This is a genomic window from Saccharibacillus qingshengii, from assembly GCF_013185195.1.
Lineage (GTDB): Bacteria > Bacillota > Bacilli > Paenibacillales > Paenibacillaceae > Saccharibacillus > Saccharibacillus qingshengii.
The window spans coordinates 288,357-345,143 of sequence record NZ_JAAZWC010000002.1; the positions used below are offsets into that span (position 1 = coordinate 288,357).

General features: G+C 56.6%; 50 protein-coding genes, 1 tRNA gene and 2 pseudogenes (1 of these 53 cut by a window edge). 36 read left to right on the forward strand and 17 right to left on the reverse strand.

Annotated features, from left to right (window positions below):
- Together HRQ60_RS03135 and HRQ60_RS03140 are read right to left on the reverse strand one after the other, a co-directional pair.
- Positions 1-716, reverse strand: partial view of a serine hydrolase domain-containing protein gene (locus HRQ60_RS03135; protein ID WP_172194169.1) — the 5' portion only. 460 nt of this gene lie to the left of the window's left edge; only the first 716 of its 1,176 coding nucleotides appear in the window; the start codon lies at positions 714-716; the stop codon falls past the left edge of the window.
- A gap of 56 nt (positions 717-772) precedes the next feature.
- Positions 773-1,603 carry a helix-turn-helix domain-containing protein gene (locus HRQ60_RS03140; RefSeq protein WP_246281072.1) on the reverse strand — a complete coding sequence of 277 codons (831 nt, stop codon included), beginning with the start codon at positions 1,601-1,603 and terminating at the stop codon, positions 773-775.
- Positions 1,604-1,756: 153 nt separating this feature from the next.
- Here HRQ60_RS03140 and HRQ60_RS03145 point away from each other — a divergent pair, with 153 nt between their 5' ends.
- From HRQ60_RS03145 to HRQ60_RS03155, 3 genes are all read left to right on the forward strand, one after another.
- Positions 1,757-2,911, forward strand: coding sequence for a glycoside hydrolase family 88 protein (locus HRQ60_RS03145; RefSeq protein ID WP_172194236.1), 1,155 nt, complete (start codon positions 1,757-1,759; stop codon positions 2,909-2,911).
- Positions 2,905-4,053, forward strand: coding sequence for a DUF2264 domain-containing protein (locus HRQ60_RS03150; protein WP_172194170.1), 1,149 nt, complete (start codon positions 2,905-2,907; stop codon positions 4,051-4,053). Before HRQ60_RS03145 ends, HRQ60_RS03150 begins: the two co-directional genes overlap by 7 nt.
- Before the next feature lie 191 nt (positions 4,054-4,244).
- Positions 4,245-5,195, forward strand: coding sequence for a ring-cleaving dioxygenase (locus HRQ60_RS03155; RefSeq protein WP_172194171.1), 951 nt, complete (start codon positions 4,245-4,247; stop codon positions 5,193-5,195).
- A gap of 87 nt (positions 5,196-5,282) precedes the next feature.
- On the opposite strand, the gene HRQ60_RS03160 is transcribed toward HRQ60_RS03155, so the two are convergent.
- On the reverse strand, positions 5,283-5,432 hold the full coding sequence (locus tag HRQ60_RS03160; protein WP_172194172.1) for a hypothetical protein: 150 nt from the start codon (positions 5,430-5,432) through the stop codon (positions 5,283-5,285).
- 306 nt (positions 5,433-5,738) lie between these two features.
- On the opposite strand from HRQ60_RS03160, the gene HRQ60_RS03165 reads away from it, so the two are divergent.
- Positions 5,739-5,966, forward strand: coding sequence for a hypothetical protein (locus tag HRQ60_RS03165; protein ID WP_172194173.1), 228 nt, complete (start codon positions 5,739-5,741; stop codon positions 5,964-5,966).
- Between the two features lie 122 nt (positions 5,967-6,088).
- Here the strand turns inward: HRQ60_RS03165 and HRQ60_RS03170 are convergent, their stop codons facing one another.
- From HRQ60_RS03170 to HRQ60_RS03190, 5 genes are all read right to left on the reverse strand, one after another.
- Positions 6,089-6,715, reverse strand: a complete 627-nt coding sequence (locus HRQ60_RS03170; RefSeq protein ID WP_172194174.1) for an FMN-dependent NADH-azoreductase — start codon at positions 6,713-6,715, stop codon at positions 6,089-6,091.
- A gap of 516 nt (positions 6,716-7,231) precedes the next feature.
- A complete protein-coding gene (locus tag HRQ60_RS03175; protein ID WP_172194175.1) occupies positions 7,232-7,369 on the reverse strand; it encodes a hypothetical protein in 138 nt (45 codons plus the stop codon).
- Between the two features lie 19 nt (positions 7,370-7,388).
- Complete coding sequence (locus HRQ60_RS03180) at positions 7,389-7,760, reverse strand: hypothetical protein (RefSeq protein WP_172194176.1); 372 nt, start codon at positions 7,758-7,760, stop codon at positions 7,389-7,391.
- Positions 7,761-7,786: 26 nt separating this feature from the next.
- Positions 7,787-8,158 (reverse strand): NucA/NucB deoxyribonuclease domain-containing protein, encoded by a 372-nt coding sequence (locus HRQ60_RS03185; RefSeq protein ID WP_172194237.1) that lies wholly within the window; start codon positions 8,156-8,158, stop codon positions 7,787-7,789.
- Between the two features lie 197 nt (positions 8,159-8,355).
- Positions 8,356-8,538, reverse strand: a complete 183-nt coding sequence (locus HRQ60_RS03190) for a hypothetical protein (protein WP_172194177.1) — start codon at positions 8,536-8,538, stop codon at positions 8,356-8,358.
- A gap of 346 nt (positions 8,539-8,884) precedes the next feature.
- Between HRQ60_RS03190 and HRQ60_RS03195 the strand changes: the two genes are divergently transcribed.
- The 19 genes and pseudogenes from HRQ60_RS03195 to HRQ60_RS03285 all read left to right on the forward strand — a co-directional run bounded on the left by HRQ60_RS03195 (position 8,885) and on the right by HRQ60_RS03285 (position 34,833).
- Positions 8,885-10,702 carry an APC family permease gene (locus tag HRQ60_RS03195; RefSeq protein ID WP_172194178.1) on the forward strand — a complete coding sequence of 606 codons (1,818 nt, stop codon included), beginning with the start codon at positions 8,885-8,887 and terminating at the stop codon, positions 10,700-10,702.
- 192 nt (positions 10,703-10,894) lie between these two features.
- Positions 10,895-11,137, forward strand: coding sequence for a hypothetical protein (locus HRQ60_RS03200; RefSeq protein ID WP_172193962.1), 243 nt, complete (start codon positions 10,895-10,897; stop codon positions 11,135-11,137).
- A 78-nt stretch (positions 11,138-11,215) separates the two neighbouring features.
- A complete protein-coding gene (locus HRQ60_RS03205) occupies positions 11,216-11,602 on the forward strand; it encodes an SH3 domain-containing protein (RefSeq protein WP_172194179.1) in 387 nt (128 codons plus the stop codon).
- Positions 11,603-12,091: 489 nt separating this feature from the next.
- Positions 12,092-13,792, forward strand: a complete 1,701-nt coding sequence (locus HRQ60_RS03210) for a methyl-accepting chemotaxis protein (protein WP_172194180.1) — start codon at positions 12,092-12,094, stop codon at positions 13,790-13,792.
- A gap of 165 nt (positions 13,793-13,957) precedes the next feature.
- Positions 13,958-14,040 (forward strand) — tRNA-Leu (locus HRQ60_RS03215).
- A 248-nt stretch (positions 14,041-14,288) separates the two neighbouring features.
- The gene (locus HRQ60_RS03220; protein ID WP_172194181.1) at positions 14,289-15,467 is read left to right on the forward strand and encodes a glycoside hydrolase family 88/105 protein; all 1,179 of its coding nucleotides are present in this window, start codon (positions 14,289-14,291) and stop codon (positions 15,465-15,467) included.
- A 64-nt stretch (positions 15,468-15,531) separates the two neighbouring features.
- Positions 15,532-17,778 carry a helix-turn-helix domain-containing protein gene (locus HRQ60_RS03225; protein ID WP_172194182.1) on the forward strand — a complete coding sequence of 749 codons (2,247 nt, stop codon included), beginning with the start codon at positions 15,532-15,534 and terminating at the stop codon, positions 17,776-17,778.
- A 490-nt stretch (positions 17,779-18,268) separates the two neighbouring features.
- A pseudogene (locus HRQ60_RS03230) lies at positions 18,269-19,870 on the forward strand (extracellular solute-binding protein).
- A 138-nt stretch (positions 19,871-20,008) separates the two neighbouring features.
- Positions 20,009-20,956: an ABC transporter permease gene (locus HRQ60_RS03235; RefSeq protein ID WP_425501617.1), complete on the forward strand. Its 948-nt coding sequence runs from the start codon at positions 20,009-20,011 to the stop codon at positions 20,954-20,956.
- Positions 20,957-21,044: 88 nt separating this feature from the next.
- Positions 21,045-21,917 carry a carbohydrate ABC transporter permease gene (locus HRQ60_RS03240; protein WP_172194183.1) on the forward strand — a complete coding sequence of 291 codons (873 nt, stop codon included), beginning with the start codon at positions 21,045-21,047 and terminating at the stop codon, positions 21,915-21,917.
- Positions 21,918-21,956: 39 nt separating this feature from the next.
- Positions 21,957-22,961: a sugar phosphate isomerase/epimerase family protein gene (locus HRQ60_RS03245; RefSeq protein ID WP_172194184.1), complete on the forward strand. Its 1,005-nt coding sequence runs from the start codon at positions 21,957-21,959 to the stop codon at positions 22,959-22,961.
- Positions 22,962-23,003: 42 nt separating this feature from the next.
- Positions 23,004-24,800, forward strand: coding sequence for a prenyltransferase/squalene oxidase repeat-containing protein (locus tag HRQ60_RS03250; RefSeq protein ID WP_172194239.1), 1,797 nt, complete (start codon positions 23,004-23,006; stop codon positions 24,798-24,800).
- Between the two features lie 211 nt (positions 24,801-25,011).
- Positions 25,012-26,301: a Gfo/Idh/MocA family protein gene (locus HRQ60_RS03255; RefSeq protein WP_172194185.1), complete on the forward strand. Its 1,290-nt coding sequence runs from the start codon at positions 25,012-25,014 to the stop codon at positions 26,299-26,301.
- 212 nt (positions 26,302-26,513) lie between these two features.
- Positions 26,514-27,818, forward strand: a complete 1,305-nt coding sequence (locus HRQ60_RS03260; protein WP_172194186.1) for a response regulator — start codon at positions 26,514-26,516, stop codon at positions 27,816-27,818.
- Positions 27,815-29,599, forward strand: coding sequence for a cache domain-containing sensor histidine kinase (locus tag HRQ60_RS03265; RefSeq protein WP_172194187.1), 1,785 nt, complete (start codon positions 27,815-27,817; stop codon positions 29,597-29,599). The genes HRQ60_RS03260 and HRQ60_RS03265 overlap by 4 nt, the downstream gene beginning before the upstream one ends.
- A 111-nt stretch (positions 29,600-29,710) precedes the next feature.
- A complete protein-coding gene (locus HRQ60_RS03270; RefSeq protein WP_172194188.1) occupies positions 29,711-31,105 on the forward strand; it encodes an ABC transporter substrate-binding protein in 1,395 nt (464 codons plus the stop codon).
- A 162-nt stretch (positions 31,106-31,267) separates the two neighbouring features.
- Positions 31,268-32,152: a carbohydrate ABC transporter permease gene (locus HRQ60_RS03275; protein ID WP_172194189.1), complete on the forward strand. Its 885-nt coding sequence runs from the start codon at positions 31,268-31,270 to the stop codon at positions 32,150-32,152.
- Positions 32,152-32,982, forward strand: a complete 831-nt coding sequence (locus HRQ60_RS03280) for a carbohydrate ABC transporter permease (protein ID WP_172194190.1) — start codon at positions 32,152-32,154, stop codon at positions 32,980-32,982. The genes HRQ60_RS03275 and HRQ60_RS03280 overlap by 1 nt, the downstream gene beginning before the upstream one ends.
- Positions 32,983-32,994: 12 nt before the next feature.
- Positions 32,995-34,833, forward strand: coding sequence for a glycoside hydrolase family 127 protein (locus HRQ60_RS03285; RefSeq protein ID WP_172194191.1), 1,839 nt, complete (start codon positions 32,995-32,997; stop codon positions 34,831-34,833).
- 194 nt (positions 34,834-35,027) lie between these two features.
- Here the strand turns inward: HRQ60_RS03285 and HRQ60_RS03290 are convergent, their stop codons facing one another.
- Positions 35,028-35,894 carry a polysaccharide deacetylase family protein gene (locus HRQ60_RS03290; protein ID WP_172194192.1) on the reverse strand — a complete coding sequence of 289 codons (867 nt, stop codon included), beginning with the start codon at positions 35,892-35,894 and terminating at the stop codon, positions 35,028-35,030.
- A 258-nt stretch (positions 35,895-36,152) separates the two neighbouring features.
- Here HRQ60_RS03290 and HRQ60_RS03295 point away from each other — a divergent pair, with 258 nt between their 5' ends.
- Positions 36,153-37,784, forward strand: a complete 1,632-nt coding sequence (locus HRQ60_RS03295) for a glycoside hydrolase family 5 protein (RefSeq protein WP_172194193.1) — start codon at positions 36,153-36,155, stop codon at positions 37,782-37,784.
- 111 nt (positions 37,785-37,895) lie between these two features.
- Here HRQ60_RS03295 and HRQ60_RS03300 read toward each other — a convergent pair whose 3' ends face one another.
- The gene (locus tag HRQ60_RS03300) at positions 37,896-39,746 is read right to left on the reverse strand and encodes an ABC transporter ATP-binding protein (protein ID WP_172194194.1); all 1,851 of its coding nucleotides are present in this window, start codon (positions 39,744-39,746) and stop codon (positions 37,896-37,898) included.
- 202 nt (positions 39,747-39,948) lie between these two features.
- Here HRQ60_RS03300 and rnhA point away from each other — a divergent pair, with 202 nt between their 5' ends.
- The 4 genes from rnhA (at position 39,949) to yfcE (ending at position 42,515) form a co-directional block, all read left to right on the forward strand.
- Positions 39,949-40,590: a ribonuclease H gene (gene rnhA, locus HRQ60_RS03305; RefSeq protein WP_172194195.1), complete on the forward strand. Its 642-nt coding sequence runs from the start codon at positions 39,949-39,951 to the stop codon at positions 40,588-40,590.
- A 227-nt stretch (positions 40,591-40,817) separates the two neighbouring features.
- Complete coding sequence (gene ung / locus HRQ60_RS03310) at positions 40,818-41,486, forward strand: uracil-DNA glycosylase (protein ID WP_172194196.1); 669 nt, start codon at positions 40,818-40,820, stop codon at positions 41,484-41,486.
- A 24-nt stretch (positions 41,487-41,510) separates the two neighbouring features.
- The gene (locus HRQ60_RS03315; RefSeq protein WP_172194197.1) at positions 41,511-41,924 is read left to right on the forward strand and encodes a hypothetical protein; all 414 of its coding nucleotides are present in this window, start codon (positions 41,511-41,513) and stop codon (positions 41,922-41,924) included.
- Positions 41,925-41,963: 39 nt separating this feature from the next.
- Positions 41,964-42,515 carry a phosphodiesterase gene (yfcE, locus tag HRQ60_RS03320; RefSeq protein WP_172194198.1) on the forward strand — a complete coding sequence of 184 codons (552 nt, stop codon included), beginning with the start codon at positions 41,964-41,966 and terminating at the stop codon, positions 42,513-42,515.
- A gap of 94 nt (positions 42,516-42,609) precedes the next feature.
- Here the strand turns inward: yfcE and HRQ60_RS03325 are convergent, their stop codons facing one another.
- Positions 42,610-43,074, reverse strand: a complete 465-nt coding sequence (locus HRQ60_RS03325; RefSeq protein ID WP_172194199.1) for a GNAT family N-acetyltransferase — start codon at positions 43,072-43,074, stop codon at positions 42,610-42,612.
- Between the two features lie 210 nt (positions 43,075-43,284).
- On the opposite strand from HRQ60_RS03325, the gene HRQ60_RS03330 reads away from it, so the two are divergent.
- Positions 43,285-43,776, forward strand: a complete 492-nt coding sequence (locus HRQ60_RS03330; RefSeq protein WP_172194200.1) for a YflT domain-containing protein — start codon at positions 43,285-43,287, stop codon at positions 43,774-43,776.
- A 165-nt stretch (positions 43,777-43,941) separates the two neighbouring features.
- Positions 43,942-46,254, forward strand: a complete 2,313-nt coding sequence (locus tag HRQ60_RS03335) for a putative bifunctional diguanylate cyclase/phosphodiesterase (RefSeq protein ID WP_172194201.1) — start codon at positions 43,942-43,944, stop codon at positions 46,252-46,254.
- 197 nt (positions 46,255-46,451) lie between these two features.
- Here HRQ60_RS03335 and HRQ60_RS03340 read toward each other — a convergent pair whose 3' ends face one another.
- Complete coding sequence (locus tag HRQ60_RS03340) at positions 46,452-47,558, reverse strand: glycerol dehydrogenase (protein ID WP_172194202.1); 1,107 nt, start codon at positions 47,556-47,558, stop codon at positions 46,452-46,454.
- Between the two features lie 204 nt (positions 47,559-47,762).
- Here HRQ60_RS03340 and HRQ60_RS03345 point away from each other — a divergent pair, with 204 nt between their 5' ends.
- Both HRQ60_RS03345 and HRQ60_RS03350 read left to right on the forward strand, forming a co-directional pair.
- Positions 47,763-48,245, forward strand: coding sequence for a copper amine oxidase N-terminal domain-containing protein (locus HRQ60_RS03345; protein ID WP_172194203.1), 483 nt, complete (start codon positions 47,763-47,765; stop codon positions 48,243-48,245).
- Positions 48,246-48,938, forward strand: a complete 693-nt coding sequence (locus HRQ60_RS03350) for a hypothetical protein (protein ID WP_172194204.1) — start codon at positions 48,246-48,248, stop codon at positions 48,936-48,938.
- A 33-nt stretch (positions 48,939-48,971) separates the two neighbouring features.
- Here HRQ60_RS03350 and HRQ60_RS03355 read toward each other — a convergent pair whose 3' ends face one another.
- Positions 48,972-50,228 (reverse strand): MFS transporter, encoded by a 1,257-nt coding sequence (locus tag HRQ60_RS03355; RefSeq protein WP_172194205.1) that lies wholly within the window; start codon positions 50,226-50,228, stop codon positions 48,972-48,974.
- 447 nt (positions 50,229-50,675) lie between these two features.
- On the opposite strand from HRQ60_RS03355, the gene HRQ60_RS03360 reads away from it, so the two are divergent.
- Both HRQ60_RS03360 and HRQ60_RS03365 read left to right on the forward strand, forming a co-directional pair.
- Complete coding sequence (locus HRQ60_RS03360) at positions 50,676-51,707, forward strand: ROK family protein (RefSeq protein WP_172194206.1); 1,032 nt, start codon at positions 50,676-50,678, stop codon at positions 51,705-51,707.
- A 30-nt stretch (positions 51,708-51,737) separates the two neighbouring features.
- Positions 51,738-52,322, forward strand: coding sequence for a sugar O-acetyltransferase (locus HRQ60_RS03365; RefSeq protein WP_172194207.1), 585 nt, complete (start codon positions 51,738-51,740; stop codon positions 52,320-52,322).
- A 97-nt stretch (positions 52,323-52,419) separates the two neighbouring features.
- Here HRQ60_RS03365 and HRQ60_RS03370 read toward each other — a convergent pair whose 3' ends face one another.
- The 4 genes and pseudogenes from HRQ60_RS03370 to HRQ60_RS03385 form a co-directional block, all read right to left on the reverse strand.
- Positions 52,420-52,668 carry a hypothetical protein gene (locus tag HRQ60_RS03370; RefSeq protein WP_172194208.1) on the reverse strand — a complete coding sequence of 83 codons (249 nt, stop codon included), beginning with the start codon at positions 52,666-52,668 and terminating at the stop codon, positions 52,420-52,422.
- A gap of 126 nt (positions 52,669-52,794) precedes the next feature.
- Positions 52,795-53,151: pseudogene (locus HRQ60_RS03375) on the reverse strand (GH32 C-terminal domain-containing protein).
- Positions 53,043-54,404: a glycoside hydrolase family 32 protein gene (locus HRQ60_RS03380; RefSeq protein ID WP_172194209.1), complete on the reverse strand. Its 1,362-nt coding sequence runs from the start codon at positions 54,402-54,404 to the stop codon at positions 53,043-53,045. The pseudogene HRQ60_RS03375 and the gene HRQ60_RS03380 overlap by 109 nt, the downstream one beginning before the upstream one ends.
- Before the next feature lie 21 nt (positions 54,405-54,425).
- Positions 54,426-54,746: a hypothetical protein gene (locus HRQ60_RS03385; RefSeq protein WP_172194210.1), complete on the reverse strand. Its 321-nt coding sequence runs from the start codon at positions 54,744-54,746 to the stop codon at positions 54,426-54,428.
- Between the two features lie 196 nt (positions 54,747-54,942).
- Here HRQ60_RS03385 and HRQ60_RS03390 point away from each other — a divergent pair, with 196 nt between their 5' ends.
- Together HRQ60_RS03390 and HRQ60_RS03395 are read left to right on the forward strand one after the other, a co-directional pair.
- On the forward strand, positions 54,943-56,052 hold the full coding sequence (locus HRQ60_RS03390) for an excalibur calcium-binding domain-containing protein (RefSeq protein WP_172194211.1): 1,110 nt from the start codon (positions 54,943-54,945) through the stop codon (positions 56,050-56,052).
- A gap of 86 nt (positions 56,053-56,138) precedes the next feature.
- Positions 56,139-56,351 (forward strand): hypothetical protein, encoded by a 213-nt coding sequence (locus HRQ60_RS03395; RefSeq protein ID WP_172194212.1) that lies wholly within the window; start codon positions 56,139-56,141, stop codon positions 56,349-56,351.
- The last annotated feature ends 436 nt before the right edge of the window (positions 56,352-56,787 follow it).

The following is a 56,787-nucleotide window of genomic DNA, read 5'->3' on the forward strand; positions in this document are numbered from 1 at the left end:
TTCAAGCCTCCTTTTCCATCCTGCTGAACCGTTTTCGCCAGACGTTTGCGTTTGCCCTCGGGCAGCCAGAATCCCGTGTCCGCCATGCCCAGCGGCTCGAAGATTTCCCGGCGCAAAAATTCCCCGAACCGTATGCCGCTTGCGACTTCGACGACCGCTCCCAGGATATCCGCGGATGTGCCGTACATCCAGTTCGAACCCGGCTCGAACGCAAGCGGGCCTTGTCCCACCCGGTCGGCGAATTCCAGCGTGTCCATAGGTTGGTCGCCGTGCAGCCGGCTGCCGAGTTCCCGGAATAAAGCTTCCGCATGGCGGCCCGCTGCGTCTTCTCCTCCGTAGACCAGCCCCGAGGTCATGTTCAGCAGATCGCGCAGATCAGGTTCGCGTACCGTCGCTGCGAGCTGCCCGTTTTGTTCGACCCTCGGATTTCGGAAACCCGGGATGTACCGGCTTACCGGGTCGAACAGATCGATTTCTCCGCGCTCCATCAGTATCATGACTGCGGCTGCCGTAATCGGTTTGGTCATCGAATACAGCCGGAAGATCGTATCTCGCGTCATCGGACGTCCCGATTCAAGATCGGCCAACCCGTCTTCCTGGTAAAAAAGTTCTTGGCCGTGCTGCAGAACCATCAGGTTCGCGCCGGCGATTTCATGGCGTTCGATACTGCTTCTGAGCGTTTTTTTCAAACTTTCGATCGTGTCGGATGGCAGCATGTTCATAAGTCTCCTTCTTCGTATGTAGGTCATTCCCCAGGAAATAATAAGCCTATTTACAACGATTGTACAGGGAGATCATGGGAGCGGGCCGGCTCGGGGCTTGTACAGCTTTTGCGGTATTGGCTTGGCGTTTTGCCGGTGAACTTTTTGAACTGCCGCATGAAGTGCGTATCGTTCTCGTAGCCGCACATGAGCGATACGGAAGCGATCGGCTGCGAGCCGTTTTCCAGCAGATATTTGGCGAATTCCAGACGGCTGCCGATCATGTCGAGAGAAATGGGGCAGCCGAACAGTTCTTTGTAGACATGCTGAAAATGGGAACGGCTGAGACTGACTTCCGCCGCCAACCCGTCGATCGTATACCGCTGCTGCGGCGTGCTGTAGATCCGGCTGCGAATCTCCGACAGTTGGACAAAATAGCGGGCCATCTGCTCCGAACCGGGACGCAGGCGGCGCAAATTGCCGAGTTTCAGCAGAAAACCGTTCAGGTCGGAAGCGATAATCCGCTCTTGAAGCGGACCGCCGAGCCAGGTGCTGCGCTGAAGTTCCATCACAAGTCTCGACAGCGAGCCGGAATGGATCGCGGGAACCGGCTTGTCCAGAGGCAGTTCCAACTCCCGCAGCAGCGAATCGGCTTCCTCGCCCGCGAAATGCAGCCAGTCGTTGACAAAGGAACGGTCGGCGCTGCGGTATCGATAAGGCGTATCCGGCCGGAAAATCATCCACGTATCCGGAGACACGGTCGACGTCCTGCCGTTTACGGTGACATGCGCATGGCTTTTGAACAAAACGAATACATAACAGCCCGAGCCGTTCGGACGATCGATAAGCAGACCTTCGGGATGGGTGGAATGGTAACCGCACTTTGCCAGTTTGAGCATCATCGACGCCTCTCTTTCGCACAATCGATCAGTTTTTGCTCATTATAGACTATCGCTTTGCCGCCCTGCAAAATTTTATAGTAAAAGAGAACAAGGGACGTGCCGCCGAGCGGCGAACTCCCCCAAACTTTTGACGAAGGAGTGAATGAAAGCGTGATGACAAAGGCACAGACAAAGATCGAAATCGGCGGAAGCCGGGAATGGCTGGACTCGACACTCGATAAATTAAAGCTGAAAATGTCGGCGGAATGTGCGCGCATCGGCGGCAGTATTCCATATATTCCGGTGAACGGACGCTACGCGGACTGGGGAAAACGGGATATCTACTGGTGGACTAACGGGTTCTGGCCGGGGATGCTGTGGCAGATGCACCAGGCGACCGGGGAGATCGCTTACCGCGATACGGCGGAGCAGGTGGAAGAGCGGCTCGACGAGGCGCTGCACGGTTTCGACGGTCTGCATCACGACGTGGGCTTTATGTGGCTGCATACCGCAGTTGCCAATTACCGGCTGACCGGAAATGTCCGTTCACGGACGAGAGGGCTGCATGCCGCCAATATTCTCGCGGGCCGGTACAATCCGGCGGGGCAGTTTCTGCGGGCGTGGAACGATGAGGGGAGTCATAACCGAGCAGGCTGGATGATTGTGGACTGTCTGATGAACGTGCCGCTGCTGTATTGGGCGAGCGACGAGACACAGGATCCGAGATACCGGGATATTGCGATCCGGCATGTCGATACGGTGCTGCGGACGACGCTGCGGGCGGACGGTTCTTCGAATCATATCGTGATCCTCGATCCGAACGACGGAACGGTGTTGGACAAGCCGGGCGGCCAGGGCTTTGCCGAAGGTTCCTCTTGGAGCCGGGGGCAGGCCTGGGCGCTGTACGGCATGGCGTTGAGCCACAGGCACACGCAGAAGGCCGGATACCTCGATGCCGCCAAGCGGATTGCCCATTATTTTATCGCCAATGCCGCCCTGACGGAGTATCTGCCGCTGGCCGATTTCCGCGCGCCGGAGGAGCCGGTCGTCTACGATACGACAGCGGCGGCCTGCGCGGCCTGCGGCCTGCTGGAAATTGCCGAAGCGGTAGAAGAACACGAGCGCAGATTGTACGTAGAGGCGGCGATCCGTATGCTGCGGGCGGCCGAGCAGAGGTTCGCGAATTGGGCACCGGATGAAGACGGCATTCTCGGAGGAGGCACGGTTGCGTACTTCAGCGAAGAACGCGAAGTTCCGATTATTTACGGCGACTACTTCTTCATCGAGGGGGTCCTGCGGCTGTCGGGACAGAGTGCGCATCTATGGTGAACCCGGAGGGGACGCGGCAGGTTTGGCTGGATACGCTGCTTGCGATCGGCGATCCCGTACTGAACGCGTTGGACCGGGGCGAGCTGCACAAGCGTCTGCCGACGCAGTTCCATCCCGAACGCGCCCGCTATGCGTGCCTGGAGGCGTTCGGAAGGCTGATCAGCGGTATGGCGCCTTGGCTGGAGCTTGAGGGCCTGGAAAGCGAGGAGGAGCGCCTCCGGGCGCGTTATAACGACTTGGTGTTAAAAGGCATCGATTCCGCGACCGATCCGGATTCGCCCGACTATATGAACTTCTCGGACGAAGGCCAGCCGCTGGTCGATGCCGCTTTTCTCGCCCATGCGCTCATACGGGCGCCGCTTGCGCTCGCAGGCCGGCTGCCGGCTGAAGTGAAAAAGCGGCTGATCCGGGAACTGCGCCGAACGCGCCGAACCGTTCCGCCCAAGACGAATTGGCTGCTGTTCAGCGCGATGGTGGAAGCGGCTCTGCATCTGCTTGGAGACGAGGATTACGACCGGATGCGGATCGATCTGGCTTTGCATCTGCATATGGACTGGTACAAAGGGGACGGCATGTACGGAGACGGACCCGACTTTCATTGGGATTATTACAACAGTTTCGTGATCCAGCCTATGCTGGTCGATCTGGCTGCAGCAGTCCGGGACACTTCGCCGGACTATGCCCGAATGGAAGAGCTGATCCTAGCTAGAGCCGCGCGTTATGCGTCGGTGCTGGAGCGGATGATCGCACCCGACGGCACCTATCCGTATATCGGGCGTTCGATCGTGTACCGGTTCGGCGCGTTCCAGCATTTGGCGCAGGCTTCCCTCCAGCATTTTTTGGAAGAAAAGATTTCTCCGGCTCAAGTGCGCTGCGCGCTGACCGCGGTTATTCGGCGTATGATGGATACTCCAGGTACGCTGGATCGGGACGGATGGCTTGCGCCGGGGCTGTACGGGTATCAGCCGGAACTGACGGAAGGATACATCAGCGTAGGCAGTTTGTATCTGTGTTCGACTGTATTTCTGCCGCTTGGACTTGCCCCGCAGGATCCTTTTTGGTCGGCTGCGGATACGAAATGGACATCGGCGAAGATCGCGGCGGGAGAGCAGATAGACGCAGACGGAGCTTTATATCGTTGACACAAGCCGAAGCCCCAGGAAAGAATACGCCCAGCCTGTCCGTTTTCGGGGGGCTTTTTGCAGGCCATCCTATCTTTTTCAAAAAAGAAGATCTCTTCGGTTGACATTATCTTTAATTCAAGATATGATAAGCCTATCAAAAACATTTCAAATTAAAGATTCTTAATATAAAACATTCGGAGGGATTACTCATGAACAAACAAACGGCAGGTATCCACCATATTACGGCGATTGTCGGTCATCCGCAGGAAAACGTAGACTTTTACGCAGGGGTATTGGGACTTCGCCTGGTGAAGCAGACAGTCAACTTCGACGATCCGGAAACATACCACTTCTACTTCGGAAACGAAGGCGGCAAGCCGGGCACGATCATGACGTTCTTCCCTTGGGCCAATGCTTATCCAGGTAAAGTGGGAGCGGGTCAGGTCGGCATCACTTCGTTTGTCATCCCGGTCGGCTCGATCGGCTTCTGGCAGGAACGCCTGGAACGATTCAACGTTGCCGTCACGGAGCTGAGCCGTTTCGGTGAACGCTACCTTGAATTCGACGACCCGCACGGCCTGCATCTGGAGCTGGTCGAACGCGAAGAAGGCGAAACCAACGAATGGACATTCGGCGAAGTCACGCCGGCGATGGCGATCAAAGGTTTCGGAGGAGCGACGCTGCTGTCGGCCCAGCCGGAACGGACAGCGGAACTGCTGGAAAAAGTGATGGGTCTTGCCTATATGGGCACCGACGGAGATTTGGCACGCTACCGCTCGTCGGCGGATATCGGCAACCAGATCGATTTGAAAATGACTCCGGTTGCGCGGGGAAGCATGGGCGTCGGCACGGTGCATCATATCGCGTGGAGAGCCCAAGACGATGCCGATCAGCTGGAATGGCAGGACCATGTTGCAGACAGCGGATACGGCGTAACGCCGGTACAGGACCGGAATTACTTCAACGCCGTTTACTTCCGGGAACACGGCGAGATTCTGTTCGAGATCGCAACCGATCCTCCGGGCTTTGCACACGACGAAACGCCGGAGACGATGGGAACGCATCTGATGCTGCCCGCCCAATATGAAGCGCACCGTGCGCAGCTGGAGCAGACGCTGATTCCGTTTGAAGTGCGAAGCGTAGAAGGTACGAAAAAGTAAAAAAAGCATCAAGAACCCCGTATCCGCTTGGATAAACGGGGTTCTTGATGCGTTCTCAACGAGGGAAGGTTCCACTTACTCGAGGCGTTAATCGAACAGTTTGAAGATCAGCCGCAGCAGACCAAAGATCAAACGCGGCACATAGACCAATACTTCGATTAGAACTTCGAGAATATCCCAGATTCCTCCGGAATCCCGTTCGCGTCTGCCGCGGCTTCTTCGTCTCCATCTGGCCACTTGGGTTCCTCCTTTGTCTGTTGAATGCAGGACAAACTGATATCCGATACGCAGCAGAAGAACCGGGGTTTCGCCATCTAAATAGAAGACGAATATTTGTGCCAGCCAAATAAGAGAGAAAACATAACATTTAACTTATTTTTTTACCCGTTTTTTGCCGGACGAAACACTTTCAGGGGTTGGAAGTTTGCTTTTTGTGACATCGAATGGTAAAATTAAGATATTGTAAAAGGGGTACATCTTGATAGCCGCGCTTTTCCATCAGTTCGGACTGTCCGTTTGTGGGTCCTTATGAAGGAGACTCATATGGAATTAGAAGAACAGAACGTAATGAAGGCTCAGGATGATCTTCAGCGTATCTTTACGAATGGCTACTTTGTCGTGATTCGCGTTCGCAGTTCGGAAGAACTGTTTGTTGGACAGATCATGGAACTGGACCTTGATGGCGGGACGTTGACGATCGGAAGATGGGGCGAACTCAAAGGACTCGAAATCGAAGACATTTTGAGTATGGAAGTTCCGGGCCACGAATAAATAGACTCAGAGCATACTGCCGATCCTATACAGATAGAACGGAAGCTTCATCTTCGGATGAAGCTTTTTTTGTTCGCATACAAAAAGACCCCGCGGGAGCGGGGCCTTCGGTCAACGGTGTCTTAGAATTTTGCAGCCAGTTCAGCCGCTTGTTTCACGCCTTCTTCGATGATCGAAGCCGCGCGGTCCGGGAATTGGTTGTGTCCTTCGAGAACGACCACTTCCGGATTTTGGATGCCCCAGAAGCCGAGGGTGTTTTTCACGTAGTTGAGGGACATTTCCATGCCGCTCATCGGTTCTACGGAGTAAACGCCGCCGCGTGCTTGCAGCAGAGCGACTTTCTTGTCGGTTACGAGACCTACCGGACCTTCAGCAGTATATTTGAATGTCTTGCCCGCTTGGTTGAGGTAGAACAGGTAAGTCAGCAGTTGAGCCGGAATCGTGAAGTTCCAGAGCGGGAAAGCGAACATGACTTTGTCGGCGCCCAGGAATTGATCCAGGTACGTGTTGGCCAGACCGGCCAGACGTTGTTCTTCCGGAGTCGCTTCCATGCCTTGAGCCGCTTTGAACAGTCCGCTCATCATGTCGTTATCGTAGTAAGGAAGATCCGCTTCGAACAGGTTCAATTCGGTAACGAGGTCGTCCGGGTGAGCGGCTTTGTAGCTTTGTACGAAGCTTTCGTACAGCTTGACGGTTGCCGATTGATCGGCCGGACGGTTGTTGGCTTTAATGAAAAGAACGTGGGACATGGATGGTTTCCTCCTGAAATATCTTTTGTAGTTTAACTTTCTTATTTATAGTATATGAAATAAAATAAAGAGTCAACCCATTTTAGAAAAAAAGAGAGCAAGCAAATTTTAATCGAATTTTCAGGTTATTATCAGGTACGCTTAAGCTTGGATCGGTATATTAACGGTACAACCCCTCTGTAACATAGACTTTAGCCCCGGTGCTTCGGCACCGGGGCTCTTTTTTTGCCTGTCCGGACATTTTCGCAAGCAAAAAGCCCTCGTGAGTGAGGGCTCAGGCTGTCGAGAAAGTCCTATTCGTAAGAGAAGCTTGTCAACTGCGGGAGAAATTCGTTTCGGTCGCGTGTTGAAATCGGGGAAAGGGATTGAAATTTAGCAGAATTTCCCCGATTTCAAAGGCGAACACTATCGTTCCTTCACTGAATTTCTCCCTCCGCCTCCTCGCTTCACTTGAATTCAGACTTTCTCGACAAGTTGAGCCCTCGTTTACGAGGGCTTTTATGGTTTGCACAGGTTCTAGATAAAGAAAGACAAGCCGACGATGACGGCAACCGATCCTAGGGCGAAGAACAGGATCGTGCGCAGTTCGCGGACCAGGATCAGCGCTTCATGTTGATGATGCTCTTCCGTACGGTGCATGGTTCCGTTGGACATAGGGGTTTCCTCCTTCCGGTCACAATTCGAATAGAATCCGAACCCGGAAGAAAGAAACGAAAGAACACCGGAACTTGAGCGGCCTCAGCATCCGATGTTTGTACAGAATCGGAATCGGAGAGTCCATATAGGGATTGCGAAGCACGATGATCAGACACGCGGCCAAAAGCCCCGGAAAAAGAGGCAGGCCTGCCGTGTCGGGAACCGGAATCAGGTAAGGGGAAGAAGGCGCTACATAATGATGCTGCTGATGGTAGGACAGATGGCGAAGTTCCGCTCCGGGCGATTCAAAGGCCGCACCGGGCAGACGGATTTCGGGAAGCAGCATGAACAGCACGCAGAGAAAAAGAACGGCGAATTTGCGGTAAAATGATCTCTTTGCTTGGTTCATTGCGGCTTCCCTCCTGTTCGTTTCTTCTATTGGAATACGAATTCGACCTGCGTGCCGTCCGGATATTCCTCCAGCGCATTGCCTACCCAGGAACCTGCGCCGCGATTGTCGGCTGGAACGATATATTGAATGTCTGCTCCCGTGCCGCCTTCCTCGCACATGGCCATCGGCCATTCGTCGCGGTCGAAGCCTTTTTTGGTCGGAATTCCGCGCAGCGAGTCGTCTCGGTTCTCTTCCGCGCCGCCTCGGTCAATCGTGCAGACGGCGGATTCCCCTTTGGCGATCGCTTTCTGAATATGCGCAGCCGTTTTCGGATAGCGTTCCACGGGGAATTCGAGCGTAACGACCTGACCTGTTCGGGTATCGGAAGTCCCCAAATCGAGATCCAGATCGAGCATGGGAGCGGCCCACTTGTACAGCTGCGGGGCAAACAGCGCCAGCAGTACCGCAATGACGATCGTGATGAGAGACGGAGCTCGGCCCTTTTTTTTGCGGGGGGATTTTTTGCTCACGCGAAGAAGCCTCCTTAACCGGTAGTCGGAGCTTCATTATACCGGAAAAAAGGCTTCTTCGCGCACACAAAATGCGGAGCGGTTTATTTGTCGAGTTCTTCGGAGTCTTCCGGGTCGTCAATGATGCTGCGTTCGCCTGTCAAATTGTCTTCGGTGATCTTGTCGAACGAACCTGGATCGGTATCTTCATAGTGTGGATCGGCTTCGGGAATGCCATCGGGTCCGGGGCCTTTGTCGATACGTTCGGCGTCTTGGTCTCTGGTCATTGCGTTCATCCTTTCGTCTTCAATCGATTCTGTTTCTTCTTATAAAGCATACACGTTACCGATTCGAATGAATCACTTTGTAAAATCGGGTCGAATCCTGTTCACAAAGCAAGCATTTCCGGCGTACGGCAGAGATTGAATGCGCTGCGCTTCGCAATGAACACGCCCAATCATGAAAATGTGAAAAAAAGAACGAAAACGAATGAAAACAGTCTCAATCTGACATTGCTAATTATCGCCGAAATCCTTAAAGTAAAGCGGTAGCTTCGAAAGACACGCGAGAGTATGCGTCTTCCGGAATTTGATATTCACCCACGACATTAAACAAAAAGGAAGTTAACCGACCATGACAGGCAAAATCAAAAGATTTCTGATCGGCAGACCTATGAAATCGAACGAACTGGAAGGCGAAAAGCTCGGCAAGCTCAAAGCCCTGGCGATCCTCTCATCGGATGCCTTGTCGTCCGTTGCGTACGGAACGGAACAAATTCTGCTGGTCCTCATGCTGGCAGGGGCTGCCGCATTGTGGTATTCGCTGCCGATCGCCCTGGCCGTACTGGCGCTGCTTGCGATTCTGATCGTATCTTACCGCCAGACGATCTTTGCCTATCCCACCGGAGGCGGCGCCTACATCGTCGCAAAGGACAATATCGGCAAGTTCTCGAGTCTGATCGCCGGAGGCTCGCTGCTTGTCGATTACATCCTGACCGTGGCGGTCAGCTCCTCGGCGGGCACGGACGCCATCACGTCGGCTTTTCCGATTCTGCACGAAGACCGCGTACTGATCGCGCTGGCCATGATCGTGTTCCTGACGCTGATGAATCTGCGGGGCGTCACGGAATCCGCCTCGGTGCTTGCGATTCCGATCTATGCTTTCGTCGTTTCGATTTTCCTGCTGATCATTATCGGCACGGTCAATTATCTGACGGGCGGGGCACCGGCTGCCGCACCGCAGATGGAAGCGACGATCTCGAACGTCAGCTTGTTCCTGCTGCTCAAAGCGTTCAGTTCCGGCTGTTCGGCGCTGACCGGTGTCGAAGCCGTCTCGAATGCCATTCCGAACTTCCGGGACCCGGCTCCTAAAAATGCGGCGGCGACGCTTGTCATGATGGGATTGATCCTCGGCGCGATGTTCACCGGGATCACGCTGCTGGCCTACTGGTACGGAATTCGTCCCGACGAGAAAGCAACGGTCATCTCCCAGATCGCGGAAGCCACGTTCGGGCGGGGCTGGATGTATTTCGTGATTCAGGGCGTAACGGCGCTGATTCTGTTCCTGGCGGCCAATACGGCGTATTCGGCTTTTCCACTGCTGGCTTTTATGCTGGCCAAAGACAAATATCTGCCGCATATGTTCATGGTACGCGGCGACCGACTCGGCTTCTCGAACGGCATCATTTTCCTGAGTGTGATGTCGGCCGTTCTGGTTGTCGCTTTCAAAGGCAATACGGATAGTCTGATTCCTCTGTACGCGGTCGGCGTGTTTATTCCGTTCACGCTGTCGCAGCTGGGGATGATGATCCGCTGGATCAAGCACAAACCGAAAGGCTGGCAGGGAAAACTGATTGTGAACACGATCGGTATGCTGACGACGCTGTCGATTACGCTGATTTTCGTCTTCACGAAATTCTCGCAGGTCTGGGTGATTTTCATCTTCCTGCCGTTCGTCGTTTATCTGTTTGCCAAAATCTATCGCCATTATGAGAATACCGCCGACCAGCTGCGGATCGATCTGGCGGTGGACAAGCCGTGCGTCAAAGGCAATACGGTCATTATCCCGGTCTCCGGGATCACGCAGGTGGTACGCAACACGGTCAGCTACGCCAAAACGCTGTCCGACAGCGTCGTAGCCGTCTATATCGGATTCGACGACGAGTCGATCCGCAAGATGGAAGACAAGTGGGCCGAGTGGGATCCGGGAATCCGGCTGATCGTGCTCAAATCCCGATACCGCAGTATCATGCGCCCGCTGCGCAAGTTTATCGAGACGGTAGAGTGGAAAAAAGGCGAACACGACAATATTACGGTCCTGATTCCGCAGTTTATTACCAAACACTGGTGGGAAGCGGTCCTGCATAATCAGACCAGTCTCATGATGCGGGCTTATCTGCTCAATTACAAAGATGTGATCGTAACGACGGTTCCTTTCCATCTGCATAAATGAGCGAAGGAACCACTTTGGAACAGCCGGCTTCAAGCCGGACAACGGGTTCGAAAATTCATCGCGAAGGGCTGCCGATCTACATTCGGCGGTCCTTTTTTTGTAGACAAAAAAGAAGTTCGCCGGCTTGAAAAAGAACGTGCGTTCGTATATAATGAATATATCGAACAAACGTTCGGAATGGAGGGAACAAGAATGCCGGCCAAGTATATCGGAGAAGTAGTGGAGATCGTCTATATGGACAAAGACGGCAATCTCTCGCAGCGGAGAATCGAAGTGCACGGGATTCGCGGCGAGCTGGTATATTCGACCTGTCTGGCAAGCGGCGAACGGCGAACGTTCCGCAAAGACCGGATTCTGGCCTGCCGTCCGTCGCCGTTCCGTCGGCGGGAAATGCCCAAGAATACACGAAGAGCCGTTTATGCGGCCAGACCCTAAGGTTTGGGCTGTGGATTAGTCGGCAGTCGAAATCGTCCGGTTAGACGGACGATTCATACATAAGGAGCGAATCGGAGAATGAACAAGGGAATGAGAACGGACACGATAGCGATTCAGAAAGTCACCGTGATCCGTGCCTATAAGACGGCGTATCCGGAACCGATCGAACTTCAAAAAGGGGAATGTATCCTAACGGGAGAAGAAGACGAAGAAAACCCCGGCTGGATCCGCTGCCATCATCCGTACGGTCGCTCGGGCTGGGTGCCGGTTAATCGTCTGATCCGGGACGAGTCCGGGAAACGGGCGATCGTACTTGCCGCATACAGCGCGCACGAATTGAGCGTCGGGCCGGGGGAAAGTCTGACCGTGCTGGAAGCGGTGAACGGTTGGCTGAGATGCCGCCGGATGAACGGCGAAGAAGGATGGCTGCCGAACCGGCACGTGGAATGGGATGCGCTGCATTAAGAAGAAGTTTCCTTGGGGAAGCTTCTTTTTTTTGACATCAAAAAAAGGCCGTCCCTATGGACGGCCTCTCTACCCGCGGCGCTATTTGCTTGCTTGGCTTCCGTATCCCGCGCCACCGGACAATCTCTCGTTAGAGAGCTGCACCGGCTCGGGTAAGGGATACGTTCAGCATGCCATTATAGATGTGAACGCACCTCCTTTCTGTTGAGGTTATATTAGCACAGTGTAAACGCGCTGCCAACCCTTTTTTGTATAAATAATTCCAAATCTTTGTTCGACGCATTAATAAACAAAAAGGTGAAAAATTCACAAAAGAAAACGACGCGGCAGAACTCCTTCAAAGAAGACAAACGGGAAATTCTGAACCTTTCTATAAATTCCCGGGGGTTTTTGTCGATAAATAAATAGAGTTTGCAGCCTGTCGGGAACGGACATTTCGGCAGGCTCGTCTTTTGGAGAAACCAGTACAGACAGGAGAGAAAAAACAGCATGAAGAATTCGATTCAAATCAAACTGCTGAGCGGGTTTATGGGGGTTATTGTCCTGCTCGTCATCGTCAGCCTCGTTTCGCTGAGCAATCTCAACGGAATGGGCCAGCAGGCCAAGGAAGTCAACACAAAATGGATGCCGAGCGTCACGCTGCTCGGCACATTGAACGGCGATATTTCCGATATCGAACGTCTCGTCCTGAATCTGATCGTCGAAAACCGTTCAAACAATTTCGTCTCGATCTTGGGAGATTATACGGCCCTGCTGGAGAAGATTGATCTTGAGCGGACTCAGTATCAGGCCCTGATCCGCAGCGATGAAGAGCAGCAGCTGTACGATCAGTTCTCGACTGAATATGACGCGTTCGTCGCGGCACTGCCGTCGCTGATTCAGGCTGCGCAGAACAATCAGGTGGAGAATTCGCGCGAGATTCACCGTGAAGTCTACGGACGTTGGGAAACGGCCAATACCACTATCATGAAGCTGATCGAGCTGGATAATCAGCAGGCCAGCGGCAAAACGTCGGAAGCCGTCGACAAATCGGAAGCGGCTACCCTGGTTGTCGTCGTACTGGGTACCATCGCCATCATTCTCGCTGTGCTGGTTGCGCTGCTGCTCGGGCGGATGATCGCAACGCCTCTGAAACGCGTTCAAAAAGCGGCCGAGCGTATTGCGGCCGGCGATCTGACCGGCGAAGAGATTCAAGTTCGCGGACGCGACGAGATCGGCGCACTGGCTTCTTCCTTTAACGTCATGACGCTGAGTTTACGCGAATTGATCGAATCGGTAGCCGCATCTTCGGAGCTCGTGGCTGCATCTTCGGAAGAACTTACGGCAAGCGCCGAACAAAACAAACTCGCTTCGGAACAAATCGCGGCTACTGTCCAGGAAACGGCAGCCGGCACGATTCGCCAGGTGGATATTGCGGAAACGTCTTCGCAGGCCATGCAGGAAATGTCGATCGGGGCCGACCAGATTGCAATCCGGGCACAGACCGTATCTTCCTCGGCAGCCGAAGCCGCCCATAAATCGGAAAGCGGCAACGAAGCGATCCGTCAAGCCATCGGCCAAATGGATTCGATTCGCGACTCCGTTGCTTCCATGAGCAGCGTAGTCAAAGAGCTGGGTACCCGTTCGGAAGAAATCGGGATGATTACCAACGATATCACGGCCATTTCGTCGCAGACCAATCTGCTGGCGCTGAACGCCGCGATCGAAGCGGCGCGCGCGGGCGAAGCCGGTCGGGGATTCGCGGTGGTCGCGGACGAAGTACGCAAGCTGGCCGAACAGTCTTCGGAATCGGCGAAGCGGATTACCGAACTCGTCTCGCTGATCCAATCCGATACGAGCAGTGCGATCGAAGCGGCCGAAGCCAACGATCGGGAAGTTTATAAAGGGATCGAAATGGTGTCTGCGGCCGGCGATGCTTTTGAGAACATTCTGGAAGCCGTCGGCAAAGTTGCCGGCGATATCGAAGAGGTATCGGCGGGAGCGGAGCAAATGTCCGCCAGCACAACCGAGATTCTGCATTATGTCCAGCAGAGCTCGACGATCGCCGGAGAAGCTTCGTCGGGAATGACGGAAGTGTCGGCGGCGACGCAGCAGCAGCTGGCTTCGATGGAAGAAATCGCATCGTCTTCCTCGTCGCTGTCCGAGACGGCGGAGCAGCTGCATGCCAATGTCAGCCGCTTCAAGATCTGATTCTGCTCCACAGCTTGCAGCCGCGGCCGCGTTCCGACAGGGACGCGGCTTTTGTGCGTCGGAAAAGCCGTATCGATTCTCTTTTTGCTGTCCTTGCACTTGGGATTGACAGAGGAAAGAAGGGCATGCTATGATCTTTTGAGTCGGCAAACTTTCCTGAATTAAGCCGGGGTGGTGGAATGGCAGACACAGCAGACTTAAAATCTGCCGGGAGTAGTCCCGTACCGGTTCGAGTCCGGTTCTCGGCATCCGATGGAACCAAGCAGTGAATTTCTTCTCCAGAGAAGAGATTCGCTGCTTTTTTTTCGTTTGGATATGTATCGAACCTCCCCGGCTGTTCATCCGCAGCTTTTCAAATTCGATTGAAAACAGGCTTCTACTCCCCTATAATAAGCGATAAGTTAAAAAGGAAGCGCTTAATTGAAGAGATTCGGCCGAAGAGACTTCCGGACGCGATTTCTAAGCACTTGGGCAAACAGACGAACGGAGGCGGAACATGCACAACAAGGGGGAGACCGATACGAAACCGGGGGCAGAGGATCAGGTTGGAAGCCAGGGATTGAGAAACGGGAATGTAACAAAAATCGCACTGGTCCAAGCGCTCGACCTGGTGACGGATCGTCTGATGAACCTGCAGCGTCCCGATAATGAAAGCGAGCTTCAGGCTCTCGACGGCGAAGCGGAACGCAGAGGTTATTTTGCCCGGGACTTCGGGATGGACGAGTGGGACTGGCCGCAGGGAGTCGGGTTGTACGGTCTGGCGAAGATCGGCGGGTACTTCGAAGACGGGCGCTTCGGCGACTATGCCCGGCCCTGGATGCAAGCCCGGTTCGAGCAGGGGATGCCGAGCCGGAATATTAACACGACGGCACCTCTGCTGTCGCTGATGGACCTGGATGAGGCGGAAGCACTGAGTCTCGAATGGACGGAGTGGTTGATTAACGGACTGCCCCGAACGGAAGAAGGCGGCTACCAGCATGTGACAACCGGCCGTACATCGGGCGAACTGACACTGAACGAGAACGAGATCTGGATCGATACGCTGTTTATGGCTATTTTGTTCACCGCGAAGATGGGCGTCAAATACGATCGTGAAGATTGGCGGCAGACCTCGCTGCATCAACTTCTGCTGCATATCAAATATTTGTACGACCGCAAAACGGGGCTGTTCTTCCACGGTTGGCATTTTACCGGCAGACATAACTTCAGCGAAGCGTTCTGGTGCCGGGGCAACGGCTGGTTTACGCTCGGACTGCCCGAATATATCGATCTGATGCGCCCTTATCTGAGCGAAGGCGTGCTGCTGTACCTGACCCAGACTTTCCGTTCCCAAAGCGAAGCTCTGCTCGGTCTGCAGCATGAGAGCGGACTCTGGCATACCCTGCTGGACGAGCCGGTAAGCTATACCGAAACTTCGGGTTCCGCCGCGATCGCCGCGGGTATTCTGTTCGGCGTGCGCCGCGGACTTCTGCCGGAAGCATATGCGCAGCCCGCGATGCGAACCGTGGCTGCGGTACTCGAACGGATCGGCACGGACGGTAAGGTTGAAGGCGTCTCCGCCGGCACGCCGATCGGGCAGCTGCGCGAAGATTATGCGGCGATCGTGACAGCTCCCATGGCTTACGGACAAGCGCTTGCCATCGTGCTGCTTGGCGAGGCTTTGTACCGCGTATAAATCAACAAACCGGGCAGGGCTTTAACAGGATCTGCATGCCGTAAAGCGAGGAGGAAGTCACCCAATGTCCCGAACCTGGTACCGCCGGCTGCTGCTGTCCTATTTTCCGATTTTTTTGCTGACTGTCACGATTCTGATCTTCACTTCGTTTGTTTTCGTCAATGACATTTCCAGGCAGGAGACGCAAAAAGCGGACCGGGCTGCCTCCCGTTATCTGGTGGACGATGTGGATCGGGCCGTGCGCGAAGCCGAAATGTCGGTACTGGAGGAAGTGGAGTCCGAACCGGCCTACAAATCTTATTTCAACGGCTCCGAAGCCGGAGACAAGACGAATGCGTATACGATCGCCCGCAGCCTGCGGAATATGATCGACGCTTCGCCGTATATCGAATCGGTGTATCTGTACGACCGCAGGAATCAGTTTGTGCTGACCCAGAGCGGACTGACCGGGACGGAAGGGTTCGCCGACGCGGATTGGCTCAAGCGGATCGATTCGGACAAGCTTGCGGGAGGATGGCAGCCCCTGCGGGAATCTTCGTCCGATCTCTCCGTCCGAATGCCGGTACGGGTGCTCACGATCAACAAGAGTATGCCGCTCCCTTTCGGAACCGAAGGGACGCTCGTCATCAATGTGAAGATGAGCGCGATCGAACGGCTGGTCGATAACCGGGTCAACGAAAAGCTCTCTTTTCTCGATATTGCCGGACCGGGCGGAGAGCCGGTCTATCAGGCCCACTCCGAACCGCCGGGGGAAGGGAAGAAGCTGAACGAGCTGAAGCTTGACCGTCTGGGATGGACCTTTTCCAGCGGAATCAAAGCGGGAGGTCTGTTCGGATGGGTATCGGTCATCTCGTATCTGTGGGTGGCGATCGCCCTAGGCACCGTGCTGTGCGCGATCGTGTACCTGATCTATATCACCCGCCGCAATTACAAACCGGTCCAGGTCATTATGAACCGGATCGAAGCGCACCAGATCCGGACGATGGATCAGGGCGGGACCCAGACCGACGAGCTGAAGATGATCGACGGGGTACTCGAGAGCCTGATTCACCATACGCAGGATTACGAACAGAAGAGCCGGGAGAACGAACGGCTGCAGCGCAGCCGATTGTTCAGCGAACTGCTGCGAAGCGAGCGCGCCGAGCAGACGGTCGAACGCCTGCAGACGCTGTCGCCTTTTGAAGACGCTTCGGCTTCTTCCCGGTTTGCCGTCGTCGTGCACGAGATCGAGAAATACGAAAGCGTCTTTCAAGGCCGCTATACGCGGGGAGACCAGAACGCGCTCAAGTTCGCACTGATGAACGTTTTTCAGGAATTGGCAAGAGGATCGGGGCTGCAGGCCTGGGCCGAGTGGGTCGGCGGAGACCGGTTGGCGGTGATCTTCCTGGCCGAATCCGCAGACGGCGAGACGACCGAAGCGCTACGCCGACTGGCCGAGAGTTATCGAGCCTGGGTGGCGAGCCATCTGAGGCTGTCGCTCTGCTGCGGAATCGGCCCGGTGGTAGACGGTCCGGAACATATCCGCGTATCTTATGAAGCGGCCGAATCCGTTATGCGGCACAAACTGCTGCTCGGCGGGGATATCGTGCTGGCCGGCAACGAAGATTCGTCGCCGAGACTGCTGGAGACTTACAAGTATCTGCAGACGATTGCCGAGCTGGTCAAGCAGTTCCGGATGTCGAACGGACAGTGGAGAAGCCAATTGGAACTGCTGGTCGAAGAATTCGAACAAGACTTTGTCCAAGACGAAGATATCCGTTCGCTGATTCGGGCACTGCTGCAGATGCTGCGCCGCGAAGTGGCCGTGATGTCCGACTCGCTCCAGCAGGCGTTGTCCGAAGAACAGACCGCCGCATTCGAAAGCCGTCTGCTCGAAGCCGATACGCTGGATGAAGTCGGTGCCATGCTGTCGGATTATTTGACCGATCTGTTCCGCCTCTATATATCGGCCAGCGAAACCAAAAGCTACCGGGCGATGGTCAGCGAGATGAAGGCGTATATCGAAGAACATTTTGCCAATCCGGATCTGTCCCTGAAGCATTTGAGCGACCGGTTTCAGGTATCGGGCAAATATGCGAGCTACTTGTTCAAGACGGAATTCGGTATGAAGTTTGTGGACTTCCTGACCGAGCTTCGAATGAAGGAAGCCGAGAGGCTGCTGCTGGAATCCGAATGTCCGCTCCAGGATATTGCGCTCAAAGTCGGCTATGCCAACGCGATTACCTTCGGTCGGGTCTTCAAGCGTATTTCGGGAATCACGCCGGGCGACTATCGCCGGCAGAAACGAAGTTTGCCTCCGCTCGAGAATTGAAGTCAAGCCGCCGCACTCGCACCGGTTTTCCCGTTTCGGGAAAACCGGTTGGCGAATGCGGCTTTTTGCTGTGTATAAGCTTCCTTTTAGCAGGAAAGAGGCTCCAAACTCGCTGCACGAATTCTGGCAGTTGCACGAAAATAGTTTATAAACCGGGTTTTTTTATGTTTTGTAAGCGATTACTTGAGCCTTTTTCCTACGAAAACAGTCAGTTTGACGAAAAAAGACAGTCGGATAAACCGAAAGGTGATTTTGGGCTTCTTTTTCAAATCCGAAAGAGGTTTATTGCCAGTTCGAGCCGCAGTGTGGAATACTGAGGTCACTTCCGAAACAGGCTGCGGCCGCTTCTCCTTCTAAGTAAGGGAAGCGCGCAAGCCGGACTCAAGCCCAGCGCTTGCTTCTATAGTCGGAACATCAAAATTGTCTGAAATGCTGCAGGGGTCCGAAGATGATGCAGTACCGTCACACCACAGAAAAAGGAGATGGGAAAATGACAGGCAAAACGCGCAGAGGGGTCATTAAAAAAGCAATGGGAGCGGCAATCGCCACCGTAATGGGGGTCGGGCTGCTGTCAGGCTGCGGAGGCGGCGGAGAAACTTCTACCAAAGAAGAGGCGGCAGCAGGTGCGAACGGCGAACGCGTCACACTGAAAGTAGAAGTGTTCGACCGCGGCAACAGCCCGTCTCCGTACACGATCACGAACAACTGGTTGACGCAGTACGTCCAAAAAGAATTCGGCGACAAAAACAATATCGATGTCGAATTCGTACCGGTCCAGCGTTCGGAAGAAACGACTAAATTGAACGTACTGATGGCAAGTGCGAGCGACGTGCCGGATATCGTGTTCGTCTACGATTCCAGCGTCTTCTATCGGTACGCACAGCAGGGCGGCTTGACCGATGTGGGCGAACTGATCAAAGAACACGGCCCGAACCTGCAAAAATACCTGGGCGACGAGACATTGAAATTCGGCCAGCTGGAAGGCAAGCAGTTTGCGATTCCGGGTAAACGAGCGATCACGGCCCGTTACAACTCCTATATCCGCCAGGATTGGCTGGACAAGGTTGGCATGAAAGCTCCAACGACAACGGATGAGCTGTACGAAACTTTGAAAGCGTTTAAAGAAAAAGATCCGGCTGGACTCGGTGCCAAAAATATCCCGATGGGCATGGCGCTTGCACCGGCCCAATACGAAACGCTGATCTATTCCTTCATTAAGCCGATCGAAGGCGATCTGACTTACAGCTAACGTTACGAGCTGCCGCTGCATGAAGGCTTCAAAGACTCGATGCAGTTCCTGAACAAACTGTACAACGAAGGACTCATCAGTCCCGACTTCAGTCTCGACGAGGAAAAAGAACAGCTGTATAAAGATTTCCAAAACGGCAATATCGGCTACATGTCGGAAGACGTGGGGCAAATTCTGTACGCGGACGGCGGGCTCGACAACCTGACCAAAAACGTTCCGGACAGCAAAATCGCGGCACTTGATGCTTACACGAATCCCAACGCGGACGGCAAGCATATCAAATCGCGTTACGGTCCGAACGGGATGTATATCATGATTCCGAAAAGCAGCAAGCGTTCCGTCGAAGCGATCAAGTACCTGGATTGGATGACTTCCGACAATAACCTGCTCACCATGTCGACAGGCGTGGAAGGCGAGAACTACGATCTGGTTGACGGCATTCCGGTCATCAAGGAAGACGCGCCGCAGGAAACGAAAGACCGCGTCTACAACGGCGGCGATATGGCGATCATGGCCAACGGCAAAGTGATCGGCGATCAGGAAATGAACGAAAAAGCATGGATCGCCGGATTCCCGAAAAACAATCAGGAACTCATGAGACAATCGATCGATTTCGCGAACACCGACACCGTCGGCCCAATCGTCTTCGATCGTCCGATCGAAGCGGAATCGAAATACGGCACGGCGCTGAACGACAAGCTCAAAATCGTGATTGTGCAGTCCGCGATGGCGAAACCGGACCAATTCGAAGCCGTCTACGAACGCGAAATGAAAGACTACATGAACATCGGCGGTACCGCGCTCAAAGAAGAACTGGAACAGGCTCTGCAGGAAAAGAAATAAGCAGCAGTCGAACGAACAGACCGGGGCGAACGGCGTGAACGGCGTGCGGCTTAGCCCCGGTTTCATTTTGCAGACAGGATTCGGCGTTCGCCACAACGGGATGCCGAAGCCCGATCTGTCCGCGAGGAGGAGACCGACTTGACTTTAACCAAAGCGACCCATGCGAGTAAATCGGGAGATTTCGGCAAAAGAAAGGCTTACATCAAACGCTACTGGCAGCTTTATGCGCTTCTCTCGCTTCCGCTGATCTACTTTCTGATCTTCCGTTACGGTCCGATGTACGGCGTACAGATCGCCTTCAAAGACTTTAACTTGTTCCAGGGGATCAACGGAAGCGAATGGATCGGTCTGGAAGCGTTCCGCGAAGTCTTCGCCATGAACGATTTCTATATCACGCTGCGCAATACGTTTATGCTCAATTTTCTTGATCTGCTCGTCTCGTTCCCGGCACCGATCATTCTGGCGATCATGCTGTACGAGATCCGGAACGCCTGGTTCAAAAAAATCTCGCAGACCCTCCTGTATATCCCGCACTTTATCTCGTGGGTCATTATCGGCGGGATCGTGTATCAGCTGTTCGGCACCCAGTCGGGCATGGTGAACGCGATACTTCAGGGACTCGGCATGGATCCGCTTCCTTTCCTGACGGACAAAAATTCGTGGCTGATCACGTATCTGTTCACGGGTGTCTGGCAGAGCGCGGGTTGGGGCACGATTCTGTATCTGGCTGCGCTGACCGGCGTCAACAAGGAGCTGTTCGAAGCTGCGGACGTCGACGGGGCGTCGCGGATGAAGAAAATTTGGCATATCACCCTGCCAAGCATCAAACCGACGATCATTACGCTTCTGATCCTGAACCTTGGCAAAATGGTCAGTATCGGTTTCGACCGCCCGTACATCATCGGCAACACGGCCGTGCGCGAATATTCGGACGTGCTGAGTACGTTCGTCTACCGAATCGGTCTGGAATCAGGTCAATATACGCTGGCTACCGTCGTCGGTCTGTTCCAGGCCGTTGTGGGTCTCGTGTTCATCCTGGGTTCCAATTATATTTCGAAAAAGGTCACCGGAGACGGGATCATGTAATCTTGCCTGCGAAGTCGTTTACTTATGCAACGTCCGCTCTTTAAGCGGCAAAAACCACTTCCGAACCAGGGAAAGGAGAGTCTCCGAGATGAGTTCACGCACCTCCAACCGGATTTTCGATATCGTCAATATCACGTTCGTATCCCTGTTTGTCCTCTTCTGTCTGCTGCCTTTCGTGCATATGATCGCGGTATCGCTCAGCTCCAACCGGGCGATTACCTCGGGCGAGGTCACGCTGCTTCCTGTCGAATTGAACTGGGGCGCTTATACACAGGTCTTTTCCGACCATTCCATGCTGACGTCGCTCGGCTTTACGATTATGCTGACGCTCGCAACGACTCTGCTGTGTATGCTGTTCACGATCGCCGCGGCTTATCCCTTGACCAAAGGCAAGCTGAAAGGCCGCAAATTCTTCATGTATCTGATCGTCATTACGATGTTCTTCAGCGGCGGGATCATTCCCGAGTACCTGCTGATCCGGGATCTGCACATGCTGAATTCCGTCTGGGCACTCATTTTGCCGGGATTGGTCAGTCCGTTTAACCTTATTATCCTGATTACGTTCTTCAAAAATATCCCGCCGAGCCTGGAAGAGTCCGCGGAGATCGACGGCAGCTCGTATCTGCACACGCTGATGAAGATTGTGCTGCCCCTGTCGCTGCCGGTCATGGCAACGCTCGCTTTGTTCTATGCGGTCGGCCGCTGGAACGGATTCCAGGATGCGCTCATGTACATCACCGATCCGCAGATTTATCCGCTGCAGCTCAAGCTGTTCCAGATGGTACAAAACAACATGGTGACCGAACTGACGCAGATGGAAGGCGCGAACCGTACTGCGCTGACACCGGAAGCACTCAAAGCGGCTACCGTCGTCTTCGCTACCGTGCCGATTCTGTGCGTGTATCCGTGGCTGCAAAAGTACTTCGTCAGCGGCGTCATGCTCGGAGCGGTCAAAGGCTGATCCTGCGAATAAATGGGAATACGTAAGGAGGAATGCCGCATGAACGACAGTCTCACGGACGATATCCAAGCCAGCGACAAAGGTCCGTATTCGTTTTCGACCTGCTGGAATATTCGCCGGCAGCCCGGCGGACGGGCGATGATCGAAGAGATCGCCGCGCTTGGTTTTCGCCGGGTAGAGCTGAATTATAATGTAACGCGGGAGATGCTTAAAGAGATCGAGCCGATGATCGAACGCGGAGAGATCGGCGTGTCCAGCGTACACAATACGTTCCCGCATACGCCCGACCCCGATTACGGCACGGATTCGGTGCTGCTCGGATTCGCAGACGAAGCGCGCCGCCGCAGGGCGGTCGCGCTGCTCGTCGAATCCGCGGAGTACGCGCACCGTTACGGCGGGGAAGCCGTTGTGGTCCATCCCGGCGAAGTGCCGATCGACCATGCCGTCGTCAAGCATCTGGAGAAGCTGTATCACAGCGAAGGCCGGGAATCGGAAGCGTACCGCGCCGCCTGGGCCGAGTTTATCGAACGCCGGCAAAGTGAGGCGGGCGTTTATCTGCAGCGGATTATCGCAAGCCTCGACGAAGCGTGCAACCTGGCCGCTTCCAAAGGGCTGAACGTCCGCTTCGGGATCGAGACGCGATCGCGCCCGAATCAAATGCCGACGCTTGCCGAAGCAAAAACCGTCATCGAAGCTCTTCGGGGAGCGCCGGTCGGCATCTGGTACGATACGGGACATGCGATCATGATGGACCGGCTTGGCTTGTACGACAGCGCAGCCGAGATGGATGGGCTGATGGATCATATCGTCGGTGTTCATATTCACGAAACGATCGGACTGTCCGATCATTGGTGTCCGTATGTGCACAGCGGCGATCCGCAGTTCTATGATGCCTATCTGCCCATGATCGAACGCGCCGGGACCAAAGTCTACGAATTGAAAGCGGCCTGCCTGCCCGATGAGATCGAAGCCGGTCACCGGCTGCTGACGGATAAGTTGGCGGATCGGGCGTCGAGAGCAGGGCACGATGCAGGAAGAGTTTAAGGAAATCGATGCTAGGCGGAAACACAGGGGGAGGACGAGCTTATCCTTTACGAACGGCTGGTACAAAAAAACGACGAAGCGGTAGAGAGTGGTCTGCTGAGACAGGTATTGGAACCGGAAAGTCGGTATTACGGCGGCACCGTCGATCCGTCGACGGGGATCGCCTGGGTCAATCATACGTCGGGAACGCCGACGGATATGTGCAACTGGGGGACCGCGCTGGTGAATCCGGATTCGGTGCATTACCGCGACGAATCGTTATTGGAACGGCTGCGGCTGGCTTCGGAGTTTGTCCTGCGCGCCCAGCACAGCGACGGTTCGATCTCGCCGGGCTGGACGAATTACCATTCGCCGCCGGATACGGCTTTTGTTGTCGTGGGTTATTCGCAGCTGTATGAACTGCTGGAGCGTGCGCAGTGGGAGCCGCTGCGCCCTTTACTCGATAACATGAAGCTGTTCCTTGCGCGTACGCTCCCGGTTCTTGTGACCGGAGGCTGTCACACGCCGAATCATCGCTGGGTATTGTGCGCGGCGCTCGGCTGCCTGCACCGTCTGCTGGGCAGCGAAGAAGCGCTCCGCCGTGCCGACGAATGGTTGGCCGAAGGCATGGATATTACGCCGGACGGCGAATGGACCGAGCGCAGCAACGGGATTTACAGCGCGGTCAGCGATATTATGCTGATCTATGCGGCGCGCCTGCTCGGTCGCCCGGAACTGCTGGAGCCCGTGCTTCTCAACCTGCGCATGATGGTGTATCTGGTCCATCCGTCGGGCGAGATTGTCACGGATTATTCGGGACGTCAGGATCTGGGCCACTTCCACGATCTGTCGCCGTATTACCTGCCGTATGCCATGCTGGCGCTGCAGGGCGGCGATCCGCTGCTGGCGGGTATGGCCGAACTCGCTGGCGCCGTGCTTGACGGTCCCGGCGCCGCTTCCGTTCATGTTCTGGTACAAATGCTGCTGGATCCCGAACTGCGCGGTCCGTTCGGGGCCGAAGCCGGCCAAGCCGCCGCAGCCGTACCCACGCGTTACGAGAAAGTGCTGAACGGCGAATTCCTGCGCAGCGGTTATTTGCGGGAAATGGAAGGGGCAGGGCATTACGGACGCATCTTCCACAGCCGCCTGCATACGGACTTCGGAGCGCCGGTCGCCCGTATTCGTGACGGCGGCACGAGTGTGACGCTGATGACCGAGACGCCGTCTTTCTTCGCCCTGCGCCACGGCGCGGCGCGGCTGCTGGCTGTGCAGGTCTCTTCGTACTTCTCTCCGGGTTATGTGCCGATGCAGGAGATGAAGCTCGCGGAAGGCGGAGGCTACCGCCTGTCCGGCGAACAGAAGAAAGGCTACTACGGACCGGTTCGCAGCGAACAGCTTCCGGCTTCGGCCGGAACGAAGATCAGTCCGTGGTATCTGCTGCCGCACCATGCGCGGGAACTGACGCATGAGCAGACGTTCCGCGTCGGGGTTGAAGCCCGGTCCGCGGAAGAAGGCAACGCCTGGGTTCTGCGGATTGCGGCGGAAGAGCCGCAGGACGTCATGACACAGCTGTCGTTCGTGTTCGGCGGAGAAGGAGAGATCGTATCCGGCGAGCTGCTCGAAGCGGGAACGGATCGCTGGCTCTGGAGCGGCGGGGTTCTGCGCTACGAATGCGGCGAAGACTGGATCGAGTTGGAAGGCGGGGAACTGTCGCATTTGTCGAAGTCGGTCCGCGAAGCGAACCTGCCAAGCGGCTGCAAATCCGTATCCATTAACCTCATGACGCCGCTGGACAAAACGATCACGATCCGGCTGTCCCCGAATGCTTCCGGCGGTCTGGCGGAAGAGTTGGCGGATTAGGGCTTCGGTCTCAACGAATCGGAACCTTGTGCAGCACCAAAAACCCGTGCTTTTTCCGAGCACGGGTTTTTGGTGTATCTTTAGAATGGCCGTAAGCAAGTTTTGTGCATAAAAAGCGGCATTTTTCCCATTTGAATATAAAAAGCGGAGAGTCCGATCTTTTTTTGCGGTACGCTTACATGCGGACAGAGAAATGCGAGGAGGAGAAAGCATGGGCAAAAAAACGTATGTCCTGGTCGGCACGGGCGGCCGGGCGGAATTTTTCTATGGAGCGATCGCGAACCATTTTCGGGAAACGGCGGAACTGCTCGCTTTTTGCGATATCAACCGGGTGCGGATGGACTATGCGAATAAGCTGCTGCGAGAGAAATACGACTACCCCGAAGTGGATACGTATTCAAGCGACCGATTCGAAGACATGATCGCCGACAAGAAGCCGGACTGCGTCATCGTGACCAGCGTCGACCGCACGCATCACCGGTATATCGTGCGGGCGCTGGAACTCGGATGCGACGTCATTACGGAGAAGCCGATGACGACCGACGCGGAGAAATGCCAAGAGATTCTGGACGCCGTCTCGCGCACCGGGCGCAAAGTCCGGGTGAGCTTCAATTACCGGTACGCGCCGCACCATACGAAAATTCGCGAGCTGATCGAAGACGGTACGATCGGCGATGTGACGTCGATCCATTTCGAATGGCTGCTCAACACGCGGCACGGCGCCGATTACTTCCGCAGATGGCATCGGGACAAGCGCAACGGCGGCGGCCTGCTCGTGCACAAGTCGACGCATCATTTCGATCTCGTCAATTTCTGGATCGGTTCGCAGCCGGATACGGTGTTCGCGATGGGCGACCTGCTGTTCTACGGCCGGGAAAATGCGGAGAACCGCGGCGTGACGAAATTTTACGACCGGGCGACGGGGCATCCGAACGCGGAAGGCGATCCTTTTGCGCTGACGCTGGATGACAACGAACAGCTCAAAGCGATGTACCTCGACGCCGAAAGCGAAGACGGCTATATTCGCGACCAGAGCGTGTTCGGCGACGGCATCTCGATCGAAGACACGATGAGCGTCATGGTCCGGTACAAAAATCGGGCGCTGCTGACGTATTCGCTGAACGCCTATCTGCCGTGGGAAGGCTACCGAATCGCGTTCAACGGGACTCGGGGACGGATCGAAGCGAACGTCGTCGAGCAGTCGTACGTCAACGCGGGCGGCGACAAAGCGCTCGAAGGTGCGCTGAAGGGCGCGAATATTCTCGTCTTCCCGATGTTCGGCGAACCTTACAAAGCGGACTTCGAAGAAGGCGAAGGCGGCCACGGCGGCGGCGATCCGGTGCTGCTGAACGATCTGTTCGGCGAACCGGCCGAAGACCGGTTCCGCCGCGCGGCGGACCATGCGGACGGCGCGCGTTCGATCCTTACCGGCATTGCGGCCAATATTTCCATGGCGCAGGGCCGGGCCGTGAAAGTGGACGAGCTGGTGCGGTTTTCTTAGGCGAAAAAGATAAAGCACAGCCGCAGCGTACAGACGCTGCGGCTGTTTGCGGTTTCGTCGGATGTTGGGCTGGGCGCCAAGCCGGATCAAACCTAAAGAAAGTCCACCTTTCCAATAGATCTGTCCTTCTGCCCGATCGAGGTTCGACGGTATAATAGTCAGCGACAACACCTTTATACAGCAGATCCAGAGGAGACGGAGGTTGGTTCGGAATGAACATTTTGATCGTGGACGACGAGCCCCGCCATCGCAGGGGCATGATGAACCTGATCCTGTCGCTGAGTCCGGGCAATCGATTGAATGCTGTCGGAGACGGCGAAGCGGCGCTGAAGCGAATCCGGGAAGATCGGCCGGACCTCGTGCTGACAGACATCCGAATGCCGAACATGGATGGCCTGCAGTTCCTCAAGCGGCTGGAGAGCGAGCGGCCGAAGCCCCGCGTCGTTATGGTATCCGCGTACAATCTGTTCGATTACGCGCAGGAAGCGCTTCGGTACGGAGCAAGCGATTATCTGCTCAAACCGGTGGACGGGAGCAAACACGAAGCGATGCTTCGGCGGATCGAAAAGGAGCTGGAGCTGGAAGAGCGTCAGCGGCACGAAACGAACGAACAGCAGCGGCGCCTGGGCCGGGCGCAGTCCGTGTATCGGAGCCGTCTGTTCGCGGATTGGCTGGAGGGCAGCCTGCCGGCGGACGAAGCGCGGGAGCTGGAGCGTACGGAGCGGCTGCAGGCAAGCGGCCTTGTGATCTTCACGGAGATCGGAATCAAGCCGCGGCGGCAGGACTTCGACGCGCAGCAGGTGCTGGGCAGATTGGAGAAAGGCTGGTCGCAGCTGGGAGACGCGTCTTCGTTTGTTCTGGACAGCTGGCAGGAAGGAATTATGCAAGCGGTTACAATCATTCGCGGCTCCGCGCCTTTGTCAAGCGAAGAACGGACGGCAATCCGTGGGTGCGCGGAGCGTATGCTCGGCGATTTGGAGACATACGGCGAGGTATTCCACGGGATCGGTCCGTTCTGCGCACTGCTGCAGGCCGAAGGCGCGGACGCTTTCCGGCTGGCCCGGGAAGCGGGCAGCCACGGTATTCGCAGGAGTCTGCACGGGCCGGTATTTTACGATGAACGGCCTGCGCCGGAAGCGGCATCGGCGAACCCGGAAGTCTGCGCAAACGCAGAAGCCGAGGCCGATGCGCTGGCAGCGGACTGCTTGAAATGGATCGAGGAGCATCTGCACGAAGAGCTGACGCTGGAGCGCGCAGCGGAACGGTTTTTTTTCAATCCTTCGTATTTCAGTACCTGGATCAAACAGCAGACCGGCAGCACGTTCACCCATCATCTCACGGAAGCGCGAATGCAGCGGGCCAGACTGCTGCTGGGCGCGGGGCGCCGGATTCGGGAAACGGCGGAAGCCTGCGGTTACCCGGACACCAAATATTTCTGCCGCGTGTTCAAGAAAATGCACGGGATGTCGCCAGCCGCTTATAAGCACGGCTCGATCCGACAGGTGACGGCCGAATGAAGCGTTCGCGTTCGTTCCGCTCCCGCTTGTTGGCCAGCTATGTCCTGCTGACGGCTATTCCGCTGCTTGTCCTCGGCACGCTGTTCTATCAGGCGAGTCTGCGCGTCGTCACGGATCAGGCGCAGGATAACGTATACGAGATCGTCCGCAAGAACAACGAACTGATGGATACCAAGCTGAGAATCATCGACCAGAACAGCATGGCTTTGTTCACCGACAGGGGTCTGTTCGAACTGTTCAACGAATTGGACCCGTCCAACGGTTCGGAACTGCTGGCCGCGGACCGGCAGGTCTCCGATGTGCTGCGCAATTATTTTTCCAGGATCGACGATGTGTATACGTACCAGCTGTGGACGTCGTACTTCACTTTCGGACAGCAGCTTCCGCAGGGCGACCCGACGAAGTCGGAGGTGTACCGTACGGCGAAGGAAGCCGGCGGCCGCTTGGTCTGGTATCCCACCTACGACTTCGCCGACATGTTCGCCCAACCGGATTACGCCCGGGAGAATATCGATTTCCGCCAACTGTTCTCGGCGACCCGCGTACTCGACTTTTCCTATTTGTACAATTCCATTCTGCGCCGGCTGGACGAAGAGGTCGAACGGCCCGTACTGGTCATCAGCTTCAAGTCCGAAGCGCTCAACGAGCTGTTCGCGGGCAGTCTGCCCGACCGTTCGCGGTATTTGGTGCTGGACGAACAGAATCGCGTAGCGGCGGGCGATAATCCGTCGCTTATTTCGCGTACTTATGCCGAGCCGTGGGTGAAGGAGCTGCAGGAACTGGGCAGCGGCAAGCGGCGGATGACGCTCGGCGGCGAACGCGTCATCGTCTGCTTCGACCGTTCGGAGGTCACCGGGTGGCTGTCGATCGTGATCACGCCGGAATCGTCGCTGATCCGCGAACTCGCCCCCGTCATCCGGACCTCGACGCTGCTGCTGGCCGTCATCATGACCGTCGCCGCGCTGGCTTTGGCCTATTTCATTTCCGGCAAGATCACCAAGCCCGTCCAGCGTTTGACGGCGGCGATGCGTTCGGTGGGCGAAGGCGATTTCGACGCGCGCGTCCCGGTCACCTCAAGCGACGAATTGGGCCAGCTGCTGAGGCATTTCAACCGGATGAACGACCGGATCGGTTCGCTTGTGACAGAAGTTTACGAGACCCGGCTCAAAGAACAGGAAGCGGAGATCCATGCGCTGAACCGGCAGATGAACCCGCATTTTCTCTATAATACATTGAACGTCATGAACTGGATGGCGATCGAAAACGACCAGCGCGAATTAAGCCGGATGCTGGTCTGCTTGTCCAATATGCTGCATTATACCTCTCGCCGGGAATGGGGAACGGTATCGCTGGACGAAGAGATCGAATGGATGAACAGCTATTTCTATATTATGCAGGCCCGCTTCGAAGACAAGTTTACGGTCGAATACGATCTGGATCCCCGGTTATTCGGATACGATCTGCCGAGACTGACTTTTCAGCCGTTTGTAGAAAATGCCATCCTGCACGGATTCGAAGGTCTGGAATCCGGCGGCCTGATCCGGATTGCCGGCCGGATCGAACAAGGGAATCGGATCTACGAGATCGGAGATAACGGGAAAGGCATGGAGGCGGCGGTGCTTGAAGCCATCGCCGAAGAAGAAGGAGCTTCCGTCGGAATCCGCAATACGATCGCGAGAATCCGGATGCAGTACGGACCCGAAGCTTCGGTGACGATCGAATCTTCGCCGGGAGAAGGGACCCTTGTCGTCATCCGGCTGCCGGACCAGAGCCAATCATAGTCCACCTATCCAATGAAGTTCGGGTTATGTAAGCGTTATCAGAGAACCTATACTAAAAGCAATCATAGACTGCAGCTATGACCCACACACCAATCGAGGGGGAACGAACAGATGGCGGGAGTAAACAGACAAACGGCTTGGGTAATCCTGGTCTTGTTTCTGACGACAACGGTGTTGGCCGGATGCACGCGTTCCGGTTCGCAGCTCGGCGAAACGGATTCCGGATCGGACAAGGACGGCGGCGGAGAACAGATTACGCTGCGCCTGACCGCATGGGGGGCACCCGACGAAGTGGAGCCCTACAAGATCGCAATCAAGAAATTCGAGAGCGACCATCCGAATATCAAAGTGCAGCTGCAGCATATTGCGGCGGATTACGATACCAAGCTGACGACGATGGTGGCCGGCAACGACGTGCCCGACGTGGCGATGATGGAATCGGGCAGTATCGCTTATCCGCTGGCCGAGCAGGGCAAGTTCTACAATCTGCAGGATTTTCTGACCGACGATCCGGATCTCAACGCCGAGAGCCTGGTGCCGAATATTACCTATTCGCTGGAAGAAGGCAATATTATCGGCATCGCGCCCGGTCCGGAAACGTTCGGCCTGTTCTACAACGAAGATGCGTTCAAGGAAGCGGGCGTAGAGCCGCCGCCGTCGGATGCGAAAGACGCATGGACCTGGGAGGAATTCGTCGAGGTCGCCAAGAAGCTGACACTCGACAATCAGGGGCGCAATGCGGCGGACCCGAATTTCGATCCCAAGAATATCAAACAGTACGGCGTCAATCTGGCGTCCTGGTGGGCCAGCTACAGCAACTTCGTCTACTCCAACGGCGGAGACTTCATTTCCGAAGACGGCAAGACGTTCGCGCTGAACCAGCCTGAAGCGGTGGAAGCGCTGCAGAATCTGGCGGATCTGGTCAATGTGCACCATGTCGCGCCTTCGCCGGTCCAGTCGAAGAATATTCCCGCAACCCACGTGGCCCTGCAAACGAAAAAGGTCGCCATGGCGATCGAAGGGCAGTGGGTCAGTTCCTCGCTGGCCAAATCCAATTTCAACTTTAACGTGGGCGTGCTGCCGGTCATGAAAAAGCCGGTCACCACGGTCGTCTGCGCCATGTTCTCCATGTTCAAATCCACGGAACATCCGGAAGAATCGTGGGAACTGATGAAGGCGCTGATCGATCCGGAGTCGTCGATCGACATGCTGACGGCGGGTACCTGGATGCCGGCAGAGCGGGACTGGTATACCGATCAAGCGCTGCTCGACCGCTGGACCAAAGACCAGGCGGCCCGTCCGTCCGGTTACCAGGGAGCCGTCATCGACATGCTGCTGGAGAACAGCCATCCGACGCCGACCGGCTACGTCAAGAACTTCAACAAGATCATGGACGTCGTCACACCGGCGCTCGACAAAGTCTGGCTTGGTCAGCAGAGCGCCCAAGAAGCGCTGGACGGAGTCGCCCAGAAAGCCCAGGCACAGGTTCAGGGCCGCCGGGACTAAGGCGCACAACAGATACGTTCCGCGCCGACAAGCGGAGATCGGGGAAGGGCAGGCCCTTCCTCCGGTTTCGCGCGACGTCCTGCAGATTCGACAAGAAGCGCTCCGGTACGGGTTCGGCCGCTGCCGTCCTGATCCGCGTGCGTACCGGATATGGAGGTCAATATGAGAAAAAGCTTGTTCTACGGACTGCTGTTTACTTCGCCGGCTATCGTCGGATTCATTGTCTTTACATTGGGACCCATGATCGCGAGTCTGGTGCTCAGCTTCACGGATTATTCGGTGTTCAAAGACCGGACTTCGTTTATCGGCTTCGACAATTACGTCCGCATGTTCTCGGGCGCGGACGATTATTTCTATCCGTCGCTTGCGGCGACCTTTTACTTCGTCGTCCTGCGCGTTCCGGCCGTTATTGTTCTGTCGTTCTTTATTGCGCTGCTGCTGAATATGAACGTAAAAGGCAGAGCCTTTTTCCGCACCGTTGTCTATCTGCCCAGTATCGTGCCGGCCGTGGCTTCGGCCATGATCTGGATGTGGCTGCTCAATCCCGACCTGGGTCTGATCAATACGCTGCTGAATGCAGTCGGACTGCCGGGCAGTCTGTGGCTGTACGGAGAAAATTCCGTTGTGCCGGCTGTCGTGCTGACCTCGCTGTGGGGCATCGGAGGGACGGTCATCATTTTTCTCGCCGGTTTGTCGGGTATCCCGCGCCAGTATTACGAAGCGATCGACGTCGACGGGGGAGGCTGGTTCAGCAAGCTGCGGCATATCACGATTCCGCTCGTATCGCCGACGATCTTTTTCAATGCGATCATGACCTTGATCGGTTCGATCCAGGTCTTCAACGAAGCGTATATTCTCACTCAGGGCGGACCGAATAACAAAAGCTTGTTCTACGTCTTCTACCTGTGGAGAACCGGTTTCCGGGACACGGAGATGGGATATGCCTCGGCGCTGGCCTGGGTGCTGTTCCTCGTGATCTTGTTCTTCACGTTCCTCGTGTTCCGCACGTCCAAGTCCTGGGTCTATTACGAAGGGGAGGGCCGCTGATGAGATCGTCCAAGCTGTCGCTGACTTTTGCCTACTTCATGCTGTCGCTGATTACGGTACTGTTTATCGGTCCGTTTCTGTGGCTGATCCGCAGTTCCTTGATGGATCTGTCGCAGATCTTCACGATGCCGCCGGAATGGATTCCCCGGCCCGTGCGCTGGGAAAACTTCGGCCGGGCGCTCACCGTACTGCCTTTCGGCACGTATTTCATGAACACGTTTACGATCACGATCTCCGTTATTATCGGCACGGTGGTTAGCAGCAGTATCGCGGCGTTCGGCTTCTCGCGTATCGATTGGCCCGGCCGCAATCTGGTCTTCGCCATCTTGATGTCCGCGATGATGCTGCCGGGTGCGGTGACGCTGATTCCGAGTTTCCTCGGGTGGCAGGCCCTGGGATTCTACGATACCTTTTACCCGCTGATCGTGCCTGCCTACTTCGGCGGAGGCATCTTCAATATCTTCCTGCTGCGCCAATTCTATCTGACCATTCCGCGGGACTTCGACGAAGCCGCTTTCGTGGACGGTGCGTCTTATTTTCAAATCTACCGCTCGATCATCTTCCCGCTCAGCCGCTCGGCGATTATCGTGGTGTCGCTGTTCTGCTTCCTGGCGACCTGGAACGATTTCATGGGCCCGCTGATCTATCTCAAAAGCGAGAATTTGTTTACGCTGGCGCTCGGACTCCAGATGTTCCAGGGGACGTATACGGCCCAGTGGGATCTGCTGATGGCGGCGTCCGCGGCGGTCGTGCTGCCGTGCGTCGTGGTGTTCCTGATCGGACAAAAATACTTTCTGGAAGGCATTACGCTGACCGGATTGAAAGGATAAAGGAGCGGACAGATGATCACAACCGAAACGAAGATCAAACGGTGGGACAGCGTGCCGTTCACAAGCGTAAAGATCTGGGACAAATTCTGGCGGCCTAGGCTTGAGCAGGTTCGCAAGGTAACGGTTCCCGTCTGTCTGGATCAATGCGAGAAGACGGGGCGCCTCGACAATTTCATGAAAGCGTCCGGCCGGATGCCCGGGAAATTCCGGGGGATGTATTACGACGATTCCGACGTGTACAAGGTGATCGAAGGCGCCGCCTATACGCTGATGCTGCAGCGGGATCCGGGACTTGAAGCCCGACTGGACGCGGAGATCGACGAGATCTGCGCGGCGCAGGAGCCGGACGGCTATCTGAATACCTACTACACGCTGAATGCGCCGGACCGCAAATGGACAGACATGGAGAAGCACGAAATGTACAACGCCGGCCATCTGCTGGAAGCGGCGGTCGCCTACCATGCAGCTACGGGAAAAAGAAAACTGCTCGATAGCGCCTGCCGGCTGGCCGATCATCTGGATCAACGGTTCGGTCCGGGCAAGCAGCATTGGGTCGAAGGCCACGAAGAGATCGAGCTGGCGCTTGTGAAACTGTACGGGGTTACGGGCGAGGTGCGCTACCGGGAACTTGCGCTGTGGCTGCTGGAGGAGAGGGGCCAAGGCCGCGGCCAAGGCGAGATCTGGGACAATCCCGAGTGGGGACCGGCTTACTGCCAGGACGATGTGCCGGTAAGCGGGATTGAACGGGTTACAGGCCATGCCGTGCGGGCCATGTATCTATACACGGCGATGGCGGATCTCGCCCGCCTGTCCGGCGATTCCGCCTATATCGGGGCCCTTAAGCGGGTATGGGCGCATACGGCAGAACGGAATCTGTATCTAACGGGCGGGATCGGACCCTCGCGGCATAACGAAGGCTTCACGCACGATTACGACCTGCCCAACGAGAGCGCCTACTGCGAGACCTGCGCGGCAATCGGCATGGCCTTCTGGAACCATCGCATGAATCTGCTTTTCGGCGAAGGCAAATATGCCGACCTCGTCGAGACGGAGCTGTACAACGGGGCGCTGTCCGGTATCTCGCTCTCGGGCGACCGGTTCTTCTACGTCAATCCGCTGGCTTCCCGGGGCGATCATCATCGGGTCGAATGGTTCGATACGTCCTGCTGTCCGACGAATCTGGTCCGCTTTCTGCCCGCTATTGGGCAGTATGCTTACGCCCAAAGCGATGACGGGATCACGATCAACCAGTATATCGGCGGCAAAGCCGACCTTGCGGCCGGCGGAGGACGCAGGGTAGAAGTCACACAGGTCACGAATTATCCATGGGACGGAACGGTCGATCTGGGCATCGGCCCGGCCCAAACGTCCGAATTCACGCTGAGGCTGCGTCTTCCGGGCTGGTGCCGGAGCTATCGGCTGTTCGTCCGCGGGGAAGAGACGGCCGCGGTACCGTCAGACGGATACCTGGAGCTGCGCCGGATAGGGCGTCCGGGCGATCAGATCCGGCTGGTGCTGGATATGCCGGTCGAGGGGGTGCGCGCGCGCCCGGAAGCTGCAGACAACCTCGGCCGCATTGCTCTTCGGCGCGGTCCGATCGTCTACGCACTGGAAGAGCGGGACAATCCCGGACTGGCGTATGACGATTTCGTATTTGACCCGGTTCGGGCCGTCCGGGTCCTGCACGATCCCGACCTGCTGGGCGGCGTAACCGTACTGGAAGCGCAGAGCCGTATTCCGGGAGGGCCTGCTGTACGCTTTATCCCTTATTATGCCTGGGACAATCGCGAACCCGGGTTTATGCAGGTATGGGTAAAAGAAGAACCGGACATCGGTCTGTACCGTTTCTGAAGCTGCGGACGCAAGCCTGGGCTTCCGAAGAGCGTGTCTTCGACATGCTCTCATGGCTACACTGAATTTCTCCCTCTGCCTTCTCCCTCCGGCTTATCGCTTTGCCCGGAATCAGAGTTTCTCGACGCGTTGAAGCCCGGCTCTCCAAGGGAGCCGGGCTTTTTTGTGGCTTGCGAATACAGGGCAGCCTGGTTTCAGCGTCCCATGGATGCGGATCGCTGAAGCTCGCGCAGTTCGCGCCAGCCGATCAAAGCGATATCTTCCTCCTCGATAACGCGCCGTACGTCGGGATCGAGGAAGAGGCGGTAGTCGTACAGGCGGTAAGGCCAGCTGTCGGTGATCGCTTTGAGCTCTTCCGTCTCCAGCGACGGGTGAAACAGAAGCTCCGTTACGCCCGGTTCCAGCCCGCGCAGCAGGCCGATCACATGGTCTCGGGCAAAATCGTAATCTTCGCCTTCGCGGTACGTGAACGGCAGCCCGATGACCCGATCGGGGTGCAGGACGCCTAGCTCTTTTGCGAGCGCCGCGATTTCCGCTTCGTCGCCGCTTGCGTAAGCGGGATGCTCGGAGAAGCGGACAGGCAGGTCGTATTCCGCGCCCAGTTCGATCAGCAGCCGATGATGCACATTGCGCAGGCTGCCCATATGGTTGTCCAGATGCGTCGGATCCACGCCGAGCCGCTGCGCCATTTCAATCTGGGCGACCATTTCGGCCCGGACGACGGCAGGATCCACATCCGGCATATAACCGGAATCGGGCGGGAAATGTCCCTGTTCGTCGGTCAGCCTGCGGGCTTCGGCGCTCTGCAGCACCGGTCCCCATTTGTAGACTTCCCATTCGCTTGTCGAGGTCAGATGTACGCCCACATCGAGCGCGGAATCGAGTACGGCGGCCCGGGCCGCTTCGGACGCCCACGGGCAGTTGACCATCAGCGTGGTCGAAGTGATCGCGCGTCGCTCCCACAAGTCGATGATCGCACGGTTGGTCGAGTGGCACATCCCGAAATCGTCGGCGTGGACGATCAGATGCCGGCGTTCGGTCCAGTTTTTCAGCGTAAGCATAATAGGTCTCCGTTCTGTTCGTATTTCCGTCCGAAGTCTATTTGTTGACCGCGTTCGGTTCGTTCTTCTTCCATTATGCCCGCAAGCCGCTGCGAAAATCCAGCGCACCGCCGCAGAAGTCCGCAGACCCGGAATAATGTCCGTTGATCCGAAAAAAGAGTCCTTACTCTCTGCATAGATAACGCTTACAATTTGGAGGACTCCTGTCCAGCTGTCAACCGGGCAGGTCTACGTATCGAAGAATCGGGAGGGAAAGCCATGTTCGGGAAAACGGATCGCTCGCTTGTCAAAGGGTTCCTGCGGGCGCAGGGAAACCGGATCGTCAACGGAGAAAACGAAGAGATCGTGCTTACCGGCTGGGGGCTCGGCAATTGGCTGTTGAGCGAAGGGTATATGTGGAGTACGCATCACGAACGCTTTGATCGCCCGAGGCGGATCGAAGCGGTGATTCGGGAACTGACGGGCGAAGCGTACGCGGAGACGTTCTGGACCACTTTCCGGGAGCGTTATATTTCGCGGGAAGATATTCGCCAAATGGCGGAGCAGGGCTACAACTCGGTCCGCATTCCGTTCAACTGGCGGGTTCTGATGGAAGAAGGGCCGGACATCGTCTGGATCGAAAAAGGATTCGCCCTGATCGACCGCTGTCTGGACTGGTGCGAAGAATTCGGTCTGTATGCTTTTCTCGATCTGCACGGCGCGCCGGGCGGTCAGACGGGTGCCAATATCGACGACAGCCTCGACGATCGGCCGCGCCTGTTTACGGATGCGGACAGCCGCCGCAAAGCGATTGAATTGTGGAAAGAACTGGCCCGGCGGTACCGGGAACGCTGGATCGTCGGGGGGTATGACCTGCTGAACGAACCGCTGCGTCCGGGTCTTGTTCCCGATGGGCACGAATATCCGCTGGTGCAGAAGCTGGTGGAGTTCTATGACGAGACCGTTGCGGCGATCCGAGCAATCGACGAGCGCCATATGCTGTCGATCGAAGGGCATCATTGGGCCACGGATCCGGCGATTTTCTACAAAAGGTACGACAGGAACATGGTCATCCATTTTCACCGTTATGCCTGCATGCCGGGAGCGGAAGCTTACGAAACTTATCTGAAGCTGTCGCAGCGCCTGGATCAGCCGCTGTGGCTCGGCGAGACGGGCGAGAATCTGCCGGAGTGGTACGCCGCCATGTATCCGCTGGCCGTCTCGCTCGGGATCGGATACAATTTGTGGCCGTGGAAAAAGATGGACTGCGACAATTCGCCTTATTCGATCGGGCGTCCGGAAGGCTGGAGCGAGCTGATCGCTTATCTGGAAGGCGGAGCGCATCCGGGATACGAACGGATGCATGAAATTTTCGACGATTATCTGGAGCGAATTGTTACGGCCAACTGCCGCTGCAATCCGGCGGTTTCCGCTTCCGTCTTCCGGAGGCCGGGCTGCGTGGTGCGGGGAACCGATTTCGACGAACAACCGGGCCGGGGCTTGTCGTTCAGCGGGCTCCGGCAGGAAGGCAATCTGTACGGATACCGGGCGGGTACCGGCATGGAGATTGTACCGCTGACCGACGATCCGCCGCCGAAGCGGTTTGTGTTCGACTGCGGCTGGGACTTCCTCGGTCTCGCGCTCGAAAAAGAAGAATTTGCGGTGTATACGTTCACTTCCGTCGGTCACGGGATGTATGCGGAGATCGTCTGCGAAGCCGTGGAAGGGGAAGCGGAAATCGAGATCGAACAAGACGGGAGCGGAGCGGTAAAGCATCGGATCGACGGGGGTGGGGGAACGCAGGTCTGCATAGCGGAGCTGCAGGAAGCGTTCGAGACGAAGCTGAAGCTGCGCGCCGCGCACGGACGGCTGATCGTCCATACCGTTGCTGTCCGGGAAGGAGATCGCTAATCGGATCGAAAAAGCGGGGCACGGCGGAATTCCGCCGTGCCCCGTTCTCGTCTTCGGTATGCCGAAGTGTCTGCGTATCCAAGCCTGGGCTTCACAGTCCGAATCCCGGATTCAATCCTGCTCCTGCGCTTGCGCCGCAAACTGTTTGTCGTGCAGTTCTTTGTACAGTCCGCCCTGCGCAAGCAGCTCCGCGTGGCGGCCGCATTCCGTGATTCTGCCGTCGTCGACGACCAGAATCTGGTCCGCACCGCGCACCGTGGACAGCCTGTGCGCGATGACAATCCCGGTTTTGCCGTGCAGCAGCGATTTCATCGCCTGCTGCACGTAATACTCGGAGCGGGTATCGAGCGCCGAAGTCGCTTCGTCGAGAATCACGATCGGAGGATTCTTCAGCAGAACCCGGGCAATGGCGATCCGCTGCTTCTCGCCGCCCGACAGCTTGATCCCCCGATTGCCGACAAGGGTATCGTAGCCGTCCGGAAGCCCGGTAATGAAATCGTGGATATAGGCGGCCCGGCAGGCGTCGATCAGACGCTGTCCATCCGCAGTCTCGTCAGCGTACAGCAGATTCTCGCGGATCGAGCCGTTGAACAAATACGTATCCTGCGTGACCAGTCCGATATTGGAGCGCAGCGACTCGAGCGTCAGCGATCTTACATCGGCACCGCCGATCGATACGCGGCCTTCGGAGACGTCGTACAGACGGGGGATCAGCTGGGTGATCGTCGTTTTGCCCGCTCCGCTGGGTCCGACAAGAGCGGTGATCGTACCGGGTTCGGCGGCAAACGATATGCCGCGCAGCGCCGGTTTGTCCGGCCGATAAGCGAAGCCGACGTCGCGGAACTCGATCCCGCTGCCGGAAGCCCCGGCGGGAAGGTCCGCAGAGGCATGTGCCGGGAACTCCGGCGAAGCGTCGGGCCGGTCCGCGATCTCCGGGACGATATCGAAATATTCGAAAATGCGCTGGAACAGCGCCACCGAACGTTTGATATCCACATAGAGATTGGTCAATTGGCCGACCGGTCCGTACAGCCGTCCCAGCAGCGCGACGAACGCGATAATTGCGCCGACGGTAATCTCGCCCTGAATAAACAGGTAGCCGCCGTACAAATAGATCAGCATCGGCCCGATCGAACCGAAAGTGCCGACGAGCATCATAAACCAGCGGCCGGCCGTGGCTTCGCGGATTTGCAGCCGCGTGGTCTCGGCATTCGCCTCCCGGAAGCCTTCGTATTCGCTCGATTCGCGTGCGAACAGCTTCATAAGCAGATAACCGCTGATCCCGAGCGTTTCTTCGATGATCCGGTTCTGCTGGCCCAGCTTCTCCTGCGTCTGCCTGGCGAATTTCCAGCGCACCCGTCCCATCCGGCGGGTGGGCGCGGCGAACAGGGGAAGCACGCACAAGCTGAGCAGGGCGAGTTTCCAATTCATGATAAACAGGGTGACGGCCGTCGAAGTAAGAATCAATACATTGCTGGCGAAGCTGACCAAAGTTCCGCTGAACACGCCCTGGATGCCGGCGATATCGCTTGTCATGCGGGTAATGACTTCGCCCTGCTTGACGTTGGAGAAAAACGAGAGCGGCAGGCTTTGAAGATGACGATACATATTGTTCTTCATATCGTAGACGATATGCTGCGAAATATAGGTGTTGAGGTAACTTTGCAGCACGCCGAGCGTACCCGATACAATCGTAGCCGTAAGCGAAGCCAGAACAAGGAAGCTTAACAGCCGCATATCCCTGCCGGGCAGTGCCCGGTCGACGATCTGCTGGATCAGCAGAGGAGGAAGCAGCCCCAACAGCGAAGTAACAAGCAGCACGGCGAACACGGCCAGTGTGCGTTTGCGGTAAGGAAGAAAATATGAAGCGATCCGCCGCAGCATGGCGGGAGACAGATCGGGTTTCTCGGAATTTTCATCGAATTTCATACGCCCCATACCCGGGGTTCCCATTTTGGACATCGGTTCAACTCTTTCCTCCATAGTCTTCCAGTCAAGATGCTGGGAATAGTTTAGCATGAACGAATTTTGTATACAAGTGTATACGGATTGAAAGGATGTATTTTTGGGCTCCGCCTCCTTCCTGCACGGTTGCATTTGGAAGGATCGAGCCCTTATAATGAAGTGTTTCACAAAAAAAGGCCCAAAAAGGCTGGAGGTGCGCATGGGCAAGTCGAAGTTTTATGTCGTCTGGACAGGCAAACAGCCGGGGATCTATTCCACCTGGGCGGAATGCAAAGCGCAGGTGGACGGGTTTCCGGGTGCCCGTTACAAGTCGTTCGAATCGAAGAGTGCGGCCGAAGAAGCTTACGCCGGCGGCGCGAAGCCTTACATAAGGTCCGGCACCGGAGCCGCGAAGAAACCGGCGGCTGCGAGAGCCGGAGCCAAACCGACCAGCGAGATCGATTACAACAGTATCTCGGTGGATGTGGGAACGCGAGGCAATCCGGGACCGGTGGAATACAAAGGCGTCGATACGGCGACGGGAGAAGTGATCTTTTCGCACGGGCCGGTCGCCAAGGGAACGAACAACCTGGGCGAGTTCCTGGCTATCGTGCATGCCCTGGCCCATATCCAGCGCGAAGGCAGCGACAAATCGGTGTACAGCGATTCCGTCAATGCCATCAAATGGGTCAAGCAGCGCCGGGTATCGTCGACGCTTCCGCGCGACTCGTCGACGGAGGAGATCTGGACGCTGGTGGACCGGGCGGTGGAATGGTTGGAAACGCACCCGTACAGCACGAAAATCATGAAATGGGAAACCCGGGACTGGGGCGAAATCAAAGCCGATTACGGCCGGAAATGACGCGCGCCGGGCGCCTGCCAAATTGCGCCTGATCCCTAAACGTGCTAGTATAATTTCTAACGTTTACCGGACTGCCAGGCCGGCTCTTGTTCGCGCGAGAGTCGGCTTTTTGACCGTTTTTTGGTGTCCGAAACGTTGGGACCGTTTTCGGGTAATTCCGGGTAAAGGCCGAACGAATTTCCCTTAAGGCAAGCCGCGACAGGAAATTCCGGAAAGGAGCGAAACGAATGTTTGGCAACGATTGGGACGAGGTATTAAAAGACGAGATTCGTCAGCCGTATTTTGAAGAGTTGATGCAGCGGGTCGGGGAAGAGTATCGGACGCATACCGTATACCCGCCGGAGCCTCTTTTGTTTCAGGCATTGAAGCTCACCCCTTTTGCCGCCGTCAAAGCCGTTATACTCGGTCAGGATCCTTATCATGGACCGGGCCAGGCCCATGGGCTGAGTTTCTCCGTGATGCCGGGGGTGAAGATTCCGCCCTCGCTGAGAAATATGTACAAGGAATTGAACTCGGACCTCGGTCTTCCGATTCCGGGCCACGGGTATTTGATCCGCTGGGCCGAGGAAGGCGTTCTGCTGCTCAACACCGTGCTGACGGTGAGGGAAGGCCAGGCCGCCTCGCATCAGAAGCTGGGATGGCAGCGTTTCACCGATGCGGTTATCCGGGCGATCGGGGAGCGAACGCAGCCGGCCGTATTTATTTTGTGGGGCGCCCATGCCCAGAAAAAAGAAAGCCTGATCGATACCGGACGCCATGCCGTATTGAAATCCGTGCATCCGAGCCCTTTGTCGGCCAGAGGCGGTTTTTTTGGCAGCCGGCCTTTTTCGCAAACCAACGATTATTTGAATTCACACGGCATCCAGCCGATAAATTGGGAAATACCGTCGCTGTAAAGCGACTGCCCGGAGGTGCGCGCTTTGAAACATTGGGTAGGGAAAAAAGTGGTGGTCGACAATGGTGGGCCGTATCAGACGAAGCGCTACGGGACCCTGATTCGCTGGAACGACAAAGAGCAGTATGTGGTTCTGAGTCCCGGAGGCGTACGAATCGGAATGAAAGATATTATGTCGATCCGGGAAATCGATGTGCTGCCGCAGGAAAGCCGCCAGGCCGCAGGCCGTCCGAACGCTATCGGTTATGTGATGAAAACGATGCGGCAGTTTGAACATGCGATTCTGTTCCGTTCATCGGTCATGATCTGGGCGGGAGACAACCTGCTGGCATCGGCGGCTTGTCTCGCCAAGCACAACGACCAGACGGTCACGCTCGAAGACGGCAGCGTTCTGGACAAGCGAGAGCATCGTTTCGTCGTTCGTTCTTTCCGGGGATAAAGCGGCAGGAAGCAAGCGGGGGAGAAAGAAGGGGACATCATGAATAAAACGGCTGTTATTTCGGATATTCACGGTTCGTCGACAGGACTAAACCGCGCATTGGAGCAGGCGGACCGAAACGGAGCCCGGCGTATTCTGCTGCTCGGCGATCTGCTGTACCACGGTCCGCGCAATCCGCTGCCGGAAGGTTACGACCCGCAGGAAGTCGCGAACATCCTCAACTCGCGCAAAGCGGAGATTGTGCTTGCTGTCCGGGGCAACTGCGATGCGGAAGTCGATCAGATGCTGATCGAGTTTGCTATCATGGGCGAATACGCGATCCTTTTGCATGAAGAACGCAGGATTTTCGCTACGCATGGCCATCATCGCCATATGGAAGATCTGCCTGACCTTCTGCCCGGCGATGTATTTATGCAGGGGCATACGCATCTTCCGGTAGCCGAGAAGCGGGGCGGCATTCATCTGTTCAACCCCGGCTCCGTATCGCTGCCCAAAGGCGGCTGGCCGCCGTCTTTTGGGATGTTGGACGAGAACGGATTGACCGTGCAGACGCTAGATGGCACCGAACTGATGCGCCTGGCGCTGGATTGAGCCTGGGCGCCTCTCGGCCGGAAGCCCACTCAAAAAGCCGGAACCTGTAGGTTCCGGCTTTTTTTGCATGCCTTCGAAAGATTGAACGATCTCCTCAGTGGGAATCGGCGTCCGCCCAGTCCTTGACCATGCGTACATGCAGAATACAGGCATCGTAGAACGGTTCGCCGGGAACGGTGCGGTAGCCGAGTGATTGGTAAAAGCCTTCGGCCTGGCATTGGCTGTCCAGTACGGCGCTGCGGTATCCGGCTCTGCGGGCCGCCGTTTCGAGAGCTTCCATCAGCAGGCGTCCCACTCCGCGTCCGCGGTAGGCGGCGCGGACAGCCACACGCTGCATTTTGGCCGCGCCGTCCTTGTAGGGAGTGAAGCGCCCCGCCGCCGCGTCTTCGTCTCCAGCGGAGAGCAGAACATGTCCGGCAGCCGATCCGATCCGGTCATAGTCGTCGATCTCCAAGTCTTCGGGCACCTGCTGCTCCTCGATAAAGACCTCCCGCCGCACGGCAAGACACCGCTGCAGCTGATTGTCGGTTTCGATGGTGATTGCGTTCCAGTTGTTCATGGGAAGTCCTCCTGTCCAAGCCGCATAGCGGCCTAATCAAAGATTCATTATAACGAACAAAACGCCGAATATCCATGCGGATTCCGAAGCGGATTCGGCCTTCCGAAAACGGTCGATCGGTTAAGGAAGCCCCGAATCGGTTAATAGGGGAATGAGAAGGAAGAGAGATACAAATCCCCCAAGACCAGAATGAGACAGGAGGAAGTCATCATGACGAATCGAAACATTATCGGTGTATTTCCAACCGAACAGGCCGCACTCGACGCCATTCACCAACTGAAGGCCCAAGGGGTCGGCAGCGACCAGATTACCGTGATTGGCCGCGATCCGCAGCATATCGAAGAAATCAGTGAAGATACGAATCTCAAATCTCCGGAAGCCAATACGAAGCCCGAGGAATCCAAAGGCTTTCTGAACAGTATCCGGGATACATTCTCGGAATCGGGCGCAAGCGAGTTTACGAATGTGGGTCCTTATGTGGCAGCGGGACCGCTGGCCCATAAGTTCATCGGCTCGGATACCTATTACGGCGGCAACGGCTGGAGCGACGATTTCACTTCGCTTGGCTTCACCGCCGAAGAAGCGAAGAAATACGACGAAGCGGTTCAGGCCGGCGGCATTCTGCTGCTGCTCGAAGAATCGGCCGGCGACCTGGGCGCCATTCGCAGTATTCTCGGCACGACTGCGAATACAAGCGAATAGAATACGCAAGACCGAGTACGCTGCCAGAAGGCCGGGATTGTTCCCGGCCTTTTTGCTTTGCGCCGAATGGAGATTTTTTATTACATAAAAAGTAAAAATAGCTAAGCGCATGCAAGTCGGAGACCGATATAAGAGCTATCTTACTACCGACGCGGAGGCCGCAAAATGAAAGACAAGCGAATATTTTATGCACTTTCTGCGGGTTATCTTGTTCTTTATTTCATCTTGTCGAATCTGTACAGGGGGAACGAGACCGCACTTACATGGCTTGGACATTTGAATCTCGTTCCGGTCTTTCTGTGTACAGGCTTGATGTTCTACGTCACGCGCCGATCCCGGCCGAAAGATCGCCTTTTCTGGACGTTTAATCTGGGCAGCAGTCTGTTTTACCTGCTTTCGCTGCTGGTCCTGTTCGTAGATACGCTGTCCGAGGGGACCGTGCTGCCTTCTCCGAGTATCGCCGATTTGTTCTGGGCCGCCCAGGGAGGCTTCATCTTCTTCGCTCTGCTTGCTTTTGTATATCAGCGCATGCAGGGTCTTCGTCTGATTCAATATCTGCTCGATGCTTCGATCTTCATGTCGACCACAACCGTATTCAGCTGGAGCCTGATTATCGCCCCGCTGTTCGAATCTTCGCTGCGGCAGGCGGATCGGGCGGCCGTTTTCTTCAATCTCAGTTATCCGATTATCGATCTGGGCAATTTGTTCCTGGTCAGTCTGCTGCTGTTCGCCAATCAATCGATCGGCAGCGGACGCACAAACCGGAACTTTCTGGCAAGTGTACTGCTGCTGACTGTAGGTGATTCCGTCTATCTCTATATGCAGCTCAATGGCGCTTATACGCTGGGCAGTCCGATCGATATTACCTGGACGGCTTCGCTTCTGCTGCTGACAGCCGCCGGACTCGAATCACTGGGAAAAGAACCCGTCAAACGAAGCACCCGTCTGTCGGCGATGCTGGCAGGACGCACCAGCTGGATACGCCGTCTGCTGCCTTATATCAGTCTGGTGGCGCTGTTTACGCTTATTATTGAAAAACTGTCCGACTTCGGCGTAATGGTGGTCGGCAGCGGATTCGCGGTTCTGCTCATTATTGCGAGACTTATTTTGACCTTTATCGAGAATGATTATCTGCTGAATCGGCTGAGCCATACCGTGGAAGTCAAGGAGCATGAAGCCAATCGCGATTCGCTTACCGGACTTCCCAACCGGAGAAAATTCGATATCGAATTGAAGCAGGCAGTCGAAAAAGCCGGGTCGGAACACACGCAGCTGGCTCTTCTGTTCTTCGATCTGGACCGGTTCAAGCATATCAACGACAGTATGGGCCATACGGTTGGCGATCATCTGCTGCTTGTCGTGGCCGAGCGTCTGCGCGAATACATTCCCGCTTCGCGTCTGCTTGCCCGGCAGGGCGGAGACGAATTCACTGTTCTGGTCGATCCGCTGGACGGCGAAGTCGAAGCTTACCGGACCATTGCGGCGATCGAGGAAGTGTTCAAGAAGCCGGTCACCTTAAACGGCATGGTGCTGTATGTATCGGCGAGTATCGGAGCGGCTTTGTATCCGCGCGACGGATCGACCGCCGACGAACTGATGCGAAGCGCGGATATGGCGATGCACGAAGCCAAGAAAAACCGCCATCAGAAAAGTCTGTTTTTTGAACCTTTGTTCCGAGAACGTCTCGCTTACAAAGTCGAACTCGAACATGAACTTCGCGGCGCGATCGAACGCGGTGAAATTTCTCTGCATTACCAGCTTCAGAAAAATATCCAGCACTGCACGATCGTCGGGGTCGAAGCGCTGATCCGCTGGCACCATCCGATTCTGGGTACGATATCGCCGGTCGAATTCATTCCGATCGCGGAAGAGACGGGCATGATTATTCCGCTTGGAGAATGGGTGCTCAAGACGGCCTGCCTGCAGCAGGTCGAGTGGGAGCGGGAAGGCTTCGGTTCGCTGCGGATGAGCGTCAATGTGTCGCCTTATCAATTCCAGGACGAGTTGTTCGTGGAGAAGATTCTGCACACGCTGCGCGAAACGGGTGTCGATGCGGAGCAGATCACGCTCGAAGTGACGGAGTCGCTGGCGATTCGGGATGTCGAGAAAGTGGCTTCCCAGCTTAAACTGCTGCGCGAATGGGGCATCAAACTCGCGATCGACGATTTCGGTACCGGATACGCATCGCTCAAATATCTGCGTACGTTTGAACCGCAGCTGCTGAAGATCGACCGCTTTTTCGTGGATGGAATCGACATCGAAGCCGAACGCGGAGATATGGTGCGGGCGATTATCGCGATAGGACGGAGCCTCAACATGGAAGTGCTGGCCGAAGGCGTGGAGACGGAGAATCAGCTTCAGTTCCTGCGCTTGGCAGGATGCGACGAAGTTCAGGGTTATTATCTCAGCCGTCCGCTGTCTGCGGAAGCCCTTGAACAGGTACTGAAAAGCCATACTTCGATGAAAGGGGCCGGCTGATCTTCCCGAATGCCGCGCATAGCGAGGCAGTACGCAAGCAGACAGCCCGAAAGACCGCCGATTTTGCCGGCGGTCTTTTCTGTGCAGGAAATCGAGGCACTTTATGCACGGCCGACACGCGAAGAAGGCCGATTCGGATCCGCGCGAGAAAGCCCGGACCCCGCAACAATGCGAAGTCCGGGCTTGGAGCAAAAGGATTAGCGTGCGATCTTCGCCTTATACGCCAGCGAATACTGATCGGCTGCGAGGATGGCGTCGAGTACGTCATCGGCCGTGACCGGGAAAGGCAGATTGTGCGCGGTCTCGCCTTCTTTCGTGGCGGCTTCGGCAACGCGGTACAAATCTTCGTTCGAGACGTCTTTGAGGTGCAGATCTTCGAGCGTGACCGGCAAGTCGAGCTTAAGATAGAAGTCGATGTAGCGTTCGATTTCCTGCAGCGAACGGCGTTCGAGCGCGAGCTGCACAAGCGTGCCGAACGTCACTTTTTGTCCGTGCGTCATGTGGTGGATCTCGCCTTCGAGCACGGTGAAGCCGTTGTGGATCGCGTGCGCGCCGGCGAGTCCGCCGCTTTCGAAGCCGAGTCCGCTGAGGAGCGTGTTCGCTTCGATGACCGCGTCCAGCGCCGGCGTCACGACTTTGCGTTTGACCGACTCGTAGGCGAGCAGTCCGTAGTCGAACAGCGTTTCTTCGCATTTGCGCGCGATTGCTTCCGCCGCGAGCGTCGTCAGGCCGCCGGCCATCGTGGTCGCTCTCGCTTCGATGACGGCGCGGCACTCGACCCAGGTCGCAAGCGCGTCGGCGATCCCCGAAGTGAGGAACAGCGGCGGAGCGCCGGCGATCACCTTGGTGTCGACCAGAATAAGATCCGGGTTCTTTTTGTAGAAAGAATATGCGTCAAAAGCACCTTCGTCGGTATACAGGACGGACAGTGCGCTTGTCGGCGCATCGGTCGAAGCCGTCGTCGGCACAATGACGCAGGCGGCTCCCAGCACATCGTTGACGGCTTTGGCCGTATCGAGCGTTTTGCCTCCGCCCACGCCGACCACCAGGTCGACGCCTTCGCCGAGCTCGGCGATCCGCTTGATCTCGCCGCGAGACGCCTCACCCTGGAATTCCGCCTGCTTCGTCGAGATCCCGGCCGCTTCCAGACTCTTGACGACGCGGTCGCCGGCGATCGGCCAGACGATCTTGTCCGCGATAACGAGCGCCGATTGGCCCAGCGCTTTCGCGTATTCTCCGGCTTTGTCGACGACGTCTTTGCCCTGCACGTATTTGCCGGGGCTGATAAATACTTTTTCGCTCATTGATTTCCAGCTCCTTTCGGATAGCGGCTGCCGCATAAAAGCAGCCTTACCCGAGACCATTACCCGAAAAAACCCCCTCACGACTCGGCAGATCTTTTTCAAAAAAGGTCCGCCGATTTGCAAACTTTTGCGCGTTTTCATTCGTCTTAGAGATGTGTGCAAGAGGCTTAAATAGGCGAAATGCCGAATCGGAGGGATTTTGGGATGAAAAACAAAGCGTATAAATGGATCGTGGGGCTGTTGGCGGGGAGTCTGTTGATCTCGCCGCTGCTGCCGATCGAAGCCGAAGCGGCCGCGCAGACGCCGCCTTCGCTGTCGATCAACGGAGGAACGGCGCAGAGCGGCGAACTGGAGATCCGGGGCGGCCGGACGTACATAGCGGTCCAAGCCGCGTCGGAACGCCTCGGATTCCGGGTCGATTACGATCGCGGTTCCAAAGTCGTCACGCTGCTGCGGCCGGATACGAAGCTGAGCATGAAGCTCGGGCAGGCGGAAGCCGAGATCGACGGCAAGCGTGTCAAAGTCGGAGCCGCGGCGTTCAGTGCGAACGGACAGGTGTATGTGCCGATCCAAGCGCTCGCGACGGCTCTCAAAAGCAAAAGCGGCTGGAAAGCCGAAGCCAAAACCGTTACGCTGAACGATCCCGGCCGTTACGCCATCGACTCGGCGGGCGGACAAACGGCCTGAGTGTCTTTTGCCAAGGGAGACGTTTACTCGCTGGAAGCCGGCGTTCCGAAAAAGCTCGCAGGCGCCGACGTCTCGGGGCTTGATTGGGGAACGGTCGACGTGCGGGCGCTGGGCAGCGGTTCCTACCTGCTCTCGGTCGGACGGGAATATGTTGCTTCGTCGCAGACGGTGCATAACCGGTTCCAGTTCGTCGTCCAAAAAGGGAAAGTGACGAAGCAGGCGCATTATCGGTATTCCGGCATGTACAATACAGACATCTTCGGACCGAAAACGCTCCCGGCGCAGCGCACCTACGTGAGCGACGGCCGGACGGTGCAGGTCGTGGGCGCCGGCGGCCGGGCCGCGGCGGACTACGATCTGGCGAAGCTGACGAAGCAGACCGGACCTTTTATCGTCGAATCGGTCACGGCCGATTATTTGCTCGTGCGAGCGTTCGACACGCTCCAGCCGACCGTGATCGACCTGAACACGGGCAAGTCTTCGCTGCTCTACAAAACGCTGCTCGCACAAGCCGAGCGGGCGGAGTGGGATGAAGTGACGACAGACGTCGGCGAACTGCTGCTGCTGCAATCCAGACTCCGCTTCGTGAAGCAGGAAGGCAATCGGCTGGATTTCACGTATAAAAAGATCGCGTCCGGACCGGATCAGTTCGGCCGCGAATTCAAAGCCAGTTATACGCTGAAGCGGTCGTAAGCGAAATGAGAACCGGGGGCGGCATAGGGACGCCTAGCATCCATTTCGTATGTGCTTCAGATAGAAACGAAGAAGCTGCTCCGCTTCCTTGAGCACTTGAATAAAAGCCCGAATAGGCCGGTGTTCGTTCCGAAAAGGGACGGGCACCGGCTTTTTGTTCTGTCCAAAAAGCAAGCGGGCGGCGGATACGACGAAAAAGCCTCCCCGCAAGGAGGAGGCCGATTGTGATTCGGGTACGGCGAGACAGTACAGCGGCGAGAACACCGCCGAGGCTGTTCCGGCCAGCAGAAGCGCCGCGAAAGCCCAGCCGAAGCTTGGCGCAAGCGCCAAAGCGATCACGGCCGCGACGCGCAGCGCCATGGCCAACAGCAGCGCGGCCGAGACCGCGCGTCGGCTCTGCATGTCTACCCGGCGTTCCGCCAGCCGTACGCCGGCCAGACCCAGCAGCGTGATCGACGCTTCGATCGCGCCAAGCCAGACGGCCGGCGGCCAACCGGTATCGGGCAGGCCGGTTCCGCCTCCGCCGAGCAGCAGCGCCGGCCAGAGACGGTCGTAGCCTTCGGATGCCGCGCCCGACAGCAGCGTGACGGCGACCAGACCGAGCAGCAGCGGGCTGCGGCGTACGACCTTGGCACCGGCTGTCCAGGTGCCGGCCATGTCGCGCAGCGGATTGGAGCGCGCCGCGGCTGCGCGCTGCGGACGGACGAAACCTGTCTCGCGCATCAGGCGAGACAGCAGCAGGCCGAGCAGCAGATAGAGGACGCCGCCGACCAGAAACGGCAGGTTGGGCGAGAGCTGCGACAGCAGGACGCTGAAGAGAATGCCGATCAGGGAGGCGGCCAGCGCGAACCGCTGGCCGCGCAGCATCACGGCGCCTGCGGCCGCTTCACCGGTCTCGTCGACCAGCCAGGCCGTATTGGCACCGCTGACAAACGTCCAGCCGAAGCCATGCAGCATCTGGGACATCAGCAGCCAGCCGAAAGCAGGGAGAATCGAGCTCCAATCGAGAATCCAGACAATGCTGCCTTCGAACAGAAAAGCCGCTCCGAGAATAAACATCCCGATCACGATCGAACGTTTGCGGCTGTAAGTGTCGGCGACAACGCCGGTGATTCCTTCAAACAGCAGGACAGTCAATTCCAAAGCCGTGCCGATCAGCACGAGCTGCAGCGGAGTCAGGCCAAGCTGCGTGATGTAATAAATGCTGTACGTGGTGAAGATGAGACTTGAAGCCAAGGAAGTCAGGGTGTTCATTAACAAATAAACCGTAGATGCCCGGTTGTTCGACAATTCGTTGTCCGCCTTTCGGGCGGCGGACGCGCATGTCCGGCACCGGACGAGGAGCTTGTACACGACCTGGCGGCTGCTTCATCGGATTGTTCACCGAAATTCTTGGCAAACCGCAGAGAAATCGACGAAGCCGCTGACAGGATTCAAGGCGGTGCATGATAAAGGAGAACCCGTAAGGGCTACCGTACCGTCGTCCCTGCCGGAACCGGCGCGTCTGCGCCGCCGATCATGAATGATTGGGAGTGGAATGGCGACTGGGTTTTCGTTTGAAACATTAACACGTGCAGCACCTCCGTCAGATAAGATGGGAACATCATACAAAGATTACAGGTAGATGTCCAGTATGAATACGGTAGACGCCGCAACCAAGAACGCGTATACTGATGCTTATTAGACTACTTTCGTTAAGCATTGTTAAAAGTATGGTTTGCCAAAGGAGGACCCTTCATGCAGCCTGCCCTGCACAGTTCAATCAAGGTCAAGAAAATGAATGAAGAAGCCGTTCGTCAGACGCTGCGGAATCTGGAATCGGGCACCAAGACGCAGATCGCGCAGATAACCGGGCTGAGCGTAGCCACCTGCGGCACACTGCTGGGCGAGATGCTGGAGAGCGGGGAAGCGCTGGAAGACGAACCGGAAGAGTCGAGCGGAGGACGCCGGGCGCGCCGTTACGTCTACAATGCGGATTATTCCCATATGGCCTGTATCTGCGCCGTATATGAAAAAGGAAAGCCGACCCTTCTCTATGCGGTCGCCGATTCGTTCGGCCGCATCCTGGAACGCCGCGCCGAAGAAGCCGCCGCGATCGACGAAGCCGCGATCGATACGCTCATCGGCGCGCTGCTGTCGCGGTACGGTCAGATCAAAGCGGTAGGCATCGGCATCCCGGGATTGGTGCACGAAGGGGTGATCAACATCTGTGACGCGGCCGAACTGGTCGGCGTTCCTTTGGGGCAGCGAATCGAAGAGAAATACGGTGTCAAAGTCACGGTTGAAAATGATATGAATTTGACGGTGTACGGTTTGTACGGACAGCAGCAGTGGACAGAACCCGAAACGGCTGCGGCGATGATCTTCGTACCGGGCTGTTTTCCCGGCGCGGGCTTGATGATCGACGGACGGATTCACCGGGGAAGCAGCCGTTTCGCGGGAGAAGTTTCGTTTCTGCCATTCGGTATGTCGCGCGACGAACAGCTGCACCGCCTAAACGTCAAAGAAACGTTCGTGCCGCTTGCCGCGCATGCCGTAGCGAGTCTGGCGGCGATTGTGAATCCGCGGCTGGTGGCCTTAATGGGCGATCAGGTCGACGCGGCGGATTTGCCGGCGATCCGGGAAATCTGCCTGACCGTTATTCCTCCCGAACATATGCCGGAACTGACGTTTCTGGAAACGTCGGAGGAGCCGTATATGCAGGGACTGATCGCGATGACGCTGGAGAGCCTCTCGTATTCGTTCAAGTTGATAGAAAACAAGCATTAAGATCATGGAAAGCGGAAAGGAAGCATGAAGATGACGCAGCGTACGGAAAAAGAAAAAATGATCGCCGGAGAGCTCTACAAAGCCTGGGACGAGGAACTGACGAGCGAACGCAATCGTGCACGCCGGCTCGTGCGGCAGTATAACGCGACAACCGAGGAAGATGAAGCGCGCCGAACCGGAATTATCCGCGAACTATTCGGTTCGACAGGTGCCAATTTCGGTGTTGAGCCCAATCTGCGCGTCGATTACGGGTCTAACATTCACGTCGGCGAAAATTTCTACGCCAACTTCGACTGCACCATTCTCGACGTGTGCGAGGTGCGGATCGGAGACAACTGCATGCTCGCGCCGGGGGTTAGCCTGTACACGGCGACCCATCCGATCGATCCGTACGAGCGGATCGCGGGACCGGAGCTGGGCAAGCCGATCACGATCGGGTATAACGTCTGGATCGGAGGCCGCGCGGTGATCAATCCCGGCGTAACGATCGGCGACAACGCCGTTATTGCTTCCGGTGCCGTCGTAACCAAGGATGTCCCGGCCGATACGATTGTCGGCGGTAATCCCGCGCGGATTATTCGGAAGATCCAGGTTGGAGAGAAGCCGGAACAGTAGGGGAGTTTACCGGGCGTTTTGATCCGGGCCCGGCTCGGAGAACATCCAAACAGCAAAAAGCCAGGGAGCAAAGCTCCCTGGCTTTTTGCTGAAGCGGTCACCGAATGCCGTGTTCGTAATCGCGGATAAAGGCTCGGCCCGCCGGTCTCAGCCGGGCACATTCGGCGAACGGAATCGCTTCGCCTGCCCGGGTCTGAAGAAAAGAAATGTTGGATGCATAGCCGGCGCGGTCGACTTCCCGAAGAGCCGTCGCAAATTTTTTCTGCTCGATCCCAAGGCTTAGGGCCGTCGGATCTTTTTCCCACTGGATTTCTTTGAGAATCTGGTACAGGAGATTGGGAGTCATGGAATCATCGCCACCTTCCTGAGTGATGATTCCAGTATGATCCTTGTAAGCGTTATCAACAGTGAGGGGGATCACGTTCAACCGGGATAAATCTGGCTTTTCCCACGTTCGCCTGCAGCCGTCCGCCTAGCGGTCCAGCGGCCAACAGCGCAGCGAGAGAATCTTCGCTTCGCCGCCTTCGGCGAAGAAAGAGATGCCTGTCGATCCGGCATCCGGATAAATACGGGCCGTCATCGTCAGCTCGCCGTCCCCGGCAAACACCTCGACCTAAGACCGGTCGATGAAGATCCGCAGCTGCAGGCGTTCCTCCTGCAGCGCCAGAGGCGCCCGGCGTACCCCGCCGGGCCCGGCGCCGGAGCGCTCCCGATCGAGGATCAGCCGCTCCCCGATCCGGTCGTACGCCAGCACCGTTTCCTCGCCGCGGACCGGACCGGTCCGCAGCGCAAGGCCGAATCGAGCCGCCGTGCCTGCGTCGAATTCCACCTCCAGTTCGGCACACCCGCCGGAGACGCCGGCGAACTCGCGTCCGCGCAGCAGGCCGACCGGTTGCCCGGTTTCGTCCGCTGCACCGGCTGCGATAGATCCGCCGGACCGCGAACCGCCGGCTCCGAGCGTATCCATCCCCGCGGTGCCCTTTCGTCTCCGATCGTCTGATCGGCATACCGCACTTCCACGCCGCGCAGCGACTCCAGCTCGGGTGCGGGCCGAACCGCAATCCGCCCGTGTTCAAGCGTCAGCACGCGCGGCAGCGTCATCGCGCCCGCCCAGCCGCGTGCCTGCTCCGGCATTTCGCTCTCCCACATCGCCATCCACGCGATCAGGATACGGCGGCCTTGATTGTCGAGCGTCGTCTGCGGCGCGTAGAAGTCGAATCCGTAATCGAGCGTCCGGAATTCGCCGTGATCCAGAACGCCTGTCTCGTAATCCAGCCTGCCCAATACGTAACCGGCCTGATGCAGATTGCGGTACAGCTCCCCGTCCGGAGCGACGCCCTGCGGCGAGAAGGCCAGTACGTCGACGCCGCTGAGCGGGAACAGATCCGGGCATTCCCACATGTAGCCCAATTTGTCCGCCGGTTCCCGGCCGCCCGCCATGATCGCGACGAACGACCAGTCCGTCAGATTATCCGAACGGTAGAGCAGAACCTGCCCGAGATGATCCTGCGTACGCGAACCAAGCACGCAGTAGTAAGCGTCTTCATGTTTCCACACTTTGGGATCGCGAAAATGAAAAGGGTGAACATCTCCGCCCGGCGCTTCCGCGATCACGGGATTGCTTGCGACTTTCTCAAAATTCGTCCCGTCGTCGCTGACGGCCAGCGCCTGTACCTGAAGCAGATCGGCATCCCGGTCCGGCCCGGTCCAGCGGTTGCCGGTATACATTAGCCACAGCCGGCCGTCTTTTTCGATTGCGCTGCCCGAGAAGCAGCCGTCTGCATCGTAAGCTTCGGAAGGGGCGAGCGCGATCGGAAGCGGCTGCCAGTGCGCCAGGTCGGAGCTTTTGACATGACCCCAGTACATCGGACCCCATTCGGGTGAGAACGGATGATGCTGGTAGAACAGATGATACTCGCCCCGAAAAAAGCAAAAGCCGTTTGGATCGTTGATCCAATAAGCGGGAGCCGCGATATGCCAGCGCAGCCTCCAGGGATCTTCGGCGGCTTCCGCTTTTTTGTCCGCGATCGAGAGTTCCGCGCGCTCAAGCGCCCGGCGATGCGACTGCTGCGTTTCGGTCATCGGGTTGCCCTCCTTTTTCGCTTAAAAGTCGTTCCAGTTCCGTGCGCCCTGGCTCGATTGGCTGCGTTCGCTCGACTGCATGTCTTCCAGCATTTCGATCGCTTTCAAGGTGCCGTACAGCGAATCGAACAGAAGGAGGGAATACTCGTTTTTGTCCATGACAAGATGTTTGAATTTGTCTTTTTCCGCGATAAAAGAAGCGGTTTCTTTCAAGTTCTTGTGCCTGGCCTCCAAATAGACGGCGGCACTGGACAGCCAGAGGGTGATGCTTCGGAAGTCTTCGGCGTTGGCTACCTTCTCGCGAATTTCTTCGCCTTGACGCGTCAATGGGTTCAACTGCATGGTCATCCTCCTTTGGACTCGAATATACTTCCAGTTTAACAGAAGCGGCAGGTATCTCCCAAACCTTATCCATGTTCAGGCAGGTTCCGATATTAGATAAGATCGTTTTCCGATAAAAAGAAAAAGAACAAAGGAGTGGAAGATCATTAAACGACTATCGAAACGCAGCGTTTTTTATGGAGGAGCCTTACTTGTTTTGCTTATGCTTGGCGCCTGCGGAGAACACGGAAGAGAGAAAGAAGTCTACATCCCGCCGCTGCGGACCGGCATCGAATCGGCCGTAACCATGCCGCAGGATCGGGAGGAACCGGATCAGTCGGGGGGCATACCGGAGAAATCGGCGGCTGTCGAAGACTCCCAAGACCTAGCGGGCACGCAGGCGGCTTCCGAGGAAACGGATCAGCCGCTTGAGCAGGAAGACACACAGGCCAGCCGCCCGGTCGAAGAGACGGCTGCCGAGAGCGAAGTCTCTTATTGGAGAATCGACGGTGGCGACGCGAATATCCGCAAAGCTCCCGATTATCATTCCGAGTCGATCCGAATCGGACAAGAAGGACGGGATCTGGAATATTTGCATAAGAAAGTAGAGGATCCGCGCGACTCCAGGATTTGGTATAACGTTCAAAATGATACCGGAGAGATCGGTTGGATCAGCAGCGCGGTCGTGGTCCAGTCGGACGGCCGTTACTTTGCAGAAGGACCGGCGCTCGTATCTGAAGAAAGTTCGACCGCTGAGGCTTCGGTGCCTACCGTCCGCTATTACGCGACCCGTGAAGCCAACATCCGGCAGTCGCCTTCGATCGACGCCGCCACGGTCGGCCAGGCGGCCGGCGGTTCGGTGCTGGAAAGTTTGAACGACCAATCGTATGATCCGTCCGACGGCAGGACCTGGTATTATGTACGGACGCCTTCCGGCGTGGACGGCTGGATCAGCAGCAAAATGGTGACCGGGTACGCGCCTTCTGCCGAGTCGGCGTATGTGCAAGAAGAGACCGGCGGCGTATATTACGAAAACTGCGCGGCCGCCGAAGCGGCGGGAGCCGCACCCGTGTATGAAGGAGAGGCGGGTTACGCCGGTTGGCTTGATCGGGACAGCGACGGAATCGGCTGCGAGATCAGCAGCTGGGATTCCTATGACGGGGGTTCTTCCGATTCCTCCGATATACCGATTTCTTCCGATGGAAACACCGTCTATTTCAAAAACTGTACCGTCGCCAGGGCGGCCGGAGCGGCTCCCGTGTACGCGGGCGACCCGGGTTATTCGCGCAAATTGGATCGGGACGGCGACGGCGTAGGCTGCGAATAGAAGCGCAAGGTGCAAAAGTTGCCGAGCGGGTAGCGAAAGGGGTAAGGTGTAGGGGTACGTAATCGAACGAACAGGAGGCGTGTGCGATGGAAGAAACGACAGTGATCGCGATTCATTTTACGGACGGAGAAGTGCTGGAACTGGGGATTACCGAGGAAGAGTTCGAACGTCTGGACGGCGAGATCACCTCGAATCCGTGGGTCGAAATCGACGGCAACACCATCAACACGGCGACGATCAAGTATTTCTGGTTCTACGAAATTCCGACGGATGAAGAGGCCGGGGAAGAAGTCCTGTAACTTTGGCAGCAGCAAGGAGGCGGACACTATCGCAAATGTTTTTGTGCATTCTCGCGCAGCGGTATGGGATGAATGGAAGAGGCAGTCTCTGACCTTTGACCCGATTCCGACAGAAGACGAATTCATCACGCTAAATGTGGCAGAAGAATGGTATGAGGTAGGCATCGTGCTGCATACTCCGCTCGACCCTGAAGTCGATGCGGAGATTTATATTCAAAAAGTAGACCGCAATAACGTGTATAAAAGCATGTTTAAGTATTGAAGCAGCCGAAAGGCTGCTTTTTTTGCTGAGGAAGAGTTTGTTTGACGCGCTAACGAATCGTGATCACGCTATTTGATCTAAAAACGTTAAACCAGTCTAGGGCGTGTTTTAAAACTAAAGATGGAAGATAAACCGATTTGGGTTTAGGATAAGAACAGAATAAATCCAAAGGTG

Excerpts from the sequence above, each read along its gene's own strand:
- HRQ60_RS03300 (WP_172194194.1), bottom strand. The coding sequence starts at position 39,746 with ATGTCCAAAATGGGAACCCCGGGTATGGGGCGTATGAAATTCGATGAA.
- HRQ60_RS03385 (WP_172194210.1), bottom strand. The coding sequence starts at position 54,746 with ATGCAGTTGAACCCATTGACGCGTCAAGGCGAAGAAATTCGCGAGAAG.
- HRQ60_RS03195 (WP_172194178.1), top strand. The coding sequence starts at position 8,885 with ATGACAGGCAAAATCAAAAGATTTCTGATCGGCAGACCTATGAAATCG.
- HRQ60_RS03265 (WP_172194187.1), top strand. The coding sequence starts at position 27,815 with ATGAAGCGTTCGCGTTCGTTCCGCTCCCGCTTGTTGGCCAGCTATGTC.
- ung (WP_172194196.1), top strand. The coding sequence starts at position 40,818 with ATGTTTGGCAACGATTGGGACGAGGTATTAAAAGACGAGATTCGTCAG.
- HRQ60_RS03260 (WP_172194186.1), top strand. The coding sequence starts at position 26,514 with ATGAACATTTTGATCGTGGACGACGAGCCCCGCCATCGCAGGGGCATG.
- HRQ60_RS03380 (WP_172194209.1), bottom strand. The coding sequence starts at position 54,404 with ATGACCGAAACGCAGCAGTCGCATCGCCGGGCGCTTGAGCGCGCGGAA.
- yfcE (WP_172194198.1), top strand. The coding sequence starts at position 41,964 with ATGAATAAAACGGCTGTTATTTCGGATATTCACGGTTCGTCGACAGGA.
- HRQ60_RS03345 (WP_172194203.1), top strand. The coding sequence starts at position 47,763 with ATGAAAAACAAAGCGTATAAATGGATCGTGGGGCTGTTGGCGGGGAGT.
- HRQ60_RS03270 (WP_172194188.1), top strand. The coding sequence starts at position 29,711 with ATGGCGGGAGTAAACAGACAAACGGCTTGGGTAATCCTGGTCTTGTTT.
- HRQ60_RS03295 (WP_172194193.1), top strand. The coding sequence starts at position 36,153 with ATGTTCGGGAAAACGGATCGCTCGCTTGTCAAAGGGTTCCTGCGGGCG.
- HRQ60_RS03330 (WP_172194200.1), top strand. The coding sequence starts at position 43,285 with ATGACGAATCGAAACATTATCGGTGTATTTCCAACCGAACAGGCCGCA.
- HRQ60_RS03225 (WP_172194182.1), top strand. The coding sequence starts at position 15,532 with ATGTCCCGAACCTGGTACCGCCGGCTGCTGCTGTCCTATTTTCCGATT.
- HRQ60_RS03170 (WP_172194174.1), bottom strand. The coding sequence starts at position 6,715 with ATGTCCCACGTTCTTTTCATTAAAGCCAACAACCGTCCGGCCGATCAA.
- HRQ60_RS03205 (WP_172194179.1), top strand. The coding sequence starts at position 11,216 with ATGAACAAGGGAATGAGAACGGACACGATAGCGATTCAGAAAGTCACC.
- HRQ60_RS03395 (WP_172194212.1), top strand. The coding sequence starts at position 56,139 with ATGGAAGAAACGACAGTGATCGCGATTCATTTTACGGACGGAGAAGTG.
- HRQ60_RS03340 (WP_172194202.1), bottom strand. The coding sequence starts at position 47,558 with ATGAGCGAAAAAGTATTTATCAGCCCCGGCAAATACGTGCAGGGCAAA.
- HRQ60_RS03155 (WP_172194171.1), top strand. The coding sequence starts at position 4,245 with ATGAACAAACAAACGGCAGGTATCCACCATATTACGGCGATTGTCGGT.
- HRQ60_RS03240 (WP_172194183.1), top strand. The coding sequence starts at position 21,045 with ATGAGTTCACGCACCTCCAACCGGATTTTCGATATCGTCAATATCACG.
- HRQ60_RS03365 (WP_172194207.1), top strand. The coding sequence starts at position 51,738 with ATGACGCAGCGTACGGAAAAAGAAAAAATGATCGCCGGAGAGCTCTAC.
- HRQ60_RS03280 (WP_172194190.1), top strand. The coding sequence starts at position 32,152 with ATGAGATCGTCCAAGCTGTCGCTGACTTTTGCCTACTTCATGCTGTCG.
- HRQ60_RS03275 (WP_172194189.1), top strand. The coding sequence starts at position 31,268 with ATGAGAAAAAGCTTGTTCTACGGACTGCTGTTTACTTCGCCGGCTATC.
- HRQ60_RS03165 (WP_172194173.1), top strand. The coding sequence starts at position 5,739 with ATGGAATTAGAAGAACAGAACGTAATGAAGGCTCAGGATGATCTTCAG.
- HRQ60_RS03290 (WP_172194192.1), bottom strand. The coding sequence starts at position 35,894 with ATGCTTACGCTGAAAAACTGGACCGAACGCCGGCATCTGATCGTCCAC.
- HRQ60_RS03150 (WP_172194170.1), top strand. The coding sequence starts at position 2,905 with ATGGTGAACCCGGAGGGGACGCGGCAGGTTTGGCTGGATACGCTGCTT.
- HRQ60_RS03285 (WP_172194191.1), top strand. The coding sequence starts at position 32,995 with ATGATCACAACCGAAACGAAGATCAAACGGTGGGACAGCGTGCCGTTC.
- HRQ60_RS03220 (WP_172194181.1), top strand. The coding sequence starts at position 14,289 with ATGCACAACAAGGGGGAGACCGATACGAAACCGGGGGCAGAGGATCAG.
- HRQ60_RS03200 (WP_172193962.1), top strand. The coding sequence starts at position 10,895 with ATGCCGGCCAAGTATATCGGAGAAGTAGTGGAGATCGTCTATATGGAC.
- HRQ60_RS03180 (WP_172194176.1), bottom strand. The coding sequence starts at position 7,760 with ATGAACCAAGCAAAGAGATCATTTTACCGCAAATTCGCCGTTCTTTTT.
- HRQ60_RS03175 (WP_172194175.1), bottom strand. The coding sequence starts at position 7,369 with ATGTCCAACGGAACCATGCACCGTACGGAAGAGCATCATCAACATGAA.
- rnhA (WP_172194195.1), top strand. The coding sequence starts at position 39,949 with ATGGGCAAGTCGAAGTTTTATGTCGTCTGGACAGGCAAACAGCCGGGG.
- HRQ60_RS03325 (WP_172194199.1), bottom strand. The coding sequence starts at position 43,074 with ATGAACAACTGGAACGCAATCACCATCGAAACCGACAATCAGCTGCAG.
- HRQ60_RS03185 (WP_172194237.1), bottom strand. The coding sequence starts at position 8,158 with ATGCTCGATCTGGATCTCGATTTGGGGACTTCCGATACCCGAACAGGT.
- HRQ60_RS03245 (WP_172194184.1), top strand. The coding sequence starts at position 21,957 with ATGAACGACAGTCTCACGGACGATATCCAAGCCAGCGACAAAGGTCCG.
- HRQ60_RS03255 (WP_172194185.1), top strand. The coding sequence starts at position 25,012 with ATGGGCAAAAAAACGTATGTCCTGGTCGGCACGGGCGGCCGGGCGGAA.
- HRQ60_RS03140 (WP_246281072.1), bottom strand. The coding sequence starts at position 1,603 with ATGATGCTCAAACTGGCAAAGTGCGGTTACCATTCCACCCATCCCGAA.
- HRQ60_RS03360 (WP_172194206.1), top strand. The coding sequence starts at position 50,676 with ATGCAGCCTGCCCTGCACAGTTCAATCAAGGTCAAGAAAATGAATGAA.
- HRQ60_RS03210 (WP_172194180.1), top strand. The coding sequence starts at position 12,092 with ATGAAGAATTCGATTCAAATCAAACTGCTGAGCGGGTTTATGGGGGTT.
- HRQ60_RS03145 (WP_172194236.1), top strand. The coding sequence starts at position 1,757 with ATGACAAAGGCACAGACAAAGATCGAAATCGGCGGAAGCCGGGAATGG.
- HRQ60_RS03190 (WP_172194177.1), bottom strand. The coding sequence starts at position 8,538 with ATGACCAGAGACCAAGACGCCGAACGTATCGACAAAGGCCCCGGACCC.
- HRQ60_RS03370 (WP_172194208.1), bottom strand. The coding sequence starts at position 52,668 with ATGACTCCCAATCTCCTGTACCAGATTCTCAAAGAAATCCAGTGGGAA.
- HRQ60_RS03335 (WP_172194201.1), top strand. The coding sequence starts at position 43,942 with ATGAAAGACAAGCGAATATTTTATGCACTTTCTGCGGGTTATCTTGTT.